This is a genomic window from Dyella sp. RRB7, from assembly GCF_022761115.1.
GTDB lineage: Bacteria > Pseudomonadota > Gammaproteobacteria > Xanthomonadales > Rhodanobacteraceae > Dyella.
In genome coordinates this window covers 224,566-279,124 of the sequence record NZ_JAKWJS010000001.1, presented here as the reverse complement: position 1 = coordinate 279,124, position 54,559 = coordinate 224,566, and the positions used below count along the sequence as shown (strand labels likewise).

59 protein-coding genes and 1 tRNA gene (2 of these 60 running past the window's edge) are annotated in these 54,559 nt (G+C 66.7%); 32 read left to right on the top strand and 28 right to left on the bottom strand.

All coding sequences use genetic code 11. The features are described 5' to 3' along the window. The 4 genes from MJ606_RS01385 to MJ606_RS01370 form a co-directional block, all read left to right on the top strand. Positions 1-521 carry the 3' portion of a flagellar motor protein gene (locus MJ606_RS01385; RefSeq protein WP_243047626.1) on the top strand. It extends 220 nt beyond the left edge of the window, so only the last 521 of its 741 coding nucleotides appear in the window; its start codon lies off the left edge, out of view; it ends in the stop codon at positions 519-521. Further along, positions 518-1,633 (top strand): flagellar motor protein MotD, encoded by a 1,116-nt coding sequence (gene motD, locus MJ606_RS01380; protein ID WP_243047625.1) that lies wholly within the window; start codon positions 518-520, stop codon positions 1,631-1,633. Before MJ606_RS01385 ends, motD begins: the two co-directional genes overlap by 4 nt. Positions 1,634-1,685: 52 nt before the next feature. Next, positions 1,686-2,156: a chemotaxis protein CheW gene (locus tag MJ606_RS01375; RefSeq protein WP_243047624.1), complete on the top strand. Its 471-nt coding sequence runs from the start codon at positions 1,686-1,688 to the stop codon at positions 2,154-2,156. A gap of 193 nt (positions 2,157-2,349) precedes the next feature. After that, the gene (locus MJ606_RS01370; RefSeq protein ID WP_243047623.1) at positions 2,350-3,627 is read left to right on the top strand and encodes a hypothetical protein; all 1,278 of its coding nucleotides are present in this window, start codon (positions 2,350-2,352) and stop codon (positions 3,625-3,627) included. Between the two features lie 220 nt (positions 3,628-3,847). Here MJ606_RS01370 and MJ606_RS01365 read toward each other — a convergent pair whose 3' ends face one another. From MJ606_RS01365 to MJ606_RS01350, 4 genes are all read right to left on the bottom strand, one after another. Next, positions 3,848-4,219 carry a hypothetical protein gene (locus MJ606_RS01365; RefSeq protein ID WP_243047622.1) on the bottom strand — a complete coding sequence of 124 codons (372 nt, stop codon included), beginning with the start codon at positions 4,217-4,219 and terminating at the stop codon, positions 3,848-3,850. 57 nt (positions 4,220-4,276) lie between these two features. Next, positions 4,277-6,466: a toll/interleukin-1 receptor domain-containing protein gene (locus tag MJ606_RS01360; RefSeq protein ID WP_243047621.1), complete on the bottom strand. Its 2,190-nt coding sequence runs from the start codon at positions 6,464-6,466 to the stop codon at positions 4,277-4,279. 245 nt (positions 6,467-6,711) lie between these two features. Next, positions 6,712-6,984, bottom strand: a complete 273-nt coding sequence (locus MJ606_RS01355; RefSeq protein WP_243047620.1) for a flagellar biosynthesis protein — start codon at positions 6,982-6,984, stop codon at positions 6,712-6,714. Further along, a complete protein-coding gene (locus tag MJ606_RS01350) occupies positions 6,981-8,120 on the bottom strand; it encodes a flagellar hook-length control protein FliK (RefSeq protein WP_243047619.1) in 1,140 nt (379 codons plus the stop codon). Before MJ606_RS01350 ends, MJ606_RS01355 begins: the two co-directional genes overlap by 4 nt. A 193-nt stretch (positions 8,121-8,313) precedes the next feature. Here MJ606_RS01350 and MJ606_RS01345 point away from each other — a divergent pair, with 193 nt between their 5' ends. The 11 genes from MJ606_RS01345 (at position 8,314) to MJ606_RS01295 (ending at position 19,612) form a co-directional block, all read left to right on the top strand. Continuing rightward, positions 8,314-8,628: an STAS domain-containing protein gene (locus MJ606_RS01345; protein ID WP_243047618.1), complete on the top strand. Its 315-nt coding sequence runs from the start codon at positions 8,314-8,316 to the stop codon at positions 8,626-8,628. Positions 8,629-8,642: 14 nt separating this feature from the next. Next, positions 8,643-9,005: a response regulator gene (locus MJ606_RS01340; protein WP_243047617.1), complete on the top strand. Its 363-nt coding sequence runs from the start codon at positions 8,643-8,645 to the stop codon at positions 9,003-9,005. 135 nt (positions 9,006-9,140) lie between these two features. Then, positions 9,141-11,129, top strand: coding sequence for a chemotaxis protein CheA (locus tag MJ606_RS01335; protein ID WP_243047616.1), 1,989 nt, complete (start codon positions 9,141-9,143; stop codon positions 11,127-11,129). 170 nt (positions 11,130-11,299) lie between these two features. After that, positions 11,300-12,979: a methyl-accepting chemotaxis protein gene (locus MJ606_RS01330; protein ID WP_243047615.1), complete on the top strand. Its 1,680-nt coding sequence runs from the start codon at positions 11,300-11,302 to the stop codon at positions 12,977-12,979. Positions 12,980-13,112: 133 nt separating this feature from the next. Then, the gene (locus tag MJ606_RS01325; RefSeq protein WP_243047614.1) at positions 13,113-13,619 is read left to right on the top strand and encodes a chemotaxis protein CheW; all 507 of its coding nucleotides are present in this window, start codon (positions 13,113-13,115) and stop codon (positions 13,617-13,619) included. A gap of 24 nt (positions 13,620-13,643) precedes the next feature. Further along, complete coding sequence (locus MJ606_RS01320; protein ID WP_243047612.1) at positions 13,644-15,356, top strand: methyl-accepting chemotaxis protein; 1,713 nt, start codon at positions 13,644-13,646, stop codon at positions 15,354-15,356. A 2-nt stretch (positions 15,357-15,358) separates the two neighbouring features. Next, the gene (locus tag MJ606_RS01315; RefSeq protein WP_243047610.1) at positions 15,359-16,237 is read left to right on the top strand and encodes a protein-glutamate O-methyltransferase; all 879 of its coding nucleotides are present in this window, start codon (positions 15,359-15,361) and stop codon (positions 16,235-16,237) included. Continuing rightward, complete coding sequence (gene cheD, locus MJ606_RS01310) at positions 16,234-16,890, top strand: chemoreceptor glutamine deamidase CheD (protein WP_243047608.1); 657 nt, start codon at positions 16,234-16,236, stop codon at positions 16,888-16,890. Before MJ606_RS01315 ends, cheD begins: the two co-directional genes overlap by 4 nt. Before the next feature lie 111 nt (positions 16,891-17,001). Next, entirely contained in the window at positions 17,002-18,099 is a 1,098-nt protein-coding gene (locus MJ606_RS01305; RefSeq protein WP_243047606.1) for a chemotaxis response regulator protein-glutamate methylesterase, read from the top strand. 15 nt (positions 18,100-18,114) lie between these two features. Continuing rightward, complete coding sequence (locus tag MJ606_RS01300) at positions 18,115-19,299, top strand: methyl-accepting chemotaxis protein (protein ID WP_243047604.1); 1,185 nt, start codon at positions 18,115-18,117, stop codon at positions 19,297-19,299. A gap of 10 nt (positions 19,300-19,309) precedes the next feature. Beyond that, a complete protein-coding gene (locus tag MJ606_RS01295) occupies positions 19,310-19,612 on the top strand; it encodes an STAS domain-containing protein (RefSeq protein ID WP_243047602.1) in 303 nt (100 codons plus the stop codon). Positions 19,613-19,717: 105 nt separating this feature from the next. Here the strand turns inward: MJ606_RS01295 and MJ606_RS01290 are convergent, their stop codons facing one another. The 8 genes from MJ606_RS01290 to cdd all read right to left on the bottom strand — a co-directional run bounded on the left by MJ606_RS01290 (position 19,718) and on the right by cdd (position 26,697). Then, positions 19,718-20,803 (bottom strand): M48 family metallopeptidase, encoded by a 1,086-nt coding sequence (locus tag MJ606_RS01290; protein ID WP_243048554.1) that lies wholly within the window; start codon positions 20,801-20,803, stop codon positions 19,718-19,720. Positions 20,804-20,808: 5 nt separating this feature from the next. Further along, a complete protein-coding gene (locus MJ606_RS01285; protein ID WP_243047600.1) occupies positions 20,809-21,990 on the bottom strand; it encodes a YjgN family protein in 1,182 nt (393 codons plus the stop codon). A 120-nt stretch (positions 21,991-22,110) separates the two neighbouring features. Continuing rightward, positions 22,111-23,307 (bottom strand): GGDEF domain-containing protein, encoded by a 1,197-nt coding sequence (locus MJ606_RS01280; RefSeq protein WP_243047599.1) that lies wholly within the window; start codon positions 23,305-23,307, stop codon positions 22,111-22,113. 203 nt (positions 23,308-23,510) lie between these two features. Continuing rightward, on the bottom strand, positions 23,511-23,873 hold the full coding sequence (locus MJ606_RS01275) for a hypothetical protein (protein ID WP_243047597.1): 363 nt from the start codon (positions 23,871-23,873) through the stop codon (positions 23,511-23,513). A gap of 96 nt (positions 23,874-23,969) precedes the next feature. Next, positions 23,970-24,545: an NUDIX hydrolase gene (locus MJ606_RS01270; RefSeq protein WP_243047595.1), complete on the bottom strand. Its 576-nt coding sequence runs from the start codon at positions 24,543-24,545 to the stop codon at positions 23,970-23,972. A gap of 152 nt (positions 24,546-24,697) precedes the next feature. Beyond that, positions 24,698-25,597 carry a 5'-3' exonuclease H3TH domain-containing protein gene (locus MJ606_RS01265; protein ID WP_243047593.1) on the bottom strand — a complete coding sequence of 300 codons (900 nt, stop codon included), beginning with the start codon at positions 25,595-25,597 and terminating at the stop codon, positions 24,698-24,700. Then, entirely contained in the window at positions 25,585-26,154 is a 570-nt protein-coding gene (locus MJ606_RS01260; RefSeq protein ID WP_243047591.1) for a nitroreductase, read from the bottom strand. Before MJ606_RS01260 ends, MJ606_RS01265 begins: the two co-directional genes overlap by 13 nt. Positions 26,155-26,271: 117 nt before the next feature. Beyond that, positions 26,272-26,697: a cytidine deaminase gene (cdd, locus tag MJ606_RS01255; protein ID WP_343214784.1), complete on the bottom strand. Its 426-nt coding sequence runs from the start codon at positions 26,695-26,697 to the stop codon at positions 26,272-26,274. 152 nt (positions 26,698-26,849) lie between these two features. On the opposite strand from cdd, the gene MJ606_RS01250 reads away from it, so the two are divergent. Then, complete coding sequence (locus tag MJ606_RS01250; protein ID WP_243047588.1) at positions 26,850-27,950, top strand: NAD(P) transhydrogenase subunit alpha; 1,101 nt, start codon at positions 26,850-26,852, stop codon at positions 27,948-27,950. Between the two features lie 42 nt (positions 27,951-27,992). Here the strand turns inward: MJ606_RS01250 and MJ606_RS01245 are convergent, their stop codons facing one another. The 3 genes from MJ606_RS01245 to MJ606_RS01235 are packed head-to-tail and all read right to left on the bottom strand — an operon-like array spanning position 27,993 to position 29,529. Further along, complete coding sequence (locus MJ606_RS01245; protein WP_243047586.1) at positions 27,993-28,556, bottom strand: DUF3106 domain-containing protein; 564 nt, start codon at positions 28,554-28,556, stop codon at positions 27,993-27,995. A 2-nt stretch (positions 28,557-28,558) separates the two neighbouring features. Then, a complete protein-coding gene (locus tag MJ606_RS01240; protein ID WP_243047584.1) occupies positions 28,559-28,948 on the bottom strand; it encodes a hypothetical protein in 390 nt (129 codons plus the stop codon). Continuing rightward, the gene (locus MJ606_RS01235; RefSeq protein WP_243047582.1) at positions 28,945-29,529 is read right to left on the bottom strand and encodes an RNA polymerase sigma factor; all 585 of its coding nucleotides are present in this window, start codon (positions 29,527-29,529) and stop codon (positions 28,945-28,947) included. Before MJ606_RS01235 ends, MJ606_RS01240 begins: the two co-directional genes overlap by 4 nt. A gap of 138 nt (positions 29,530-29,667) precedes the next feature. Between MJ606_RS01235 and MJ606_RS01230 the strand changes: the two genes are divergently transcribed. Both MJ606_RS01230 and MJ606_RS01225 read left to right on the top strand, forming a co-directional pair. Then, on the top strand, positions 29,668-29,973 hold the full coding sequence (locus tag MJ606_RS01230) for an NAD(P) transhydrogenase subunit alpha (protein ID WP_243047580.1): 306 nt from the start codon (positions 29,668-29,670) through the stop codon (positions 29,971-29,973). Next, the gene (locus MJ606_RS01225; protein ID WP_243047578.1) at positions 29,973-31,406 is read left to right on the top strand and encodes an NAD(P)(+) transhydrogenase (Re/Si-specific) subunit beta; all 1,434 of its coding nucleotides are present in this window, start codon (positions 29,973-29,975) and stop codon (positions 31,404-31,406) included. The genes MJ606_RS01230 and MJ606_RS01225 overlap by 1 nt, the downstream gene beginning before the upstream one ends. Positions 31,407-31,416: 10 nt before the next feature. Here MJ606_RS01225 and MJ606_RS01220 read toward each other — a convergent pair whose 3' ends face one another. Beyond that, complete coding sequence (locus MJ606_RS01220) at positions 31,417-31,857, bottom strand: hypothetical protein (protein ID WP_243047577.1); 441 nt, start codon at positions 31,855-31,857, stop codon at positions 31,417-31,419. Between the two features lie 206 nt (positions 31,858-32,063). Here MJ606_RS01220 and sufT point away from each other — a divergent pair, with 206 nt between their 5' ends. The 3 genes from sufT to ppk2 (MJ606_RS01205) all read left to right on the top strand — a co-directional run bounded on the left by sufT (position 32,064) and on the right by ppk2 (MJ606_RS01205) (position 34,144). Next, positions 32,064-32,621, top strand: a complete 558-nt coding sequence (sufT, locus tag MJ606_RS01215) for a putative Fe-S cluster assembly protein SufT (protein ID WP_243047575.1) — start codon at positions 32,064-32,066, stop codon at positions 32,619-32,621. A gap of 104 nt (positions 32,622-32,725) precedes the next feature. Beyond that, positions 32,726-32,944 (top strand): YdcH family protein, encoded by a 219-nt coding sequence (locus tag MJ606_RS01210; protein ID WP_243047573.1) that lies wholly within the window; start codon positions 32,726-32,728, stop codon positions 32,942-32,944. A gap of 75 nt (positions 32,945-33,019) precedes the next feature. Beyond that, complete coding sequence (gene ppk2, locus MJ606_RS01205; RefSeq protein ID WP_243047571.1) at positions 33,020-34,144, top strand: polyphosphate kinase 2; 1,125 nt, start codon at positions 33,020-33,022, stop codon at positions 34,142-34,144. Between the two features lie 78 nt (positions 34,145-34,222). On the opposite strand, the gene MJ606_RS01200 is transcribed toward ppk2 (MJ606_RS01205), so the two are convergent. The 7 genes from MJ606_RS01200 to wrbA all read right to left on the bottom strand — a co-directional run bounded on the left by MJ606_RS01200 (position 34,223) and on the right by wrbA (position 39,031). Continuing rightward, on the bottom strand, positions 34,223-34,714 hold the full coding sequence (locus MJ606_RS01200) for an asparaginase domain-containing protein (protein ID WP_243047569.1): 492 nt from the start codon (positions 34,712-34,714) through the stop codon (positions 34,223-34,225). Between the two features lie 57 nt (positions 34,715-34,771). Further along, positions 34,772-36,418: an acyl-CoA dehydrogenase family protein gene (locus MJ606_RS01195; protein WP_243047567.1), complete on the bottom strand. Its 1,647-nt coding sequence runs from the start codon at positions 36,416-36,418 to the stop codon at positions 34,772-34,774. A gap of 50 nt (positions 36,419-36,468) precedes the next feature. Next, a complete protein-coding gene (locus tag MJ606_RS01190) occupies positions 36,469-36,939 on the bottom strand; it encodes a cupin domain-containing protein (protein ID WP_243047565.1) in 471 nt (156 codons plus the stop codon). Positions 36,940-36,998: 59 nt separating this feature from the next. Next, positions 36,999-37,754, bottom strand: a complete 756-nt coding sequence (locus MJ606_RS01185; RefSeq protein WP_243047563.1) for a methyltransferase — start codon at positions 37,752-37,754, stop codon at positions 36,999-37,001. Positions 37,755-37,806: 52 nt separating this feature from the next. After that, entirely contained in the window at positions 37,807-37,971 is a 165-nt protein-coding gene (locus tag MJ606_RS01180) for a hypothetical protein (RefSeq protein WP_243047562.1), read from the bottom strand. A gap of 95 nt (positions 37,972-38,066) precedes the next feature. Further along, positions 38,067-38,432 carry a DUF2069 domain-containing protein gene (locus MJ606_RS01175; RefSeq protein ID WP_243047560.1) on the bottom strand — a complete coding sequence of 122 codons (366 nt, stop codon included), beginning with the start codon at positions 38,430-38,432 and terminating at the stop codon, positions 38,067-38,069. Continuing rightward, positions 38,429-39,031 carry an NAD(P)H:quinone oxidoreductase gene (gene wrbA, locus MJ606_RS01170; protein WP_243047558.1) on the bottom strand — a complete coding sequence of 201 codons (603 nt, stop codon included), beginning with the start codon at positions 39,029-39,031 and terminating at the stop codon, positions 38,429-38,431. Before wrbA ends, MJ606_RS01175 begins: the two co-directional genes overlap by 4 nt. 137 nt (positions 39,032-39,168) lie before the next feature. On the opposite strand from wrbA, the gene MJ606_RS01165 reads away from it, so the two are divergent. Genes MJ606_RS01165 through MJ606_RS01155 form a run of 3 tightly spaced genes read left to right on the top strand, consistent with a single transcriptional unit; the run spans position 39,169 to position 41,194 of the window. Continuing rightward, positions 39,169-40,449 (top strand): YihY family inner membrane protein, encoded by a 1,281-nt coding sequence (locus MJ606_RS01165; protein WP_243047556.1) that lies wholly within the window; start codon positions 39,169-39,171, stop codon positions 40,447-40,449. Further along, positions 40,446-40,925, top strand: a complete 480-nt coding sequence (locus MJ606_RS01160) for a TlpA disulfide reductase family protein (RefSeq protein ID WP_243047554.1) — start codon at positions 40,446-40,448, stop codon at positions 40,923-40,925. The genes MJ606_RS01165 and MJ606_RS01160 overlap by 4 nt, the downstream gene beginning before the upstream one ends. Before the next feature lie 2 nt (positions 40,926-40,927). After that, positions 40,928-41,194 carry an acylphosphatase gene (locus tag MJ606_RS01155; RefSeq protein ID WP_243047551.1) on the top strand — a complete coding sequence of 89 codons (267 nt, stop codon included), beginning with the start codon at positions 40,928-40,930 and terminating at the stop codon, positions 41,192-41,194. A 34-nt stretch (positions 41,195-41,228) separates the two neighbouring features. Here MJ606_RS01155 and ppk2 (MJ606_RS01150) read toward each other — a convergent pair whose 3' ends face one another. From ppk2 (MJ606_RS01150) to hemA, 4 genes are all read right to left on the bottom strand, one after another. Beyond that, positions 41,229-42,008: a polyphosphate kinase 2 gene (gene ppk2 / locus MJ606_RS01150; RefSeq protein ID WP_243047549.1), complete on the bottom strand. Its 780-nt coding sequence runs from the start codon at positions 42,006-42,008 to the stop codon at positions 41,229-41,231. Positions 42,009-42,023: 15 nt separating this feature from the next. Then, positions 42,024-44,126: a tetratricopeptide repeat protein gene (locus MJ606_RS01145; RefSeq protein ID WP_243047547.1), complete on the bottom strand. Its 2,103-nt coding sequence runs from the start codon at positions 44,124-44,126 to the stop codon at positions 42,024-42,026. A 72-nt stretch (positions 44,127-44,198) separates the two neighbouring features. Next, complete coding sequence (prfA, locus tag MJ606_RS01140) at positions 44,199-45,278, bottom strand: peptide chain release factor 1 (RefSeq protein WP_243047546.1); 1,080 nt, start codon at positions 45,276-45,278, stop codon at positions 44,199-44,201. Between the two features lie 110 nt (positions 45,279-45,388). Further along, positions 45,389-46,666 carry a glutamyl-tRNA reductase gene (gene hemA, locus MJ606_RS01135; RefSeq protein ID WP_243047543.1) on the bottom strand — a complete coding sequence of 426 codons (1,278 nt, stop codon included), beginning with the start codon at positions 46,664-46,666 and terminating at the stop codon, positions 45,389-45,391. Between the two features lie 161 nt (positions 46,667-46,827). Between hemA and MJ606_RS01130 the strand changes: the two genes are divergently transcribed. The 8 genes from MJ606_RS01130 (at position 46,828) to ychF (ending at position 54,393) form a co-directional block, all read left to right on the top strand. Beyond that, positions 46,828-48,513 carry a tetratricopeptide repeat protein gene (locus tag MJ606_RS01130; protein WP_243048553.1) on the top strand — a complete coding sequence of 562 codons (1,686 nt, stop codon included), beginning with the start codon at positions 46,828-46,830 and terminating at the stop codon, positions 48,511-48,513. Further along, positions 48,510-49,145, top strand: a complete 636-nt coding sequence (gene lolB / locus MJ606_RS01125) for a lipoprotein insertase outer membrane protein LolB (RefSeq protein ID WP_243047541.1) — start codon at positions 48,510-48,512, stop codon at positions 49,143-49,145. The genes MJ606_RS01130 and lolB overlap by 4 nt, the downstream gene beginning before the upstream one ends. A 164-nt stretch (positions 49,146-49,309) precedes the next feature. Then, positions 49,310-50,704 carry a 4-(cytidine 5'-diphospho)-2-C-methyl-D-erythritol kinase gene (gene ispE, locus MJ606_RS01120; protein WP_243047539.1) on the top strand — a complete coding sequence of 465 codons (1,395 nt, stop codon included), beginning with the start codon at positions 49,310-49,312 and terminating at the stop codon, positions 50,702-50,704. A 21-nt stretch (positions 50,705-50,725) separates the two neighbouring features. Then, positions 50,726-50,802, top strand: a tRNA-Gln gene (locus MJ606_RS01115). A 53-nt stretch (positions 50,803-50,855) separates the two neighbouring features. Continuing rightward, on the top strand, positions 50,856-51,794 hold the full coding sequence (locus MJ606_RS01110) for a ribose-phosphate diphosphokinase (protein WP_243048552.1): 939 nt from the start codon (positions 50,856-50,858) through the stop codon (positions 51,792-51,794). 107 nt (positions 51,795-51,901) lie between these two features. Beyond that, positions 51,902-52,546, top strand: a complete 645-nt coding sequence (locus tag MJ606_RS01105; RefSeq protein WP_243047537.1) for a 50S ribosomal protein L25/general stress protein Ctc — start codon at positions 51,902-51,904, stop codon at positions 52,544-52,546. Between the two features lie 54 nt (positions 52,547-52,600). Next, on the top strand, positions 52,601-53,182 hold the full coding sequence (gene pth, locus MJ606_RS01100) for an aminoacyl-tRNA hydrolase (RefSeq protein ID WP_243047536.1): 582 nt from the start codon (positions 52,601-52,603) through the stop codon (positions 53,180-53,182). Positions 53,183-53,301: 119 nt separating this feature from the next. Further along, the gene (gene ychF / locus MJ606_RS01095) at positions 53,302-54,393 is read left to right on the top strand and encodes a redox-regulated ATPase YchF (RefSeq protein ID WP_243047534.1); all 1,092 of its coding nucleotides are present in this window, start codon (positions 53,302-53,304) and stop codon (positions 54,391-54,393) included. Between the two features lie 58 nt (positions 54,394-54,451). On the opposite strand, the gene MJ606_RS01090 is transcribed toward ychF, so the two are convergent. Next, on the bottom strand, positions 54,452-54,559 hold the 3' portion of the coding sequence (locus MJ606_RS01090; protein WP_243047532.1) for an STAS domain-containing protein. It continues 285 nt past the right edge of the window; 108 of the gene's 393 nt are visible here — the last part of the coding sequence; the start codon falls outside the window, past its right edge — the gene reads right to left on this strand; the stop codon is at positions 54,452-54,454.

Genomic DNA, 54,559 nt, shown 5'->3' with positions numbered 1-54,559 from the left:
CCTCGGACCTGATCAGCCGCATCGTGGGCTGGAGCGAGATCTCGCGCCGCCAGGGCCTGCTGGGCCTGGAACCGCAGATCGAGTCCGAGAGCGATACCTTCACCCGCAAGGGCCTGCAGTTGCTGGTCGACGGCAGCGAGCCGGATGCGATTCGCGGCGTGCTCGAAGTGGAGCTGGGCGCGCGCGAGCACAGCGACCTGGCGGCGGCCAAGGTATTCGAAAACGCCGGCATCTACTCGCCCACCATGGGCATCATCGGCGCGGTGATGGGCCTGATGGCGGTGATGCAGAACCTCGCCGACCCCAGCAAGCTCGGCCACGGCATCGCCGCGGCCTTCGTGGCCACCATCTATGGCGTGGCGCTGGCCAACCTGCTGATGCTGCCGATGGCCTCGCGCCTGAAGGGGATGGTGCACAAGCAGACGCAGATGCGCGAGATCCTGGTCGAGGGCCTGGTTTCCATCGCCGAAGGCGCCAATCCGCGCCAGATCGAAGCGAAGTTGCAGGGTTATCTATCGTGAAAAGGCGCAAGCGCCACGAGGATCATCTCAATCACGAGGCGTGGGCCATTCCCTATGCCGACCTGATGACGTTGCTGCTCGCGTTCTTCGTGGTGATGTACGCCGTGTCGGTGGTGAACGAGGGCAAGTACCGCGTGATGTCCGAGTCGATCATCGAGGCATTCAACGGTTCCAGCCACGTGATCGCGGCCATGCCGCAGTCGCGCGCGCGGCCGCACAACGTCGACCCCGCGATAGCCGCGCCAGCCGGCCAGCCCGGCGCCGCCACCACGCCGGTGAACGTGCCGATTCCGCAGCGTCCGGCGCCGATGCGCGCGGTGGATCTGCGCGAACTGCGACAGGCCGAGCAGCCGACCCTGTCGGAGCGGAACCTGTTGCTGATCCGCGACGAAGTGCAACGAGCATTGCAGCCGCTGATCGACAAGAAGATGGTGGTCGTGCGCAAGACCACTACCTGGCTGGAAATCGAGCTGCGCACCGACATCCTGTTTCCCAGCGGCGTGGCCAAGCTTTCGCCGCCGGCCGATGGCGTGCTCAACCAGATCGCGGCCATCCTCAAGCCCTTCGGCAACCCCGTGCGGGTGGAGGGCTATACCGACGACCGGCCGATCAACACCGCGCTGTATCCCTCCAACTGGGAGCTGTCCGCGGCGCGCGCCGCCAGCGTGGCGCGGTTGTTCTCCGAGCAGGGCATCGACCCGTCGCGCCTGGGCATCGTCGGCTGGAGCGAATACCGTCCCAGCGCCGACAACGCCACCGAAGACGGCCGCAACCGCAACCGTCGCGTGCTGGTGGTGGTGCTGAGTGACGAAAACGCGCCCAAGCGCTTCTACAACGACGCCCAGCACATGGGGCAGGTCGCCGAGGGCGGCGATGCCCCGGCGTCGCCTGCCGCCGCCGCACCGGCCAGCGCGCCAGTGACCACCACGCCGCCCGTGGCGAACGGCAGCGATGTACCGGTCAACAAAGTGATCCTCGCCGGGCCGCCGGCCGAGGCGCGCGACACGGGCGATGCCTCCGCGTCCACCGCGGACGAGATGGTTTCCCATGCCGCCTCCGGCACCATCACCGTGACCGCGCCGCGCCCCATCACGCCGGAGCGCAGCCCCTGATGTTCGCCCTTGTTCCGCCCGCAGCACCGGCGCATGCCGGGGAGTCGATGTCTTGACCGATACCACCACCCCCGCCACCGAAGGTCGCTGGCTTTCGTTTCGTCTCGGCGGGCAGCTGTATGCCACGCCATTGGCCCAGGTGAGCGAAGTCATCCGTGATGGCGAGCTGACGCCGGTACCCGGTGCCGCATCCGACCTGCTTGGCATCCGTCATCTGCGTGGCCGCATCGTGCCGGTGCTCGATGGCCGCCGCCGGCTTGGCCTGTCCGACGCGTTCGAGGCTGACGACGCCGAAGTGCGCGTGGTGATGCTCGCTTATGGCAGCCAGCTGGTGGGCCTGCGGGTGGATGCGGTGGGCGATCTGATCTCGCCGGAAACGACGGAGGTGGCGCCGCCGCTGCCGGGTGGTGCGCCGCGCGATGATGATCCGGTGCATGGTGTGTTGCCGTGGCAGGGCGGGTTTGTGGCGTTGCTGGATGTGCGGCGGTTGTGCCGCCTGCCGCTGGAAAGCGAAACGGGCTGACTCACCGCGGCTCAACGCGGGCTACGGGGAGATGGTGAACAGGCTCTCAGGGCACGCACCTGATGAAGGACGGTGCGTACGCATTTTAGGGGGCTGTCTGATAGACGGGTATTCGCACCGCCACTAGCGTCCAGCCTATCTGTGCCCGTCGGGATCGACGGGCCGTGCTTGCGTTAGAAAGGATGCAGTAGCCATGACCCGCCCGCTGCGACAGGTGCGCCGCCTGCAATATCTCGCCCTCGTTGGATTTATCAGCTTTTTAGGAACCACCACCACGACCCATGCCAGCCCCGACCATCAAGCCGTTGACGCCGTGGCACTGAGCGGCGACTGGGGCGACTACAAGCACGGCGTCAGCGTCGCTGATGGACGTTTTCGGGTGATCTACCGGGGCGGCGTGCCCGACATCGAAAAAGCCACCCCATTGGGGCAAGGCACCGGTGCGGGGGTGCTGGAGGGGCCGCTAACGGCGCCCGATCCCCGTTGGGATCAGGCGCGCAAGGTGATTTGCGAGGGGACCGACTTTGGTGGCATGAACCCCGGTAATTCGATGGGCTGGGGCAGTGCCCGCTGCGCCTCCGGTGAAATCAAGAGTGCCAGTGCGGACCCCATTGTGGGCGGCCGCGATGCGAAGATGCTGACCTACCTGTTTGGTAACTTGCTGTTGTCCTATTACCGCGAAGGCATGAGTGCCCAAGGCAGCCGCCAGGTGTGGCTGGAAGCGGAGACTTATGTGGCGCCCGCAGGCGACAAGCTCAAGGTTACCTTGCGGTTGATCAATAGCGGCAAGGAGGACCTTGTGTTGGAAAGCCCTGAGCAATGGGAGGGCATTCGCAACCCGATGGGCGAGGGGGCTACTTATGTAGCGGTAGGAGCCGATGGCGATACGGGGCACGAGTTTGGTCTACCCAGGTTAGGCGGCACGTCACTGGCGCCGGGGCAAAGCTTCCCCGATGGGCGCTTGATCGTACCTGCCGGACAACACCGCGATGTGATGTTTCTGAGCTATGCCGAGAAACCGTTCCCAGCGGGCAATTACACCACACGTGGCTCGGTGAATTCCCTGCATGTGCTAGCCCCGGCCAGCCTCAAGGGCTCGGTGCAAATGTGGTTTCGCCCAACCAGCGGCAACCGCTTCGAGTGCAACTACCCCACCAACGACGCCGACCTGTCCAGGCTGGAAGCGGCGCGACGCCAACGTGAGGCCACCTTGCCCGCATTGACCGTGGGCAGCAAGGTCACCGAAGGCGGTTGGTATCGCGCCGTCGGCGATCAGTCGAGTCAGGGCGAGCCGCGCAGTGACGTACCGCGCCTGTTCTACACGGGCGACACGTTGCCGGCCGAGCCGCTGGTGCATGTGGCCGCGGACGGCAGCCATGACGCCGGCATCGCGACCGGCTGGCGTTGGGAGGCGTATCTCGAAGCGCCGCTCACGGGCCATGCCGCTGCCGGGTGGTGTGCCACGCGATGATGATCCGGTGCATGGTGTGTACCGCCGTGGCAGGGCGGGTTTGTGGCGTTGCTGGATGTGCGGCGGTTGTGTCGATTGCCGTTGGAGAGTGAGGCGGCTTGAGGCTTCGGGAGGCTCGAAAGCGAGATCGCTTGGCTTGTCATTCTTGCGAGGGCTGGATCAGCGCGAGGCGCTTTCTTAGTTCGTCATCCCTGCTTGCGCAGGAATGACGATATGTCCCTCAATCGGGATGGTTATGAATTTCAGGGTCTCCATTGCCAACATGCGTGACAGACGGCCAAGTGATCTTCACGCCACCCACCCAGAGATTGATGACATAGGGATAGGTTCCATCGGCACTCACCGTATCGGTGCAGGTGGCGGTGTTGTTGCTTGAGTCGTAGGTCGGCGTGGTCAGCGGCGTGTGGTTGCCGGTGAACGCGATGGGCGTGGTGGCATCGAAAGTAAAGGCGACGCCGCTACCGGCTTGCCATACGATGTCGAAGGTGCCGTCGCTATCCACATTCAATTTGTTGGGCGATACCGAAACCGAATAATTGCCGGGGCTGCCGCTGACGGTAACGGTGATGGACAGGGTGGTGTCGCCGACCATGGTGTTCTCCTCGCGGTGGTTGCAGGCGCGTCCGGGATGGGCGCGTTCGGGACAGCGTCAGTTCGATGGCGTGGACGTTGGGCTTGGGGCGGTGGCGGGCGATGCGTGGCATGGGGTGGCGGCGATGGTCCGCAGATATTGCGCATCGCGGTCACCGAGTCCGGCGAGAGTGGCCGCAACGGGCTCGCCTTCGGCAGTCCGGCCAAGCAGGCACAGTGCTTCCGCGTGGGGTTCCAGCAGGGCCGGCTGCGGATCCAGGGACGATCCCGTGCCGGATTGGAGCGCCTGCAGCGCGGCGCCCCAGCTTTGCGCCGCCGCCGACAGGTCGCCGCTGGCGGCCTGCAGTTGCCCAAGCAGGACACGGCTTTCCGCCAGCAGTGGCAGCGCGCGCGCATAGTCGGCGTGTTTCTTCAGCACGCTGACGAGCAGCGACTGCGCGGCGTCGGCGCCGCGCGTGGCTGCGGCGAGGTCGCCGGCTTGCCATGAAAGATGTGCGGACTCGATATCGGTGGCCGCCAGGTTGGTCTGCCAGGCCGGTTCATCGGGCTCCCTGGTCGCGAGCTGGGTGTAGTACGCGGTGGCCTCGCGCAGTAGTTGTTCCGCGTGCGAAGGATCGCCGTCGAGTCGGCGCTGGTGAGCCAGCGAGCGGCTGTAGCTGGCGATGTCGCTGATGCTTTCCGTGCTGGTCGGATTGACCGCGAGCAAATGCTTGCCGATGCCGAGGGCGGCATCGAACGCGGCGGTGGCTGCAGCGGCATCGCCGCGGGCCTGCAAGACCTTGCCCTGCATGGCGGTGGCGCGGGCCAGGTACATTTGCACCGACATGTCGGTCGGGTCCTGTTGCGCCAGCGACTGCCAAATCGCCAGTGCCCTTGATGCGTAGTCTTGTGCGTCGGTCAGCGCGCCCAGCGCATAGGTGATGCCGGCCAGGTTGCCATAGGCATGCCCAAGCTCCGAGCGATAGCGCCGGTCGGTGGGTTCGCGTCGCACCAGCGTCCGGTAGATGCCCAGTACGACCTTGTACTCCTGGCGCGCCGCCGGTAGTTGCGCGTCCGCTTCGAGCACGTGGCCAAGGTTGTTGTGCAGCCAGCCCAGATGCTTGAACCAGTCCAGATTCTCCGGATGCCGCTGCACGACGTCTTCGACCAGCGGCGCGGCCAGGCGGAACCGGCCGAGCGCCGATGGCATGTCGCCGCGATCCCAGGCGACCATGCCCAGCCACGAGTAGCTGTCGGCGAGCGCGATCTGCCATGCGGCGTTGTGTGGCTGGCGGGCCACCAAGGGTTTCATCAATTGACTTGCATCGTTGAAGGCGTGCGTGGCGTCGTCCAGTTTCCCTTGCTCTTCGCGCACGCGGCCGATCAGCTGCAGCGCCTTGGCGCGTTGCGCGAGCGAGTCGTCGGTGACCTCCGACTCGTCCAGCGCGCTGAAATAGTCCATCGCCTTGCCGGCGACGTCATCGAGAATATCCAGCCGGTTGGCGGCTTCCAGCTTGGTATGCAGATGGCCCAGCATGAAGCCGATCAGGTCTTCGGCCTGGCTGCGTTCGTATTCGGCGATGCGCTGGGCGCGCAAGGCCATCACGGCGAGCGTGGTGGTGATGGCCGTGACCAGCACGGCCAGGGCGGTAATCGCCGCCATCCGCCGCTGGCGTCGTTGTTGCTCGCGCTGCTTGAGCTTGTCGTAGGCAAGGTCCAGCATGCCGGCGATCAGTTTCAATTTCGCGTTGGTCTTGCCGTCCTTGCCTGGCCGGGCGTCGGCGGCGATGGGTTCGGTGGCTTGGTCGCTCAATGCGTGGTCGGCACCGGGTCGATAGCGTAATGCCGGGACGAAGCATTCCTCGGCTTCGCGGCCAGGCAACCCGCTGGCATTGGGTTCGCCATCGACGACCAGGCAGAACACGCGCTCGCTGCGTCCCAGCCGTTTGAATGCCCGGACTTCCTCGTTGACCCAGCGCGAGGCGGCCGAGTGCGGCGAGCAGATCACGATCAGGTTTGCCGATTGCTCCAGCGCTTCGTTGACCTTGCGTCCCAGGTCGGTGGCGCTGGCCAGTTCATCACGATCGCGGAAGATCGGCGCGAGACGCCGCGGCACCGTGCCGGCAGCCGTCCGCGTGCCCACCAGGCGCGAAGGGAGGCGATAGGTTTCCAGCGCCTTGTGCAGCCAGTCGGCCCAGGCTTTGTCCTGGTGGCTGTAGCTGATGAAGGCGCGGTACCGGAGCGCGGGCCCCGGGGAAACCTGTGCCATGGCGAACCGCACTCCCGCACGAGGTGATGCATTCCCTTGCAGGAAAGTCCTCATACCACTGGGCGGTTGTGTGTTGCGGTGGAGCCGCGTCCCCTGTCGACGCTTCAAGCGGGCAAGCATACTCCCTGCGAGCATTCATCTAGCGGGGAAGTTCTTTCGGACGGCCAAGCAAGGATCGTACCCAACGCGTCGCGGTCGCGGCCGTCTTTACCGCCATTTACGGGTGGCGGATGGGGTTGCGAGGCTTATGGCTGGTCTTCCGCCGCATCGTAGATGCTGGCCAGTACCGCCGCTGCCGCCGCATACAGTGTCGCGGGCACATCCTGGCGCAGGCGCAGCGAAGCGAGCAGGGCGGCCATCTGCGGGTCGTGATGCAGTGGAATGCCCAGGGCACGCGCACGTGCCAGCAGGGTTTCCAGCGATTCGGGCGGCAGGCTGGCCGGCGGCGCCGCGTCGGCGGGGCCACCGGACAGGCGCAGGGTGACGCGGCGGCGGGCGGGGGGCAGTGGCGTGCTCATGCCATCGTCTTCAGCAGGATGGCGCTATGCGGGCTGGCCGATTGCGGCAGGCCCTGCTGGCAGCTCAGCTGGTCGAGGATCAGGCCGCTGGCGGAAAGCTGGTTTCGCAAAGTGGAGAATTGTTGCTCCAGTCGCCGCACGGTGTCGGCACGCTCGGCCCACAGTCGAACCGCCAGGCGCAGGTCGCGCAGTTGCAGTTCGCCGTGGATCGGGCCCAGCGCCGGCAGATCCAGCGCGAAGCCCAGCGTCCACGCCGAGCCGCCTTCGGCCCCGCCGTTGTGCTGCAACTGAAGTTGCAGGATGTCGCGTCCGTTCTCGCCCTGCAGCGGGATCTCGATCATCCACGCCGGCACGGTGGTGGCTTCCAGCTGCGCCACCTCCACGCGGGCCAGCGCGGCGTGCACTTCGCCGTGCAGGCGGCCGAGCAAGCTGTCGATATCGTCGTTGAGCAGTTCCGGCGGCAACTGCACCCGGGGCTGTGCCTGCAGGCCGCGCTGCTGCAGCGGCGGCGGTGTTTCGCTATCGCCCGATGGCGCACGGCGCGCGGGCAGGTAGTCGTCGAGCAGGCTGGCCAGGCGCAGCAGCGCGCCTTTCCAGTCTTCCTGGCTCAGCACGGCCATGTCGACCTGGGCCTGCGCCAGTTGCGATTCGAGGAACAGGCCGCTGCGGTTGATCGCTTCCTCCAGCCCTTCGCCGCGGGTGATCTCGGCGGGCGTGCGCACGCCATGTTCCAGCAAGGCGAGCGCGGGACGCAGGTAGGCCGGCAGCTGGCGCAGGGCCGGGCGTTGGGCCAGCGCGTCGAGCGTGGCCAGCAGCGGGCCATAGCCGTTCTGCTGCGGCAGGCGCTCGCGCAGCGCCACCTGCATGGCGGGCTCGGGCATGCTCGCGCCGATCACTTCGAGCAACGGCTCGGCGCCCAGGCTGAGCACGCGCACCTGAAATTGCGACGGCAGCTGGCTGCGGGGCGCCTCGGCTTCCACCGTGAGCGCGCCGATCTGCAGCACCATCAGGCCGTCCTGGTTGATCCCCAACGGACGCGCGGCAAGCACGGTGCCGATGCGCCAGCTCTCCGCCGCACTGCCTGAGGCAGCGCCGGCCCAGGCCAGGGCAGCGAGGCTGGTGGGTTGAATGATCAAGCATGGCTCCTTGCGGCGAGGAGTCGTGCGCGCGCCTCTCCGTGCCTTGGACATCGGCGGCCGCGCACGGAACTTGAGGATCTTTTTGCCGGTTTCATCACAGCTTTGGCGGAGTGGGGAGCCCTAAAGCCAGCGTGGGGCTGGCCGATAACCATCCCGAAGACGCTCGCGGGGCGCAGTGAGGACGGACGCAATGGGCAGCAAGACGGCACAACGCAAGAGTGAGGCGCGCGTAGTGGCGCTGCCTGCCGATTTTCGTCTGGCCGAGCTGGCCGCCGTCAAGTCCGAGCTGATCGACGCCTTCGACGCGCCGGCCGTGCAGCTCGACGGCGGCGCCGTGGAGCGCGTGGATACCGCGGCGCTGCAGCTGCTGGTGGCGTTCCGTCGCGAAGCGGCGGCGCGCGGCCAGCTGCCGGCGTGGCTGGGTGTGAGCACGGCGATACGCGATGCGGCCGGGGTACTCGGCCTGGCACAGGCTTTGGAATTGCCGGCAACCATGCCGGCCTGAAACTGAGGTGGAAGATGGCAAAGATTCTTGCGGTGGACGATTCGGCTTCGATGCGCGGCATGGTGGCCTTCACCCTGCGTGGCGCCGGTCATGACGTGAGCGAAGCCGAGAACGGCCAGCTGGCGCTCGACGCGGCGCGCGGCGGTCGTTACGACCTGGTGCTGGCCGACGTCAACATGCCGGTGATGGACGGCATCAGCATGGTGCGCGAATTGCGCACGCTGCCCGAATACAAGGGCGTGCCGATCCTGATGCTGACCACCGAATCGCATACCGACAAAAAGATGGAAGGCAAGGCAGCCGGCGCCACCGGCTGGCTGGTGAAGCCGTTCGATCCCGAGCAGTTGCTGGCCACCGTCAAGCGCGTGCTCGGCTGATGTTCTTGCCCGTCATTCCCGCGGAAGCGGGAATCCAGTGCCTTTGTCGCCGCACGAAAGACGCTGGATCCCTGCTTTCGCAGGGATGACGGGTGGTGAGGCACCGCGAAGCTATCCCGAAGAGTAGAGATTCCCATGAGCAAGGCCGGTCTGGCGCAGTTCCAACAGGTATTCATCGAGGAGAGTCTGGAAGGACTCGATACGATGGAATCGTCGCTGCTTGCGCTGGATGACGGCGGTGACGCGGAGCTGGTGCATACCATTTTCCGCGCGGCGCACTCGATCAAGGGCGGCGCGGCCACCTTCGGGTTTCCGGAGATGTCCTCGTTCACCCACGAGGCGGAGTCGCTGCTGGACGAGGTGCGCAGCGGCAAGCGCGCCATCGACGGCGCCATCATCGAACTGCTGCTGCGCACGGTGGACTGCCTGCGCGGCATGTTTGCGCGGGCCCAGGCCGGCGAGCCGCTCAATGACGCGGTGGCGGAAGGGCTGCGCAACGAGCTGGCCCTGGCGATGGGCCGCGGCGTCGCCGCCAATGACCTGCAGGCGCGCCGGTCCGAGGACCATGCCGACGCCTGGACGGTTCGCTTCCGTCCCCATCCGGGCATGCTGGCCGGCGGCAACGAGCCGCTGCGCCTGATCCGTGAACTGGCCGGGCTGGGCGAGCTGAGCGTCACGCCCGAGTTCGACCGGCTGCCGGCCACGCTGGCGGCGCTGGAACCTTCCGAATGCCATCTCGGCTGGACCATCGAACTGAAGGGGCCGGCGAAGCGGGCGGATATCGCCGCCGTGTTCGACTGGGTCGAGGACGAGTGCGACCTGGTCATCGAGGCCAGGCACGTGGTGGCCGCGGCGGCACCCGCGCCCGCGCCGGCCGTGACGGCGCCGGTCGCCGCCGTCGCCGATGCCGGGGCGGCGCGCACGCAGCGCGATAGCAGTGCCGAATCCAGCTCGGTGCGCGTGTCGATCGACAAGATCGACGGACTGATCAACCTGGTGGGCGAGCTGGTGATTACCCAGTCCATGCTCGACACCTTCCGCGAAGGCGATATCGATGCCGCGCGGCTGGCCGTGCTCGAACAGGGCCTGGCGCAGCTGGCCCGCCATACGCGCGAGTTGCAGGAAAGCGTCATGGGCATCCGCATGCTGCCCATCGCCTCGGTGTTCAACCGCTTCCCGCGCATGGTGCGCGATATCAGCCAGAAGCTCGGCAAGCAGGTGAAGCTGGAACTGGTCGGCGAGCAGACCGAGCTGGACAAGACGGTGCTGGAGAAAATCGGCGACCCGATGGTGCATCTGGTGCGCAACGCCATCGACCATGGCCTGGAAACGCCGGACAAGCGCCGCGCCGCCGGCAAGGGCGACATCGGTACGCTGAAACTGGAGGCCTCGCACCGTGGCGGCAACATCGTGGTGGAAGTGTCCGACGATGGCGCCGGCCTCAATCGCGATGCCATCGTGGCCAAGGCGGTGCAGCGCGGCCTGATTGCCAACGGTGAGGGCATGAGCGACGACGCCGTGGCCGAGCTGATCTTCCAGCCGGGCTTTTCGACGGCGGCCGTCACCACCGATCTTTCCGGCCGCGGCGTGGGCATGGACGTGGTCCGCCGCAACGTGGCCGACCTGGGCGGCACGGTCACCATCCGCAGCACGCAGGGCAAGGGCAGCGTGTTCACCATCACCTTGCCGCTGACGCTGGCGATCATCGACGGCCTCACCGCCGCGGTGGGCGACGAGCGCTATATCGTGCCGCTGGTGTCCATCGTCGAATCGGTGCAGCTCAAGGCCGATGCCGTACGCAGCGTGGCCGGCGGCGGCGAGCTGTTCCGTTTCCGCAACGAATACCTGCCGGTGGTCCGCCTGCACGAAGCGTTCGGCTGTGCCCATGCGGTGCACGCCATCGAGCAGGGCCTGATGGTGGTGGTGGAAGGCGACGGCAGCCGCGTGGGCCTGTTCGTCGATGGCCTGATCGGCCAGCAGCAGGCGGTGGTGAAATCGCTGGAGGCCAACTACCGCCGCGTGCAGGGCGTGTCGGGCGCCACCATCCTGGCCGACGGTTCGGTGGCGCTGATCGTGGATATAGCGGGCCTCGTGCGCCTGCAGGGCCGGCGCAAGGCAGCCTGATCCAGGCCCCGGCAGCGGCGAGGCAACGGGGCGCCGCATGCCCAACAGCATCACCATCAGCCGCGACAGGAAGCCGCGGTCGCTGGCCTGCGGGCCGGTGTCGAGCAGTGCAGGGAATGAATCCGGGCCATCGCACCCCCGCCCTCTTTCATTCTGAAGGTCCTCCTCTCATGAAGTCCCCACTGACATGTATCGATCGCCTCGGTCTCTCGGCCAAGGTATGGCTGGTCATCGCCTTCGTGGTGGCCGGGTTGGTGGCGCTTACCGTCATTTCCGCGATGGACAGCCGCCGCCTGCAGATGGAGGCACGTACGCGCGCATTGGGTGACGAGGTGAGCACGGCCACGGCCTTGCTGGACAGTTACCACGCGCGCGCCGCGGCGGGCGAGTTCAGCGACGAGGAGGCGCTGAAGCGCGCCTTGAAGGAACTGTCCGCGCTGCGCTGGAACGACGGCAACGGTTATGTGTTCGTGTTCGACTCCAACTACGTCATGCGCATGCACCCGATCATGCCCAAGCGTGTCGGCACCAACATCGAGAACGACGCGGACGTCACCGGCAAGCACTTCTACCAGCAGATGATGGCGTCCGACCGCAAGGACGGCCATGGTGCCACCGAATACATCTGGCCGATGCCGGGCTCCAAGGACAACGAGCACAAGATCACCTACACCGCCTGGTACAAGCCCTGGGACCTGCACGTGGGCGCCGGCGCGTACTTCGTCGATATCGATGCGCAGTTCCGCACGATGCTGGAAGGCAGCCTGTTGCGCGCGCTGCTGGTGGGCGTGCTGGTGATCGGCGTGGTATGGCAGTCGATGCACAGCATCCGCCAGAGTATCGGCGGCGAGCCGGCCTATGCGCTGGCCATGGCGGCGCGCATCGCCGATGGCGATTTGGGTGGCAAGGATGCGTCCGCCACGTTCGCGCCCGGCAGCATGCTCGACGCATTGCAGCGCATGCGCAGCAAGCTGGTGGAGATCGTTCGCGAGGTACAGCAGGGTTCCCAGGCGGTGTCTTCGGCCGCGCAGCAGATCTCCCGCGGCAACGACGACCTGTCGCATCGCACCCAGGAGCAAGCCTCCAGCCTGGAGGAAACCGCCGCGTCGATGGAGGAAATGACCTCCATCGTTCGCCAGAGTGCCGATCACGCCGGTCACGCCGACCAACTCGCGCGCAGCACGCGGGTCCAGGCCGAACGCGGCGGCGAAGTGGCCATGCGCACCAGCGGCGCCATGCGCGAGATCGAGGCGGCCAGCCGCCAGATCACCGAGATCGTGCACCTGATCGATGAAATCGCTTTCCAGACCAACCTGCTGGCGCTCAACGCGGCGGTGGAAGCGGCGCGTGCCGGCGAACAAGGCCGCGGCTTCGCGGTGGTGGCGGGCGAAGTGCGCAGCCTGGCCCAGCGCAGCGCTGGCGCCGCCAAGCAGATCAAGGCGCTGATCGGCGACACCGTCGACAAGGTGCAGGCCGGCTCGGCACTGGTGGCGGAATCCAGCCAGGTGCTGGAGGGCATCGTCGGCAGCGTGAAGCGGGTGACCGATATCGTGGCCGAGATCGCCGCGGCCAGCCAGGAGCAGTCCTCCGGCATCGACCAGGTCAACCGGGCGGTGATGCAGATGGACGAAGTGACCCAGCAGAACGCCGCGCTGGTGGAAGAGGCCGCCGCCGCCGCCCGCGCCATGCAGGAGCAGGCCGACGAGCTGCAGCGGCAGGTCCGTTACTTCCGCCTGCAGGAACAAGCCTCTGCGCCCGTTCGCACGGCCCGCGCCGCGCCCGCCATGGCGAAGGCGCCGGCCCTGCGGCCGCCCGTCGCGGTCGCGGCGGGCGGCTGGAGCGAGTTCTAACGGCGGAGGGGGCGATCGAGGCGCTCCGGCGGTACGGCTCCATAGGCTTTTCGCGACTCAAGTTTCCCCTTTTCCAGCCGATCCAGATTCCGAAAGGGGACCCAGCACGTGGGTCCCACCGACGAGGCAAACCATGTCCGACAACATCCGGAGCGAGGCGCTCCAGTCGCAGTACCTCACCGTCAACCTCGCCCATGAGGAATACGGCATCGACATCCTGGCGGTACGCGAGATTCGTGGCTGGACCCCGGTCACGCGTATTCCGCAGGCGCCGCACTACGTGCTGGGCGTACTCAACCTGCGTGGCGCCATCGTGCCGGTGATCGACATGCGCCTGCGCTTCGGCCTGGCGCGCGAGGAATACAACGCCACCACGGTCACGGTGATCGTGACGGTGGCGGGGCGCAACTTCGGCGTAGTGGTGGACGCCGTGTCGGACGTGCTCGACGTCACCACCGACGCGATCCGCCCCGTGCCTGACATGGGCACCGCGGTGGATACCGAATACCTCAAGGGACTGACTTCCGCCGGCGAGCGCATGGTGCTGCTGCTGGACGTGGACAAGCTCCTGCAGCCGCAGGATGCGCAAATGCTGGAGGCTGCGCTGCCCGCGGTCTCCGATGTGAAAGCCGTGGCCTGAACGATTTAGCAGGAAGTGGAATCAATGAAGAAGTTCACACTGAAAGTCCCCGAACTCTCCGTCCGCAACCGCCTGCGCGTGGTATTTGGCCTGCTGGGCCTGATGCTGATCGGCGGCGCGATCATCGGCCTGGGCTCCATGCAGCAACAGAACGACGGCATGGGCAAGATCTATGACGAAGAGATCGTGCCTACCCAGCTCGTCTCCCAGATCACCGCACACCAGCTGATGTCGTTCATTCTGCTGGGTGAGTCCGCCTCGCTGGTGAGCAAGCCGGATCAGGTCAAGGCCAAGCTGGCCGAGTACGACAAGCTGCAGGCGGAGTTGGGTGCGCTCAACAAGCAGCTCGCCGCCATCCCGATGAGCGATGGCGTCAAGAAGCACTTCAGCGACTGGCATTCCACCGATGCCGACTACGCCGACGCCAACAGTTCATTGGTCGACGCGCTCAAGCAGGGCGACACCGGTTCCAATGATCTGCTCGAAATGCAGGTGCGCCCGCTGCTGATGCAGCGCCAGGACTCGCTCGCGAAACTGGTGGACGCGCAGCGCGCCGACGCCAAGGAAATCTTCGACGCCCAGGTCGCGCGCTATCACCTGGTGCGCACGATCAGCCTGGTGGCGCTGTTCGCTGGCCTGCTGATTGCCGGCATCATGGCCGTGCTGCTGATGCGCTCCATCCTCAACACCCTGAGCCGTGCCGTCTCGGTGGCGCATGCCATCGCCTCGGGCCGGCTGGGCCATCGCATCACCACGCACCGCAAGGACGAGCTGGGCGAATTGCTCGATGCCCTGCGCACCATGGACGAGCGCCTGAGCAGCATCGTGGGCGAAGTGCGCCATGGTTCCGGCTCGGTCAGCTCCGCCGCGCAGCAGATCGCCCGCGGCAACGACGACCTGAGCCAGCGCACGCAGGAACAGGCCTCGAGCCTGGAAGAAACCGCCTCGTCGATGGAGGAAATGACCTCCACCGTCAAGCAGAACGCCGAGAACGCCAGCCATGCCAACCAGCTTGCCAGCGCCACGCGCCGTCAGGCGGAACACGGCGGCGAAGTGGCTGCGCAGGCCAGCACGGCGATGCGCGAGATCAACGAGTCCAGCCGCAAGATCTCCGACATCGTCAGCCTGATCGACGAGATCGCCTTCCAGACCAACCTGCTGGCGCTCAACGCCGCGGTGGAAGCCGCCCGTGCCGGCGAGCAGGGTCGCGGCTTTGCGGTGGTGGCCACCGAAGTGCGCAACCTGGCGCAGCGCAGTGCCGGCGCGGCCAAGGAGATCAAGGGCCTCATCAACGACAGCGCGGAGAAGGTACGCGTGGGTTCGTCGCTGGTGGACCAGTCGGGCAAGGCACTGGCCGAGATCGTGGACAGCGTGAAGAAGGTCACCGACATCGTGGCCGAGATCGCCGCGGCCAGCCAGGAGCAGTCGGCCGGTATCGACCAGGTCAACCACGCCGTGCTGCAGATGGACGAGATGACCCAGCAGAACGCCGCGCTGGTGGAAGAGGCCGCCGCCGCCGCCCGCGCCATGCACGAACAGGCCGGCGAACTGGCCCGCCAGGTCAGCTTCTTCCAGCTGGGCGAGCTGTCGGGTGAGCCGGCGACGGAGAAGGTCCGTACGAAAACCGTGATGGCCGAGGCCGAGGCCGTGTTCGCCGCGGTGCGCAATTCGCCTGCCGCGGCCCATCAGCCGCGCTCGGCCGAAGCGGCCGATGCCGGTAGCTGGAAGGAGTTCTGAGCATGACCATGCCCGCCACCCTCGATGGCAACACCGCTGTGGCGGGCATGAATGGTCCGACGCTGGGTGACAGCGAGTTCAGTTTCCTGCGCGCCTTTGTCTACGAGCACTGTGGCATTTCACTGGGCGAGCACAAGCGCCAGCTGGTGCAGGGCCGGTTGCTGCGTCGCCTGCGTGCGCTGAAGCTGCGCGATTTCCAGGGTTATTGCGAGCTGTTGCGGCGCGATCCGCACGCTGAACTCGGCGAGCTGGCCAGCGCCATCAGCACCAACGTCACGGCGTTCTTCCGTGAGTCGCATCACTTCGACCTGCTGACCAACGAATTGCTGCCGCGCTGGTTGGCCGAGAAGAAGCACGGCGGCCGCCTGCGCATCTGGTCGGCCGGCTGCGCCACCGGCGAAGAGCCGTACACGCTGGCCATCGTGCTGGCCGAGGCGCTGGAGAAGCACGGCGGCAACGTCGACGCCAAGATCCTGGCCACCGATCTTTCGCCGCAGGCATTGGAAACGGCGCGCAAGGGCGTGTATCCCATCGAGCGTCTCGAAGGCGTGAGTACCGAGCGTCGCCGCCGCTGGTTCCTGCGTGGCGAAGGCGAGTACGACCAGTACGCCTGCGTGCATCCGCGCCTGCGCGAGCTGGTCAGCATCCTGCCGCTGAACCTGCTGCACGACTGGCCGATGCAGGGTCCGTTCGACGCGATTTTCTGCCGTAACGTGGTCATCTATTTCGACAAGCCCACCAAGCAGCGCCTGTTCCAGCGCTATGCCGGCCTGCTGCCGGAGGGCGGTTACCTGTTTCTTGGCCATTCCGAGTCCATGTATGGACTCAATGACAGCTTTGACCTGATGGGACGCACGGTCTACCGGAAGCGCAGTGCATGAGCGTCCCCGCCGTCAATCTTCCCAGCGGTGCAAGCTACGATCCGGCGCGCGTGCTGCCCGGCTTCGAGCACCTGCGCCGCTTCTGGGACCCCGCGCATGCCTGCGTCACGGTGAAGGTGTTGCCCGGCGAGTTCTATGTGAGCCGGCAGGAGGAGATGATCTCCACCGTGCTCGGCTCCTGCGTGTCGGCCTGCATCTATGACACGCAGCGCGGCATCGGCGGCATGAACCATTTCATGTTGCCCGAGCCCATCGGCGAGCGTGGCGCCTGGGCCGATACCGTCGGTCGCGCGGCACGCTACGGCAACGACGCGATGGAACAGCTCATCAACGCCATCCTCAAGGCCGGTGGCCAGCGCGCGAACCTGCAAGTGAAGGTGTTCGGCGGCGGTCGCGTGCTGGCCACGATGACCGACATCGGCCAGCGCAACATCGCCTTCGTCAAGCGCTACCTGGAAGCGGAGCGGCTGGAAGTGCGCGCCGCCGATCTTGGCGACGTGCATCCGCGCCATGTGCAGTTTTTCCCCAGCACCGGCAAGGCGCGCGTGCGCCAGCTGCGTGGCCGCACCGATGGCGTGCTGGTCGACGGCGAGCGGCTGTATCTCAAGCGATTGGCAAACGATCCGATAAAGGGAGAGGTGGAGCTGTTCTAGCGCACTCGCGCAGCAACAGCCTCACATGGGCAGTATCCGGCGCCGACACGGGCCAGCGGGCGTGGGTTGCGACCCGTCCACACCGCACGACGAAGGCGAGACTTAAAGGCGATGGAAAGAGTACGTGTCCTGGTGGTCGATGATTCCGCACTCGTGCGGAAGCTGCTGTCGACCATGCTTTCGTGCGATCCGGGCATCGAAGTGGTGGGTACGGCGGCGGACCCGCTGATTGCCCGCGACAAGATCAAGCAGCTCAATCCGGATGTGCTCACGCTCGATGTGGAAATGCCGCGCATGGACGGCATTACCTTCCTCGAGAACCTCATGCGCCTGCGCCCGATGCCGGTGGTGATGGTGTCTTCGCTGACCCAGGAAGGCGCGGAGGTGACCTTGCGCGCGCTGGAACTGGGCGCGGTGGATTTCTTCACCAAGCCGAGCAACGACCTAGCCAGCACGTTTGCCGAGGGTGCACAGGAAATCTGCGCCAAGGTGAAGCTGGCGGCGCTGGCTCGGCCCCGCCAGCGCACCGCCGTGCGCAAGCTCGACGTGCCGCCGCGCCTGACCGCCGATGCGGTGCTGCCGCGCGCGCAGAGCGCCGGCACGCGCGGCGGCAGCCCGATCATCGCCATCGGCGCTTCCACCGGCGGCACCGAAGCCATTCGCGTGGTGCTGGAGGCGATGCCGCCCGATGCGCCGCCGATCGTCATCACCCAGCATATTCCGGCAGCCTTCAGTGGCCCGTTCGCCGCACGCATGGACGCCTGTTCGGCCATGCGCGTGTGCGAGGCGCGCGACGGCCAGCCGATCCAGCAGGGCCATGCCTATATCGCGCCGGGCAGCCAGCACCTGCTGGTGATGTGGGACGGCGCCAAATACGTGTGCCGCCTGCACAACGGCCCGCCGGTGAATCGTCACAAGCCGAGCGTGGACGTGCTGTTCCGCTCCATGGCGGCCAGCGTGGGCAAGGCGGCGGTAGCTGCGCTGCTTACCGGCATGGGCGACGACGGCGCGCGCGGCCTGCTGGAGTTGCAGCAGGGCGGCGCGCGCACGCTGGTGCAGGACGAGGAGTCTTCCGTGGTCTGGGGCATGCCCGGGGCCGCCTGGAAGCTCGGCGCCGCCAGCGAGAAATTGCCGCTCGACCACATTGCCGCGCGCCTGCTCGCGCTGGCCCATCAACCCATTCCACGCGCCGCCGTCGCGGCGCCCTGATCTGCGGATAAGCCCATGGATGCCATTCTCTCTTTCCTGCGCGTGCGCCCGGTCATCGGGTTGGGTGCCAGCGCCATCGCCCTGCTGCTGACCCTGCTATGGCCCTCGGCTTGGCTGGCGCCCGTGCTGATCGTGCTGCTGGCGGGCGCGTGGATCGTCGAGCTGCGCCGCGCCGCACCGATCGAGGAGCCGGTGATCGCCGCCTCGCTGGAGCATCACGCCCCCGTGCGCGAGGCGCTGGAAGAAGTGCGCAGCTCGCTGGTCGACGAGCTTGGCCACGCCACGCGCGAGCTGCACCAGGCGCTGGACCTGCTGCGCGACGCGGTGTCCGAGCTGGGCGGCGGCTTCGACGGCCTCTCGCGCAAGACCGGCATGCAGCAGTCGCTGCTGCGCCAGATCATCGATGCGCAGAACGAAGGCGTCTCCGTGCAGGATTTCGCTGCGCGCACCGGCGATCTGCTGGAACACTTCGTCGGCATGGTGGTGCAGATGTCGCGCGAGAGCCTGCGCATCGTCTACCGCATCGACGGCATGGCCAAGGAAATGGACGCGGTGTTCGGCCTGCTCAAGAACGTCAACACCATCGCCGAGGAAACCAACCTGCTGGCGCTCAATGCCGCCATTGAAGCGGCACGTGCGGGCGAATCGGGTCGTGGCTTCGCGGTAGTGGCGGGCGAGATCCGCAACCTGGCCAGCCATTCCAACCAGTTCAACGAGCAGATCGGCAGCCACGTCGAGCGCGCCCGCACCGCGATGGAACAGCTGCGCGGACTGGTCGGCACCATGGCCTCGCAGGATCTCAACGTGGCGCTGTCCGCCAAGGGCGGCATCGACGCCATGATGGCGCACGTCACCGAAAGCGATGCACGCACCAGCGCGGTGGCCGACCAGGTGGTCGAGATCAACCGCGGCCTGGGCACCGACGTTTCCACCACCATCCGTTCGCTGCAGTTCGAGGACATCCTGAGCCAGCTGATCAACCAGACGCGCGTGCGCCTGGTGGAGCTGCAGGAAATCACCACCGAGTGCACCCGCGACATCGAGGAGCTCGCCTGCAACCCGATCGACGCCGACCTGCTGGCCCAGCGGGCCGAACGCGTGCGCAGCCGCCTGGCCATCCAGCGCGAGAAGGCACGCCTGCGCTCCCGTGGCCCGGCATTGCAGAACTCGATGGATGCCGGCGAGATCGAACTGTTCTGAGGAATCGACCATGAGCCTGACCGTCCACCACGACCCCGAACAAGACTGCGTCACCCTGCAACTGGGCGAGCGCTTCGACTTCAGCGTCCACCGCGATTTCCACGATGCCTGCCTGGGTGGTCGCGCCGCGCGCAGCTATGTGATCGACCTGGGCGAGGTGTCCAGCATGGACAGCTCCGCGCTGGGCATGCTGATGCTGTTGCGCGAGCATGCAGGGGCGGACCGCGCCGAGATCCGCATCGTGAATGCGGGCAGCAGCCTGCGGGGCACGTTGCGAGTGGCGGGGTTCGACAAGTTGTTCGTGTTGCACTGATTCGTGCTGCTTGTCTGAGTGCATTGGGTGCTTGGTTGTGGCGTGATCGCCAGGCTGCCGCCCGCCGCGTAGGCGGCACCCTGGCCACAACGCCGACCCTACTCATCATTCCTGCGTTGCCCCTGCATCCCCCGCACCAGCAACCCCTGATCCCCCTTGCGCCGCCCGAAATGCCCGTGACGCCGCATTGGCCCTGGCGATGCGTTCCTCGTCCAAGGGATGGCTGGATATATAACGCAGCCCCTTGGCTCCCTGTAGCTCTGGGTGCGCCTTCTCCAGCGCCTGCATCGCATGCACGAAGGCCACTGGATCGATGCCCTGGCTTGCCAGCGCGCGAAAGGCGAAGTCGTCGGCGTCTTGCTCGAAGCGGCGCGTGTAGTGGCTGTCGACCAGAAACACCGGAATACTCGCCGACATGCCACCCAGCGAGGTGACATCACCCATCAGCATGCCGGCAACGATAAACACGCCGGAACTGCGCAGTACCTGCCGCATCATGTGGTGGCCCGCCTGATGGCCAAGCTCGTGCGCGATGACGGCGATGAAGGCCTGGTCATCCGGTACCGCGCGGGCCAGCGCGTCGGTGAATACGATGGTGCCGTCGGGCAGGGCAAAGGCGTTGGCGCCAATGGCGGGGGCGAGATAAAAACGTAGCCGCACCGCAGGCAAGCCCGGCACGCCGTTGACGAAGTGCCAAAACACCGACTGCAGATGCGACTGACGGTCTGGGCCGAGCCTTGTAGGTAGCAATATCCGGCCTTCCAGTGCCGCCAGCGATTGCTTGCCCATCGAGGTCTCCAGCGCCTGCGGCATATGGGCGGCAATGCGGTCGGCCGCCCACGGCAGTCCATACTCGAATAGCCCAAGCAACGACGCCACCACCACGACTACGCCTACCAGCGCGGCGATCCAGCGGCGCTCCAGCCAGTCCACCAGCTGTTCCAGGCGATGGTGGCGCGGAAACCAGTCCGCAGGCAGCAGATCATGATCGACCTGCAGGTGGCCACCGTCCGCCAGGCGCAGTACGAACGGCACGCCGGCGACCCGTGCACTGGGCTCGACCGAATCCAATGGTGCACTCCATTCGTGGCTGCGCTCCGGCGTGCGCCAGCGCAGCGTGCCCTCCTCGCGCCACAGGGAAACCGGCGTGGCGCGACTGGAACATCCGTCGAAATAGACCGCCGGAATCATTGCCGTCACAGGCCGATGTCGATACCCAGCAAGCTGTCCATCTCGGTTCCCGTGGCACCGACCTCGCCATGGGCGAAGGCGTCGCGGACAAAATCGCTGAGATCGCCGTCACCGACGATGGCCAGATGAGCGGCGCGATAGCGCGCCAGGCGGATGCGTGCCCACGGTATGGCCAGACCGATGGAGCACACGATGGCCAGTGCGTTGGTGAGGTACAGGCCAAGCATCGGCCAGTACGCGAGGGTTGAGCTGAAGCTGTACAAACCTAGCCGCGCCTGGTTGTAGAGCATATTGGTCATGCGCACCTGCGCGTAGGTCCAAACCCCCAGGTACGTGGGAGCCATGCAGGCATAGACGATGGCGACGAAGGTCAGTGGCGGCGTCTTGGGGTTGAACGGTTGCGCATGCCCTTTCGCAATGCCGGCGATGATCAGCCCAAGCAGCAGCGCGGTTGGCACGAACCACGCCAGCGATACCGCAACGGCCTTGAGGTACACGCCGTAGTAGTTGCCGATGTTGCCCTTGAAGCGAAACGATTTCCCGCCGAAATGGTGATGCTCGATCATCCACTGCTGTTGGTTGCCCTTGATCCAGGGGTAGATGCCGGTGAAGGCGGCGAAGGCGATCAGCAGGCCCATCGTCGGATGCCCGCCTGCCGCGAGCACGACCACCAGGATCATCGGAATGCCCAGCAGCAGGTAGACCAGCAGATACCACTGGTAGGCCCCGCCGTAGTCGTTGGTGAAGTAGAAGCGCAGGCCGCGCCACGACGAATAGCGGGCGCGAAACATCAGGCTCTTGACGATCATCCAGGGCATGAATGCGCCTACCAACAACGCGGCGCCCAATTGCAGCGGTTTGGAGATATGCCCGGCCAGCGCGTAGAGCGCGAAAATGAAAGCCGTCAGCAGGCGCCCCTTCAGAATCGGCAACGGCCGCGCCAGGTATTCAAACGGTGTGTCCGCGAGCGTGGTGCTCGAATACATGTAGCGTCGCGTACGTACGGTGGCCCAGGCCGAATAGATACCCAGCGTGACCAGGCTCAGCGCGACGTTGACGATCCAGATGCGGAAATAGTCTTTGGCGTTGCCGGCAAATTCCAGGTGGCGTGCCCTGCTGGCGTAGCGGGCAGGTGCAGCATCCATTTCGGGCAGGTACACGCCCGAGGCCATGGTCTCGTCATGCATATCCTTGGATCCCCTGTGCTTTGAATGCTTCCCCCCGGAAGCGAGGGCAGCATATCCGAGAATTCGCCGCTCAATGGGGTCAAGAACTTACGTTTGTGTAGGGCAATTCTGAAACTGGCGTCAGCAACGCAAGTCGCCTGCTTGGGCGAAGGGCAGATCGTCGATGTCCGCCGAGCTGACCCCATTACGCCCGTCAAACTTGGTCCGATACATCGCCTCATCCGCCTGGCGCACCAGCTGCTCGAAGCGCACACCGGGCCGCGCCGCGGCCACGCCGATGCTGGCGGTGACGGGAATGGACTGGTTGTCGATGCGGGCGTGGGAGTGGGCCAGGGTATGGCGCAGCTTTTCGGCGAGGTCCATGGCCTGGACAAGTGTGGTTTCCGGCAACGCCAGCACGAACTCCTCGCCGCCGTAGCGGCTGGCCAGGCAGCCGGATGCGCGCGTCAGCTCGCGCACGATGGCGGTGACATGCCGAAGCACGGCGTCGCCGGCATCGTGTCCCCAGGTGTCATTGATCTGCTTGAAATGATCGAGATCGAAGATCAGCAGGGCGAATGGCTGGCCTCGCTGCATGCAGCGGGCGAGCGAGGCACGTCCTTCGGCGACGATGGCGCTGCGATTGAGCAGGCCAGTTAGGCCATCGGTACGCGCGGCGCGGCCCAGGTCCACCATCAATCGCTCGGTGACCAGTTGCAACAGCGCAAAGTAGGTTGCCAGGCCGGTCAGGATGCCCAGCACGTAGGTGGCGGCGATGGGAGAGCCGGCTTTCATCAGGTCCTGGCCGGCGCCCGGCGCCAGCGGCATGAACAGGCGACCGAAGAAAAAGACGGCGTTGACCAGCATGATCGCACCGGCGATGCGGCAGCTGGTGCGAATTTCGGACTCGGCGTAACGAAGCAGCAGGTAGGCATTGGCCAGGTAGAAGATCACTGCCTGCAGGCTGCCCAGCACGATGCGCATGTGCAGGTCGGGCGTGACGAAGGTGAGCCAGGCGCTGAAGCCCGTGTAGATGAGCACGAAGCCGATCGGCCATCGCCAGCGCAGCGGTTGGCCAAGGTGCCTGGCGATGCCTTTCATCACGATGACATTGGATAGCACCACCAGGCCGTTGCCGATCACGACCGAACCGAGGTCTGGAATCCGGTGGCGCAAACCGATCAGCAGCATGCCCGCCGTGCCTATCCACAGGGCGGCCACCCATGTGCGCAACACCATCTGGTTGTGCAGCACGGTCATCAGCGAGGTAAAACCGATCGAGGCCCCGATGCCCATCAGAAGGCTGATGAAGGCCAGGGTCGGTATGTCCAGGTACATGGCGCTCTCTTGTGCCGCCGTTCCATGGCCCTGCCCGAAGGCAGGGGGCCACCATGGAGCGAGGTCGGCGTTATTGGTCGACAGTGTATCGGCCAGGTGCGCGAAACTTGAGCTGCGTCACAAAAATGAGCGCAAGGGAAGGCCAGGGGATAAAAAAAGAGGCCCCTTGCGGGGCCTCAAGCAAAGCCAAGTTCAAAAGGGCATTACCAGGTACGCACGTCGGCCACGCCGACGGTGTAGGACTGCATCTCGGGGTCGAAGCGGAACAGACGGCCAAGGTCGAAGTCCACCGACTGGCCAGGACCGATATTGGTGGTGCCTGCCGGCCAGCCCTTCTTGGACTGCAGCACCTTGCCGGACCCGTCCTTGGCGTCGATCGAGATCTGCGCGGCGGCGGGCTCGGCGCAATGGTTCACCAGCTGGCCGCTGAGGCTCAGGCGGGCCCCCATGCCGCTGCCGACGACCTTCATCTTGAAGTCCTGCACGGCGAAGTCGGTAGGGGCGCAGGCGGCGTGCGCGGCCAGCGGGGCAAACAGGAGCAGGGCAGAGGCGATCAGGGTCTTCATAGCGGTATCCGTCGATGGGGTCAGGTCGGAAAGGGAAACGACATGACAAACATCGGCGGGTCCGGCAGATTCTTTAGTGACGCCTCCGCTTTGCGTTCAGCCAGGCAGGTCGATCCCGGTGTGCTCGATGAACCACAGGCCCGCAAACAGTTTCGGGTCGATCGAATAGCCCTCGGCCGCGCGTGCGAACAACCAGTGGCCCGCCTCCTTGCGTGGCACTTCGTGCACCACGATGTTCTCGGTTTCGTCGCCGCCGCCCGGGCCGACCTTCTCCAGGCCCCAGGCACGTACGAAGGTGATCATCTCGGTGCTCATGCCGGATGAGGATGGCCCCTCATGCACGAATTCCAGCCGCTGGCAGCGGTAGCCGGTTTCCTCCTCCAGCTCGCGGCCGGCGGCCAGCAGCGGATCCTCGTCGGCATGGGCGTGCAGGTCGCCCACCAGCCCTGCCGGCATCTCGATGGTGTTCTTCAGGATCGACACCCGGTATTGCTCGACGAACAGCACCTTGTCCTCCGGGGTCACTGCCAGGATGATCACCGCCCCGCCGGGATTGTTGCGCTCGGCAAACTCCCAACGGCCGCGCTTGCGCAGGCTGAGCCACTTGCCGACATAAAGGGTTTCCACCGGGGCGCTGGCGTCGGCGGGGATACGGCTGTCTGGATGATTCATCGGCATCGCATGCGGGCGGTAAGGTGCCCGCATGTTGCCGCGCCCATGTGGCAGCTACAACCTCTTGCCGCCATCCCCGTAGATATTCATCGCCGCAGGTGGACCTGCTCCGGGCTGCGGGTGCCATCCGTGGGCAATGCGGGCGCGATGCCTCAGCCGATCAGGGCTTTCAATCGATTGCGCGTCAGCGGCCCGAAGCGCAGGCGTTCGCATAACGCCTCGATGGCTTCCATCTCGCCTGGCGTGCGTCGCAGCGCATCGGCTTCCGCGGCCACCGGGGCATCCAGCGCAATGCGTGTCAGCCGTCTATACATCCGTGCAGCTTGCGCATGTTCGCGCAGTTTCACCGCGCAACTGGCGGCGCCGCGCAGGCGCAGGAACGGCACCTCGTCCACCCGGTCGAGCAACGCATCGAGGCTGCCGAAGTGCGCCAGCAGTACTGCAGCGGTCTTGGCGCCGATGCCGGGCACGCCGGGGATGTTGTCCACCGCGTCGCCGCACAGGGCGAGGTAATCGGCCACCTGGTGCGGATGCACGCCCAGCCGCTCATGCACGCCGGCCGGTCCCCAACGCATGCCGCGCGCGTAGTCCCACTGTTCGTCGTGTTCGCCGAGCAACTGGCCGAAGTCCTTGTCGGCCGACACGATCACGCTGCGGAAACCATGTCCGCGCAGGCTCCACAGCGCGCTGCCGATCAGGTCGTCGGCCTCGTAGGTGTGGTCGATCAGCACCGGCACGCCGAGCGCTTGCGTCACCTCGCGGCACAGCACGAACTGGCGCTCCAGGTCCGGCGGCGGCAGTTCGCGGTTGGCTTTGTAGGCGGGATAGATGGCGTTGCGGAACGAGGTGGTCAGCGAGGCATCGAAAGCCACCGCCAGATGCCCGGGGTTCACCCGCTCCAGCAATTCGCACAGGAAGCGGGTGAAGCCATGCACGGCGTTGACCGGATGGCCGTCCGCATCGTGGAACTCGTCGGGCATCGAATGCCAGGCACGGAACACGTACAGGCTGCCGTCGATCAGGTGGGCGGCGGGGCGGTTCACGGCGTCCATGTGCTGAGCACGTCGGCAAGGGCGGGGCGGTCACGATCCGGGACGTCGATCTGGGATGTGCCGATGTGGACGAAGCCGATCACCTGCTCGTTGTCGGCCAGTCCCAGGATGGCGGCTGCTTCGCGGTTGTAGGCCGCCCAGCCGGTAAGCCATTGCGCGCCGTAACCCAGCGCCTCGGCGCCGAGCAGCAGGTTGTAGGCGACGCAGCCGGCACTGAGCTGCTGCTCGATCACCGGCACCTGGCTGTCCGCATCGATGCGGGCAACCACGGCCACCACCAGCGGTGCGAAGGCGTAGCGCGTGCGCTCCTTCTCGCGCTTGGATTCGGGCAGGTCCGGATGCAGGCGCAGCGACAGCGCCGCCAGTCGCTCGCCGAAGGTCAGCTTGGCGGCGCCTTGCAGCAGGATCAGGCGGAACGGTTGCAGTTTGCCGTGATCCGGCACGCGGATCGCCGCTTCAAGCAGCGCATGCAGCGTGGCGCCTGCCGGTGCCGGTTCGCCAAGCTGGCGGGACGGGGCCGAGTGGCGTTGCAGCAGCAGGGAAAGGGGATTGGACATGGCAGGATCTGGCAAGGCAAACGTGCATGCTAATCCGCCGCGGGTTCATAGGCGAATGCGGGCGACGTCCGGCAGCCCGTACTCCGGGCTGCGCGAGGCACGGGGCCTGTGCTGGCGTCAGGCGTTCACGGCGAGCCGGAAGGACCCCGGCAACAGCGCGCCCACCGTGGTTTCCTGCACGACGCCGTTGAGATTGCCCAGCCATACGGGCATGTCCTCGCGGCATAGCTCGGCCATCACCTGGCGGCAGGCACCGCAGGGACTGATCGGGCCCTGCGTATCGCCGATCACCGCCAGGGCCTCGAAATCGCCTGGCTTGCAACCCGCCGCCACGGCGGTGAACAGCGCGGTGCGTTCGGCGCAGTTGCACAGCCCATAGGAGGCGTTTTCCACGTTACAGCCACTGAAGTGGCGACCATCGCGGGTCACCAGGGCGGCCCCCACCAGGAAGCGGGAGTAGGGCGCATACGCCTGTTCGCGCGCCTGGCGCGCCATCGTCAACAACACATCGGGAGCAACCTGCACGGACATCGGGATCTCCATTGCGTGACCCCGTGACCTCGACGGCCAAGCGTGCCTTCGAAGTTGGCGGTGGATCAGTCTAACCCTGTCGGGTAGGTCAGCGGCAAGGGGCGGTGGCTGGCCTGGCGGGGCATCGGCTACGATGCGGAGACCTTTTCGCTGGGGAATGCACGATGCCGATCACCGTGGCTGCATTGCGCGAAACCGCCGCTGGCGAACGCCGCGTGGCGATTACACCCGAAGTGGCGAAGAAACTGCGCGGCAAGAGTCTGCGCGTATTGCTGGAACATGGCGCCGGAGAGGCGGCCGGCTTTCCCGACGACAGCTATGCGGAGGTCGATTTTGCCGACGCGGCGGGCGTGCTCGCGCAGGCCGACCTGCTGGCCTGCGTATTGCCTCCCGACGACAGCGTGTGGCCGCAACTGCGCGAAGGCGCCATCGTGGTGGGGCAGCTTCGCCCCTACGGCGCGGCAGCCCGCATCGTCGCCATGGGCAAGCGCCGGCTCACCGCGTTTGCGCTGGAACTGCTGCCGCGCACCACGCGCGCCCAGGCCATGGACGTGCTCAGCTCGCAGGCCGCAGTGGCGGGTTATCGCGCCATGCTGATCGCCGCCGAAGCGGCGCCCAAGTTCTTTCCCATGCTGACCACGGCGGCCGGCACCATCCGACCCTCCCGCGTGCTGGTCATCGGCGCCGGCGTGGCCGGCCTGCAGGCCATCGCCACCGCGCGCCGGCTGGGCGCGCAGACCGAGGGCTACGACGTGCGGCCCGAAACCCGCGAGCAGGTGGAGTCGCTGGGCGCGAAGTTCCTGGAGCTGGGTGTCAGCGCGGCCGGCAGCGGCGGTTATGCGCGCGAGTTGTCGGCGGAAGAACGCGCCGCGCAGCAGCAGGCCCTGGCCGAACACCTCAAGGCGGTGGACGTGATCGTGACCACCGCGGCAGTGCCGGGCCGGCCATCGCCCAAAATCCTGACCGCCGCCATGGTCGATGGCATGAAACCCGGCGCACTGATCGTCGACCTCGCCGCCGAGGGCGGTGGCAACTGCGAGCTGACCCGGCCGGGCGAGCGGGTGGAGCACCACGGCGTGGTGATCCTGGGCCCGCTCAACCTGCCGGCCGGCGCCCCGCTGCACGCCTCGGAGATGATCGCGCGCAACATCTACAACTTTGTCGAATTGCTGGTGCAGGGCGAGGCGCTGGCGCCGGACTTCAACGATGAGCTGGTCGCCAAGAGCTGCGTGACGCGCAACGGCGAGCCCCACTTCCAGGGCTAGCCGGCACGGATACGAAAAACCCCGCATCGGCGGGGTTTTTCTTCAGTGTCGCGGCGAGCCGCCGGGCGGCCCATGCGGGGCCGGCCCATCATGCCCGTCGTGGAAAGGCGCCGGTCCATCGTGCATTTCCTGACGCCACTGGCGCAGCAACAGCTCGCGCTGATCCGGCGGCAGTTGCTGGAAGTGCTGGAACGCCGCATGCAGTCGTTCGCGCTCTGCCGGCGGCAACTCCTGGAAGCGACGGCTGTTCTCGCTGGCCTGCTCGCGCTGCTCGGGGGTCATTTTCTGCCATTGGTCGATCCGCTTGCGGATCTCCTCACGCTGCTCCGGCGGCAGTGATTTCCATTGCTGGGCGCGCTGCAGCATGCGGGCCTGGCGATCGGGCGGAAACGAATTCCACTTGTCCGCCAGCGGCGCGAGGATGTCGCGCTCGGCCGGACTCAGGCTTTGCCACGGACGCGGCGCTGGCGGCGGACCCGGCGGTGCGCCCGGCGGCGGACCGGGAGGAAAGCCCCCGGGCGGCCCGTTCTGTGCGATAGCGGTAGAAGCGATGCCGCTCAGCCCAACGGCCAACAGCAGCGGCATGAAGATACGGCTTCGACGCATGATCACCTGCTCGCCTGGCTGTTGCCGTTCTTGGCCAGCCAGCCATAGAAATCCATGTTCTGGTACAGCGCGGGGTCGGCCGCTGCGGCGTCGGGCGGCAGGTCGCCATCCGTATCGGCGACCGTTGCCGACAGCGTCCCCACGGGGGCGCCGCTGGTGGGGTTCTCGGCCGGGGAGGACAGCATCAGCGCGGCAAAGGCAATGGCCGCGAACGCACCTGCCGGCAACAGCAACTGCAACAGGCGATGGGCAAACGATGATCCATCGGCACCAGCCAGCGCCGAGCGCCGCGCGGCGCGCAGGCGGGCAGCCGTTGCCGGGTCGATTTGGCGCGCAGCCTCGCGATAAAGCTCACGGGCGCGGCGTTCGAGGTGGTCAGCAGGCGCATTCATCGCCATTCCTCCAGTTGGTCGCGCAGACGTTGCAGCGCGCGCGACAGGTGTGTTTTCACGCTCCCTTCCGAACAACCCATGGCCTGGGCCGTCTCCGCAACATCCAGGCCTTCCAGCACGCGCAGCATGAAAGCTTCGCGTTGCCGCTGTGGCAGCAGCTTCACCGCCGCCGCCATATCAGCATACGACTGCGCATCATGCAGCCGCTCCAAAGGACCCGGCGAGTTGTCGGCGGGCTCCCACATCGGCAGCTCGTCGCCATCCTCGTCGCGCCCACCCAGCCAGCCCACCATGATCGAGCGCACCTTGCGGCGACGCTGCAGATCCACGATGCGCCGGCGCAGGATGCCCCAGAACAGCGGCGTCCATTCCTGGGCGGGCTTGTCGCTGTAGTGCTTGACCAGCCGGAGCATGGCGTCCTGCACGGCGTCCAGCGCGTCCTCCCGATGACCCAGGTTCAGTTCGGCCATGCGGAATGCGCGCCGTTCCACCTGCGCCAGGAAAGCATCCATCGAGGCGGGCACCGCGCGGATGTCTTCGGTCAACAGCTCGGCTTCCAGTGTGGAAACGGCGCTATTCATGGCGTCATCGTCCGCTTCGCCGGATCGGGCATCCTGGGATTCCATCGGTACGTCCTTGTGCATCAACGCTCAAGGCTCGCACGGGTTGACCCACGCCCGTATGATGCGGGGACAACGGTGTCCTGGCGGGGAGAGGTCATGATCGACGGGTTCCTGGCACTTTATATCTTCATGCTGGCCGCATTCACGGGTTACGAGATCATCGCCCGCGTGCCGGTGATTCTCCACACACCGTTGATGTCTGGTTCGAACTTCATTCACGGCATTGTGCTGGTGGGCGCCATGATAGCGCTAGGCCATGCGCAGACAGCTTTCGAGATCGCCATCGGCTTTCTGGGGGTGTTGCTGGGGGCGGGCAATGCCGCCGGCGGTTATGTGGTGACCGAACGCATGCTGGAGATGTTCAAGTCCAGCAAGCCCGCTGCCGGCAAGGAGGCCAAGTGATGGCCTGGCTGCCGGTGGTGATCAAGGCCTGTTATTTCCTCGCCGCCCTGCTGTTCATCCTCGGCCTCAAGCGCATGAGCTCCCCGCGTACGGCGCGGGGCGGCATCCTGTGGGCCGGGGTGGGCATGCTGGTGGCGGTGATCGCCACCTTCGCGCTGCCGGACATGCACAACCGGGGGCTGATCCTAGCGGCGGTGCTGATCGGCGTGGCCGCAGCCTGGTGGTCCGGGCGGCGCGTGGCGATGACCGCCATGCCGCAGATGGTGGCGCTCTATAACGGCATGGGCGGCGGCGCGGCGGCGGCCATCGGCGCCTCGGAACTGTTCGGCTACGCCGGCAGCGCGGTGACCCTGCTCGATGGCGGCCAGTTCACCGCCAGCGGGGCGGACACGCCGGGCACGGCGCAGCTGGTGCTGGCCGTGCTGGGGGCGCTGATCGGCTCGGTGAGCTTCTCGGGCTCGCTGATCGCCTTCGCCAAGCTGCAGGGCTGGCTGGACAAGCGTTTCGTGTTTCCCGGCCAGCGGGTGGTGAATCTGCTGGTGCTGGCCGGCGCGGTAGTGCTGGGCGGCATGATCGCCAGCGGCCAGCTGACGATGCCGCTAATCATCGCGTTCTTCGTGCTGGCGCTGCTGTTCGGCCTGCTGATGACGCTGCCCATCGGCGGCGCCGACATGCCGGTGGTGATCTCGCTGTACAACGCGTTCACCGGGCTGGCGGTGGCCTTCGAGGGCTTCGTGCTGCAGAACGAGGCCATGATCATCGCCGGCATGGTGGTCGGCGCCGCCGGTACCTTGCTGACCCAGCTGATGGCCAAGGCGATGAACCGCTCCATCGGCAACGTGCTGTTCGGCAGTTTTGGTGCCGCCGCCGGTGCCGAGGCGCAGGCCATCGGCGGCAGCCAGAAGCCGATCGAGGCCAGCGACGCGGCGGTGATGATGGCCTACGCCGAGCGCGTGGTGATCGTGCCCGGCTACGGCATGGCCGTGGCGCAGGCGCAACACAAGGTGTGGGAGTTCGCCAAGCTGCTGATCGAGCGCGGCGTGAAGGTGAAATTCGCCATCCATCCAGTGGCGGGGCGCATGCCCGGCCATATGAACGTGCTGCTGGCGGAGGCGGGCGTGCCCTACGACCTCATCGCCGACATGGACGACATCAACCCCGAATTCCCCAACACCGACGTGGCCCTGGTCATCGGCGCCAACGACGTGGTCAACCCGTTGGCCAAGACCGACCCGAGCTCGCCCATCTACGGCATGCCGATTCTCGATGTAGCCGCCGCCAAGCAGGTGATCGTGGTCAAGCGCGGCAAAGGCACCGGCTTTGCCGGCATCGAGAACGCGCTGTTCTATGCCGACAACGCCCGCATGCTCTATGGCGACGGCCAGGCCGCCGCGGGGCAGCTGGTGGCGGAGCTCAAATCGCTGGAGACGTAAGGGCGGCGGCTCAGGCGCCGGGCGGGTCCTGGCGCCCGCTGCGCAGGGCCGCCAGGGCGGCCACGCCCATGCCCAGGGCGTACCAGACATCGTCCCAGGGCGACTGGCCGATCTCGGCCAGTTGGAGCAGCAGGTGGAAACCTGCCGTACGCATCGTATCGATCAGGCCCATGCCCATCAGGCCGGCGATGCGGGCGGCTGCCGTCAGCAGGTTCACGTAGAGCGCCGCGACGAAGGTGGCCAGCGCGGCCAATACGGCCGCATGGCGACCCGCCGGCCGTACCCAGCCGCGCACGGTCTTGCCCAGCAGCCAGCCGATCGGCAGCACGGCCCAGGGCAGCGGCTGTTGCAGATAGAGGGTGGGAACCATCCACACCGCACCGGCGGCCAGGCCCAGCATGAGCGCGCTGATCAGGGCAAACAGCGAAGAGAAGGCGACCCGTACGTTCATGAACAAGCGGGCAAAAGCTGGGCTGCAGGCACGGGTTCCACTCGGGCGTAAAACCACCATGATAGCGCGGCAAGTCAGGCCGCCACCCCTTGAGATCGTCCCGTCCGGGCCTGATGTGTGCAAGCGTGTCCGGCCGGCAACCGGCATAATAGGCAGCTTGGCGCGACTTCTTGCCGCGCCCAACGATGAGATTTGGCAGGATCGGCATGAGCGGTTTCAGTCTAAGCAGCGAACCTTTCACCCTGGAGCGCGACTGCCAGGCAGTCATGGTGCCGCAGGGCGAAACCGTGAGCCTGCCGGCCGGCCAGATCGGCTATATCACCCAGGCGCTGGGTGGCAGCTTCACCGTCTACGTGGAAGGCAATCTGTTCCGCATCGCCGGCAATGACGCCGATGCCCTGGGCAAGGAGCCGCCGCCGCCGATCGAGCTGGGCGTGGATGCCACCGATGCGGATGTCGAGAACCTGGTGTGGCAGCAGCTGCGCACGGTGTTCGATCCGGAAATTCCGATCAACGTGGTGGAGCTGGGCCTGGTCTATGACGTGAGCCTGGAGCACCTGGGGCCGGAGCAGCGCAAGGTCTACGTGAAGATGACGCTGACCGCGCCGGGTTGCGGCATGGGCGACATCCTGGTGGATGACGTGCGCACCAAGCTCGAACTCATTCCCACCGTGGCCGAGGCCGATGTGGACCTGGTGTTCGATCCGCCGTGGAACCACTCGATGATGTCGGATGCCGCCAAGCTCGAAACCGGCATGCTCTGACCTGCTTCACCGCCTCGGTGGGAGCGCATGATCCATATCAACACGCCTGTGGCCGGGTGACGCCAGACTGCGTGGCGCAGTCTGACTCACGATCTGGAGCACGCATGTTTCCCGAGTTTCGCGACCTGATCACTGAGCTGAAAGGCCAGGATCCGCATTTTTCCCGCCTGTTCCACCGCCACAACGAGCTGGACCAGGAAATCAAGAACATGGAGATGGGCCTGGTGCCCGCCGGCGACCAGGCCATCGAGCAGCTGAAGAAAGAAAAGCTGCATCTCAAGGACCAGCTCTACGGCATCCTGCGCAAGGCATCGATGGCCTGAGCGCCCGGCGCTCCCTCATGTGCCGGGCCCTGGCGGCGCGGCTTTCCCATAGAAACCTATCAGGGGGGCGACATCGTGTCGTCGACCACTACGCGTCGTATTTCAGCAGCTGCACGCAGCCGCAAGACCTCCACCTCGACCGCGCCCGTCAATGGCGTCGATTCGCCTGTCGCCACGGCGCGCGCCAAGGAGCGCGAAGCGGTGGGAGGCGCCATCGAGTCCGCCCAGGCGCTGCTGGCCGATGGCATGCAGGACATCCTCGACCAAGCCACCGGACAGGATGTGGATACCTTGCAGAGCACCGTGAAGACCATCCTCGATGGCCTTTCGCCCGACGATGCCGCGCGTTTCCGCAGCCTGGTGCTGGAAGGCGACCCGAATCTCCGCAACGGCGCGGCGGTTCGGCATCCGGACGAAGAGCTTTCACCGGGCTGGCGCAAGGGCGAGTACCCCTATCGCAACAAGATGTCGCGCCGCAATTACGAGCGACAGAAGTACCGCTTGCAGGTGGAGCTGCTCAAGCTGCAGGCGTGGGTGCGCGAGAGCGGGCAGCGCGTGATCATCCTGTTCGAGGGGCGTGACGCGGCCGGCAAGGGCGGTGCGATCAAGCGCTTCATGGAGCACCTCAACCCGCGTGGCGCGCGCGTGGTGGCGCTGGAAAAGCCATCTGAGTCGGAGCGGGGACAGTGGTACTTCCAGCGCTATATCCAGCACCTGCCGACCAAGGGCGAAATCGTGCTGTTCGACCGCAGCTGGTACAACCGCGCCGGCGTGGAGCACGTGATGGGTTTCTGCACGCCGCAGGAGTACGACGAGTTCATGCGGCAGGTGCCCGAGTTCGAGCGGCACCTGGTGGCCAGCGGCATCCATCTGTTCAAGTTCTGGTTCTCGGTGAGCCAGGCCGAGCAGCGGCGGCGTTTCGGGGAACGCAAGCTGCATCCGCTCAAGCAGTGGAAGCTGAGCCCGGTGGACCTCGCCTCGCTCGACAAATGGGACGCTTATACGCGCGCCAAGGAAGCCATGTTCGCGCATACGGATACGGCCGACTCGCCGTGGATCGTGATCCGCTCCGATTGCAAGAAGCGGGCGCGACTCAACGCCATGCGTCACGTGTTGAACCGGCTTCCCTATGCCAATCGCGATACCCAGGTGGTGGGCCTGGCCGATCCGTTGATCGTGGGGCGCGCATTGTTCGGCTGATCGCAAACAGCATGCTGAAACGACACAGGCCCCGGCAGCGATGCCGGGGCCTGTGCTTGGGTGAATGGCAAGCTGGCGTCAGCCGTTCGCTTCCTCGAAGCGGTTGGCATCGCGGTTCTTGCGCACCTTGGCCGGGTCCCACACGCGGCCGTTCATGGTGATGTACACGCCATCGGGCAGCGTCTGCACGGCGGCGACGGCGCAGCCGATGTTGAACACCGCGTCCGAGCCCTGGAAACGCGCCGGGTTGAGCGCGCCGGTGAGCACGATCACCTTGCCCTTGATCTGGGCCAGCTCGCGGGCGGTTTCGACCATGGTGTCGGTGCCGTGCGTGACCAGTACGTGGCGGTGCGGCTGGGCCTCGATGGTGGAGCGCACCAGCGCGCGATCCTCGTCGGTCATGTGCAGGCTGTCCTTGCGCAGGATCGGGATCACATCGAACTGGAACGCCACGCCGAGCTGGCTGAGGATGTCGCCGATCTGCGGCGAGCCGATCTTGTAGTCCGACTTGTCATCGAAATAGATCTTGTCGATGGTGCCGCCGGTGGTGACGATGGTCAGATGCTGCATGGTCGGGGATCGCAAGGAGGGAAGGCGCGCATTTTAGCTGCTGGCGCCGGCCCGTGCTCAGTGCGGCCCCAGCAGCAGGGCGGTATCCGTGGCATCGGTGGTAGACAGGCGCAGCAGCCCATGCCCGACGAAGCGACGTAAGGCCGCGCCCGTTCGCGCGCTGCCGAGCGGTGCCGACCAGCTGTCGTGGCGTGCCAGCAGCGCCGCTGCCGCGCAGCGTGCCAGGGTGATGGCCAGGCCGCGCGCGTCCGCTTCCAGCGCGTCGCGCTGCCCGGCATGGCTGCGCCATTGGGCCGTGGCGGCATCCATCGCCGCATGGATCTGCTGGCGCGCATGGGCATCGATGCTCCCGGCCAGCCAGCTATCGATGGCGGTGCGCAGCGCGCCGATATTGTCGCCGGCCAATGCGCGCAGGCTGTCCAGCGACAGCACGTTGGTGGTGCCCTCCCAGATGGCGTACACCTGCGCATCGCGCAGCAGCTGGGGCAGGCCGGTGTCCTCGATGTAGCCGGCACCGCCGAAGCATTCCAGCGTTTCCGAGCACAATTTCACCGCCATCTTGCCGGTCCACAGCTTGGCCAGCGGGGTAAGCAGCCGCAGCAGGGCGGCCTCGTGCGGTTGCGCGGCGCCGTGCTCCACGCGGCCGAGCAGGTGCGCCACTTCGAAGGTCAGCGCAAAGGCGCCCTCGAACTCGGCCTGCATGTCGGCGAGCGTCTGCGCGTGTAGCGGTTGTTCGATCAGCGGCTTGCCGAAGGCCTGGCGTCGCGTGGCGTAGTCGCGTGCCAGCGCGATGGCGCGGGCCATGCTGGCGGTGGCGCCCACCGCATTCCAGGTGCGCGTGATGTTGAGCATCGGCGCCACCTGGCGCACGCCGTTGGCAAGCTCGCCCAGCGGCCACGCGGGCAGGCCATCGAGATGGATCTCCGCGGTGGGTAGTTCGTGCGTGCCGAGCTTGTCCTTGAGGCGGTCGATGATCAGCTCCGGCTTGCGTCGCTCGCCGTCCATGGTTTCCACGTAGAACAACGCCAGCGCACCGGTGCCGGGGCCGGCGCCTTCGGGGCGCGCCAGTGCCAGCGCCACCTCGCCCACCACCGCCGAGCTGAACCATTTGCGGCCGTACAGCCGCCATTGGCCGGAGGCATCCTTGCGCGCCACGGTTTCGGTGTTGCCCACGTCGGAGCCGCCGGTGTTCTCGGTCATCCACTGGCCGCTCAGCCAGAAGCTGGCGGCGTCGCGACTGAGCAGGTGCGGCAGGGCGCGTTCCATCAAGGCCTTGTTGCCGGAAGCCTTCAGCGCGGTGGCGGCACCGTCGGTCATCGCCAGCGGGCAGGTATAGAACTCGCTGGCCACGTGATACAGGTACACGCGGGCGAATTCTTCCAGCCGCGCATGCTCGCTGGCTTCATGGCCGGCGGCGAGCACGCCGTGGGTGGTGGTGATGTGCGGGCCTTCCTGCCAGGCTTCGGTCAGCTCGATGCGGTCGACGCGGTTGCCCCAGGCGTCCCACTGGGTCAGCACCGGCTTGCGCCGCGTGGTGCGGCAGGCGCGTTGCCATGCCATCTGGGCATAGTCGCCGAGCGCCTGCAGGTCGGCGTCCAGGGCGCCGCGACGGGCGGGCGGCAGCGCGCGATCGAGCATGGCGCGCAGCAGGCGGTCTTCACCATACGGATGAGCGAGCTGCGGCGGATCTTGCAGGAATCCCATGGTCGGCTCTCGGTGGATCGGTCGCCCGAGTATAGGCGCGCCCCGCGTTTTCAGCCGGACTGGATTGCGCCGAAATCGACGAAATCTTCCTGCTCGCCGTTGATGTACAGGCGCAGCCCGCGATGCGGGTAATCGCACACGTCGTGCTCCAGGCGTTGCCCGGCGACCAGCAACACCAGCGGCTCGTTGCCGGTATTGGTCACCACGTGAGCGGGGCCGTTGCGCGCGAAGCCGAGGAAATCGCCTGCGTCGATGGGATAGGCGCAATCGTCGATCAGTGCACTGCCCGCACCGGACAGCACATAGACGCATTCTTCCTCGTAGAGGTGCCGGTGATATTCGCTGGAGTCATGGCCGGGCATCAGCTCGATGCGATGAAAGCCGAACTGCGTGAGTCCCGTGGCATCGCCCAGTGACTTGCGATGACGCACCGCATTGGGGTTGAGCGCATGGACCTTGACGGTGGCCTCCGTCGCTTCGATATCAGCCGCTTTCAACAACTCACGTGGTGGCTTGGTCATGGGCTAACCCGGGCAAGGCAATGGCGAAAAGGAAGCCTTGCCATCGTAGCGCGACGGCATCAGGGCTTGAGGAACTTGAAGATGAAGCGGTCGGTGTCGCCGCGGATGGATGGATCGCGGATGCCCAGGGTGTGGTTGTCGGCGGGGTTGCGCAGTGCGTCGCTCTCGCCGTCGAAGCGGAAGCCTGCCGCGGTGACTTCCGCCTTCACCGTCGCAGGATCGATCCGGTGCAGGTCATCGGTGTGCGTCACGCCACTGCCCGCTGCCGCCGCGTGGTCGAGCACCACCAGCACGCCGCCGGGCTTCAAGGCATCGAACAGGGTGCGGTCGAGGTGCGTCATATCCGGCGAGCCCATGAAGGGATCGTGGAGGTCGTGGTAGTTCTGCGAGGTAAAGATCATGTCGACGGGTTCTGGAATCGCGATGGTGGAGACGGGTTGCACCAGCACCACCACGTTGGCATACGGCGGCGTGCCGGCAAAGCTGCGCAGGCTCTGCAGGCCCTTGGGCGCGGCCTTGTCCATTTCCACCGGTTGCAGCGCGTAGACCTTGCCACGCGGTCCCACGATCTTGCTGAGGATGCGCGTGTAGTAGCCCGAGCCGGGCATCAGGTCCACCACGGTGTCGCCGGGCTTGACGCCGGTGAAGGCCATCACCTCGACGGGCTTGCGATGGATGTCCTGGCTGCGGTCGTCGGCGGGCCGGTGCTTGTCGGCCACGGCGAGGGCCACGAAGCTGGGCAGGGCGGTCGCCGTTCTGAACGGCGCGGCGACCGTGAGCAAAATCGTCAGCATGAGCAGCAAGCGCAATGTCATGGCGTGACCTCGTCGGTGTGCGTTCGCGTTGCCAAATGTCCGGAGAGTTGTATCAGTGCACGCAGTTGAGCGCTATCGCCGGCGTGATGGAGGAGGGTACGCGATGCGTGGCCGGAATCACTTGCACGCCCAGCAGCAGGCCGATATGGGGTGTCCAGCTGTATTCGATGGCGGGTGCGAAGCCCAGCGTGCGGGTCCTTCCGACCTCATCGCCCACGCCAAGGCAAGCAAGCCGCGGCAGCCCCGGCAACCTGACCGGGCGCCGTCGCCGCGCCACCTGTCGCGACGTGCGGCGCAGATGCGTGCGCCGGCTCAGCCGCTGCTTCTGGCCGGGCGGGCCTTGCGCCTTACCCCGGCGCCCAGCGTGCCGATCAGCGTCAGCGTGAGCACGATCTCGATCCAGGCCAGCACGCGTTCGGATGGCGAACTCCACGCCTCGGCGATGCCATGGCAGAAGTAGAACAGGCTGAGGATGCCGACCCAGAGCAGGGCGCGACGCGCGTCGCGAATAGCCAGCAGGGGCAGCAGCAGCGGAATCACCGTGATGGCGAGCACCACCGCCACCGGCATGCCGCGGGCGGGAAACAGCCAGCCGTGCCAGAGCAACTGCAGCAGCGCCAGCGCCGCCCAGGTCGCCAGGCCGACGCGGTAGGTGGTGGCGATGGGCGTTGCACTCATGCGTGGCCGCCCAGGCGACGCGCCACCTCGGCGAGGCGACGGCCCAGGGCCCGCGCCAGTTCGCGCTCGTGCTCGCTGATCGCGTTGTCGCCCTTCGCGCCGGCCACGTGGCTGGCGCCATACGGCGTGCCGCCGCTCTGCGTGGCGGTGAGTGCCGGCTCGGTATAGGGCAGGCCGACGATCAGCATGCCGTGGTGGAGCAGCGGCAGCGCCATGGTCAGCAGGGTGGATTCCTGCCCGCCATGCATGCTGCTGGTGGCGGTGAACAGCGCGGCCGGCTTGCCGGCCAGGGCGCCGCTGGCCCATTCGGCGCCGGTGGAGTCGAGGAAATACTTCAGCGGCGCGGCCATGTTGCCGAAGCGGGTGGGGCTGCCCAGCGCCAGGCCGGCGCACTCGACCAGGTCGTCGCGGGTGACGTAGGGCGCGCCTTCCTCCGGTTCCGGTGGTTGCGCCACCTCGGTCACCGGCGCCACCGGCGGTACCTGGCGCAGCCGTGCACGCATGCCCGGTACCTCTTCCACGCCGCGCGCGAGCAGGCGGGCGAGCTGGGCGGTATGGCCCGTACGGCTGTAGTAGAGGACCAGGATGTCTTGGTTCATGGCTTGGGTCATGGCGTGGCGATCGGTTAGTGTACCGGGCGATCCCGCCCATGTTGCCCGCCTGTTCACGCCCTGCCCAACAGGCCGGGCGCCACCATGGACGGACTCCGACAGCTGGCGCCGAGGAAGGAACAGTCATGGCCCTGCGTTTCGATCGCGACCGTCTCAGCAGCTTCAGCCATTTCGTGTGGCAGCGGTTTATCGACGACAAGTGTTTCGAGACAGCCGGTGCGCTGTCCTACACCACGCTGGTGTCGCTGGTGCCGCTGATCGTGGCCTCGCTGGCGATTTTCGCCGCGTTTCCCGCCTTTGCCGACGCGCGCACCACGCTGATCGAATTCGTCTTCAGCAATTTCGTGCCGGCGGCGGGCGAAAAAGTGCAGGAGTACCTGAATGGCTTTGCGGACAACGCCAGCAGGCTCACTGGCATCAGCATCCTGGTGATGTTCTTCAGCGCGGTGTCGATGATGATCAGCATCGAGGACCGGCTCAACCGTATCTGGCGGGTGCAGCGCCAGCGCAGCTGGATGTCGCGCGTGCTGCTGTACTGGGCGGCGCTCACGCTTGGGCCGGTGCTGGTGGTGGGCGGGCTGGCGGTGTCGTCGTATGTCACCGCGGTGCCCTTGCTGCACGATGCGGCCGACCAGCTGGGGTTGCGCCAGCGCCTGCTTTCCACGCTGCCGTTCATCGTCACCTTCGTCACGCTGGGCCTGTTGTACATGCTGGTGCCCAATCGCCGGGTGCGCTGGCAGGAGGCGGCCATGGGGGCGCTGCTGGGCGCCGTGCTGTTCGAGCTGGCGCGCTGGGGCTTTGCGCGATTCGTCCATCATGCGCACACCTACCAGCAGGTCTATGGCGCGGCGCTGGCGGCGATACCGATCTTCCTGCTGTGGATCTATCTTTCGTGGGTGATCGTGATTTTGTGCGCATCGGTGGCCGCGTCGGTGTCGGCATTCGACTATCAGCCGCCGGTGATGTGCCTGTCCGAGGACGCCGCGTTCCTGGGCCTGCTGGTGGTGTTGCGCCATTTCATCGATGCGCAGCGGCAGGGACGCCAGGTCGATCCGGAAAGCGTGCGCGCCAGCGAGCCGCGCCTGCACAGCGCATCGATTGCGCGTTATTTCGCCGACCTGCAGCGCGCCGAGGTGATTCGGCGCGAGGAGAGCGGTGGCTGGCTGCTCAGCCGCAGCCTCGACAGCACCGACCTCATGCGCGTGTATGCGCACAGCCACTACCGCTTGCCGCTGCGGCCGTCGCAGGCAGCCCGTGCCAACGATATCGAGCTTCCGCCCGAGCTGATCGCCTTGCTCGATATCGCCGCGCAGTCGCTCGATGCCAGCTTGGCCACCCGGCTCGACCGGGCTTACCCGCCGCCGGCCACGCCGGCCACCCAGACCTCCGAGGATATTCGTCTATGACATGGTTGAAGTCGCTTGCCGCGTTGGGCCTGGCCCTTGGCTTGGCCGGCACGGTGCAGGCTGCGATGCCGCAACAGCCTTCCATCAAGGTCACCACGCTCGACGGCAAGCCTTTCGATCTGGCGGCGCAACGCGGCAAGTGGGTGATCGTCAACTATTGGGCGACGTGGTGCGTGCCGTGCATCAAGGAAATGCCCGACATCTCCCGGTTCGTCAGCGCGCACCGGGACAAGGTCGCCGCCATCGGCCTGGCCTACGATGATAGCGACAAGGCCGATATCCAGGCTTTCCTGGCCAAGCACCCGGTGAGCTATCCGGTGGCGCAGGTCACCTTGGACAAGCCGCTGAAGGATTTCGACGAACCTCGCGGCCTGCCCACTACGTGGTTGATCGGCCCCGACGGCAAGGTGGCCAAGCGCTTCGTGGGCACCGTGAACGAAACGTCCCTCGGCCAGGCCATCGGCTTGGGCAAGTAGCGATGGCGGCGGCGCGTTTCCTGGTCAGCGGCAGGGTACAGGGCGTGTTCTATCGTGGCAGCGCCCGGGAACGCGCGCTGGCGCTGGGGCTTTCCGGTTATGCGAGGAATTTGCCGGACGGCCGCGTGGAAGTGGTCGCCAGCGGTTCCACTGAGGCGCTTGAGGCGCTGGAACGCTGGTTGTGGCAGGGGCCGGCCGCTGCCCGCGTGGATGCCGTGGCGCGCGAGGCTTGCGCAGCGCCGGATGTGAAAGGATTCCTGACCGGCTGAATCGGCCGGCCAGACAGGCTGCGGGCGAAGCGCATCAGTTGCCGCAGGTGTCGGGCACCCACAATGCCTTGCTGGTGACATGCTCGGTCCGCGGCTTGCTCTTGAGCTTGGGCAGCTTGGGCTCGGGAATGGTTTCATCGTGTCGCGGTACTTGCTGCAGCAGGTGCCGGATCAGGTTGACCCGCCCACGCTTCTGGTCGTTGAAGTCGACCACGAACCACGGCGCATGGGGGCGATGGGTGCGCTCGATCATCACGTCGCGCAACTTGCCCATCTCCGCGTACTTCTCGCGCGAGGCGAGGTCGTTGGGCGAAAGCTTCCAGCGCTTCAACGGATCCTTGGCGCGTTCGGCGAAGCGTTCCTCCTGCTGCTCCTGGTCCACCGCCAGCCAGTACTTGAGCAGGATGATGCCGTCGTCGGTCAGCAGTTTTTCGAAGGCCGGCACCGCGGCCATGAACGCCTTGTACTGCGCCTTGGTGCAGAAGCCCATCGCCGGCTCGACCACCGCGCGGTTGTACCAGCTGCGGTCGAACAACACGATCTCACCCGCGCTGGGCAGATGCGATACGTAGCGCTGGAAATACCACTGCGAGGCTTCCTGCTCGTTGGGTTTGGGCAGCGCGGCGATACGGTAGCCTTGCGTATCCATCGACGCGGTGATGGCCTTGATGGTGCCGCCCTTGCCGGCGGCATCGCGGCCCTCGAAGATCACCACCAGTCGATGGTGGCTGCGCTGCAGCCATTGGTTCAACTCGGCCAGTTCCAGCTGCAGCCCTTCCATCTCGCGGCGGTAAAGCTTGCTTTTCTTGGCCATGGGGGGTCCTTTGGACTAGATATCCAGGTCTTTGGGCTTGCGGCCGATGCGGTAGCGCGCGCTCATCGCCTGCACCGCGCGCTGGAAGTCGGCGGCATAGCCTTGCATGTCGAACAGCGTGCTCTGCGCACCTTGCTGGGCAAGGTGATTGCGCAACGTGTGGAGCGCATCGCGGTCGTTGCCCAGCTGCGTGGCCATGGCGATGAAGGCTTCCTCGTCCTCGCAGGCCAGTTCCGGCAGGCCCAACTGCTGCAGCAGGCTGGTGGCGACGCGTCCGGCAAACGTGCGACCGGTGCAGGTGAGCACCGGGCAACCGGCCCACAGGGCGTCGGAGGCGGTGGTGTGCGCGTTGTAGGGCAGCGTGTCCAGGAACAGGTCGGCGTGCTTGTAGCGCGCCAGGTAGTCCGCATGCGGCAGGCGCGGCAGGAACACCAGTCGCTCCGGCGCCATGCCCGCCGCGCTGGCGGCATGGCGCAGGCGATCATCGGCGCCTTCCGGTCCGCTCAGCAACCACAGCACGCTGTCGGGCACCTGCTGCAGGATCAACATCAAGCGCGCGAACGCGGCGGGGTTGATCTTGTAGCTGTTGTTGAAGCAGGCGAACACGGTGCCTTCGGCGGGCAGGCCGCAATCGGCGCGCGACGGCGGCTCGGACACCACGCGGGTCGGGTCGTTGGGCTGATAGCAGCGCGGCAGGCGCAGCAGCTTTTCGCTGACTTCGCCGCGCAGGCTGTCGGGCAGCACCACGGCATCGGCCAGCAGGTAGTCCATCCACGGCGCGCCGGTCGAGCCCGGGTAGGCCAGCCAGTTCACCTGTACCGGGGCCGGGCGCAGCGCGAACAGCTCGCCGTTGTCCCTGCCCGAGTAGCCATTGAGGTCGAACAGGATCTCGATGCCGGCTTCGTGGATGCGCTGCGCGATCTGTGCGTGGTTGAGCGCGGAGACATCGTGCAGCGTGGTGGCCGCGGCCAGGCGGCGACGGATCGGGCCGCCATCGTCCGGCGTGGTGGCAAACAGGTGCAGCTCCAGGCCCTTGCCGGCGAGTGCCTCGAACATCGCCACCACCAACAGGCCGGTGGCGTGTTCGTTGAAGCCGTCGGCCACGAAACCGGCGCGGATCGGCGCGTCCGCGGCGGGCTTGCCATGGGTGAATGCCAGCTGCTTGCGCAATGGCGCCACCTGCGACTCGATCGACGTCGCGTAGGTGGTGGCGCAGCGCAGCTGCATGGCCGCGTCGACATCCTCGGCCAGTGTCACGAACGGGCTGACCACGCTATGGCCGTCGGCGATGGCCTGCTGCAGCTGCGCGCTGAGCGCGTCCAGCTCGCGCCAGTCGCACAGGCGGCGGCGCACGAACAAAAGCTGGGAGAGGGCCTGGCCATAGGCCGGATCGAGGCGGAGCGCGCGCGCATAGGCGTCGGCGGCAGCGGTGATCTTGCCGGCGTCTTCCAGCGCCTGTCCCGCCGCAAAGGGGTAGCGAGGGTTTTGCGGCACCAGTCGTTCGGCCAGCAGCCATGCCTCGCTGGCCTCGCCGGGCTTGCCCAGGGACTGCAGGATGCGTCCGCGCAAGGCGTAGGCGGCATCGAAGCGCGGATGCAGCTGCAGCGCTTCGTCGGTATGCAGTTGGGCGCGGTCGACGTTGCCCAATTCCATCTCGGCCGCGGCCAGGTTGAGGCGCAGGCCCGGATGCTCGGGGGCGCCATGCGTGGCCATGGCATACGACTCGCGGGCGTGCTGGTAGCGCGCGGCCGCCATCAGCGCATTGCCCAGGGCCAGCAGCACGGCGGGGTGCCCGGGCGCCATGCGCAGGGCGGCGCGCAGGCGTTCGATGGCACCGTCGGCGTCGCCACGATTGAGCTGCGCGCTGCCCAGGTTGCATTGCACCTCGATGCTCTGCGGCGCCAGCTGTTCGGCCTGCTCGAGCACGCGATACGCGTCGTCATGTCGTTGCAGCTGGATCAGCGCGATGCCTTGCAGGCGTGCCAGCTCGGCGTCTTCGGGATATTCAAGGCGTGCCTGGGCGGCGGCCTGTTCGGCGTCGCTGTACGCACCGCGCTCGAACTGGTCCACGATCTGTTGCGCCAGTACCTGCGCGGAGGGGGAAAAGAGGTCGGTCATCCGCGCAAACTAACGCAGGGAGCCGTTGCTGCCAATCCGTAGGGCGGATGGGCACGAACTTGCGCCCAGGAACTAGCTGGACGTGAGCGCCTTCAGTTCGTCGGCCTGGTGCTCGCGCGTGAGCGTATCGACCAGCTCGTCCAGGTCGCCCTGCAGCACTTCCGGCAGCCGGTACAGCGTGAGGTTGACGCGATGGTCGGTGATGCGTCCCTGCGGGAAGTTGTAGGTGCGGATGCGCTGGCTGCGGTCGCCCGAGCCCACCTGCAGGCGCCGCGACTCGGCCTGTGCCGCGGCCTGCCTGCTGCGTTCGTCGTCCAGCAGGCGCGCCTTGAGCAGGCTCAGCGCGCGGGCGCGGTTCTTGTGCTGGCTGCGCTCGTCCTGGCACTCGACCACGATGCCGGTGGGCAGGTGGGTGATGCGGATGGCCGAGTCGGTCTTGTTGACGTGCTGGCCGCCCGCGCCCGAGGCGCGGAACGTGTCGGTCTTGAGGTCGGCGGGGTTGATCTCGATGTCGTCGATCTCGTCCATCTCGGGCAGGATCGCCACGGTCGCCGCCGAAGTGTGGATGCGCCCCTGCGATTCGGTTTCCGGCACGCGCTGCACGCGATGCGTGCCCGACTCGAACTTCAGGCGCGAATACGCGCCCTTGCCTTCGATGCGCGCCACGATTTCCTTGTAGCCGCCATGTTCGCCGGGGTTTTCGCTGAGCACCTCGACGTGCCAGCGGCGGCGCTCGGCGTAGCGTGCGTACATGCGGAACAGGTCGCCGGCGAAGATGGCGGCTTCGTCGCCGCCGGTGCCGGCGCGCACTTCCAGGTACAGGTTGGCTTCGTCGCGCGGGTCCTTGGGCAGCAGCAGGATCTGCAGCTCGTCGTCGAGCGCGGTGAGCCGTGCTTCGAGCCGGCCGATATCGTCGCGCGCCATCTCGCGCAGCTCGGGGTCGTCCAGCATGGCGCGGGTTTCGGCCAGCTCGCGTTCGGCCTGGTCGTGCTCGTGCAGCGAGGCGGCCACGGGTTCCAGCTGCGCATATTCGCGCGACAGCTCGCGAAAGCGGTGGTTGTCGGCGAGCACGTCGGGCTGCGCCAGCAGCAGGCCGATTTCCTCATGACGTTCGGCGAGGGATTCGAGCTTGCGGCGGATCGAGGGAGTCATGGGATGGCGAGAGTCGGGGTGGGGGCGAAAGCCCGTGCGCTCACGCTCTAGCGTGCGGCGCAAACGGCAGAGGGTACCGCAGCTGCGGGAATACGGGCAGTGACGCCCGGCTAATCGTCCCGCGTTTCCGGCGCCGTCTCGCCCAGGCCATAGAGCCGGCCCGCCGCGTGCAGCAGGTCCATGTCGCCGCTCAAGGCCGCCTCGCGCAGCCGGGCGCTGGGGTGGTGCAACAGCTTGTTGGTGAGCGTATTGGCCAGGTAGGCCAGTGCCTCGTCCGGCGACTTGCCGCGCGCGATCATGGCGCGGGCCTTCTCCAGCACCTCGTCGCGATAGATCTCGGCGTGCTGGCGCATGTCCAGCGCCGGGTTGCGCAGGGTGAGCGCGCGACGCCAGGCCATGTAGCGTTCGACCTGAAGGTCGATGATGGCATCGGCCTCGCGAGCAGCGGCTTCGCGCGAGCGGCGGTTGTCGTCGATGACCTGGCGCAGGTCGTCGATGCCGTAGAGGAACACGTCGCCCAGCGCGCCCACCGACGGCTCGATGTCGCGCGGCACCGCGATGTCCACCATGAACATCGGCTTGCGCCGCCGCGCGGCGATGGCCCTCTCGACCATCGCATGGGTCACCACCGGCTGGCGCGCCGCGGTGGAGCTGATGACGATATCGGCATCGGCCAGGTGCTGGGGAAGGTCGGCCAGCGAGATGGCGTAGCCGCCGTGGCGGCTGGCCAGTTCCTGCGCGTTTTCCAGCGTGCGGTTGGCCACGATGAGCCGGCGTACCTGCTTGTCGACCAGGTGGCGCGCGGCCAGCTCGATGGTGTCGCCCGCGCCGATCAGCAGCACGCAGGCCTGGCGCAGGTCGGCAAACACCTGTTCGGCCAGCCGCACCGCGGTGAAGGCCACCGAGACGGTGTGGGCGCCGATGCGGGTATCGGTGCGCACGCGCTTGGCCACGGCAAAGGTGTGCTGCAGCAGGCGCTCCATGGGCGCGCGCAGCGCCTGCGCGTCGCGCGCCTGCTGGTAGGCGTCCTTGACCTGGCCGAGGATCTGCGGCTCGCCCAGCACCATCGAGTCCAGCCCGGTGGCGACGCGGAACATGTGGCGAACGGCCGCGTCTTCATCGTGCCGATACAGGAACTCGTCGAGCTTGCCCGCCGTCAGTCGATGGTGGCGGCTGAGCCACGCCTGTGGCACGCCCTCGGCCCCTGCCGTGACGCTCACATAAAGTTCGGTACGGTTGCAGGTGGAGAGGATCATTGCCTCCTCCACACCCGGTTCGCGGGCAAGCGCCTGCAGGGCGGCGGCGGTCGACTCCGCATCGAATGCCACTTGCTCGCGCAGGTTGACCGGCGCGGTGAGGTGATTGAGCCCTAGGGCGATCAGCGTCATGGTGTGGGGTGTCGGGGCGGGAGGCATCCGGCGGCGTAAACTAGGCTATAGCACCGGCCGTTCTAAAAGTGGCGGCGGCCGACACAGACGGATGAGCGGAGAATAGTGTGCTGAGCAGGTGGTCCAAGTTCAAGCAACTGCGGCATTTTGCGGCGAGCGGCATGGCGGTGCTGGTCCTGGCGGGCTGCGCCATGGCACCCGGCCGGCCGGGCCGCGAGTCGTCCGCGTCCACCCAGCCGTTGGCGCATATGGTGGTGGCCACGCCGGACGAGGATCACGACCTGATCGCCCAGCTGCTGGCTGGCGAGATGGCGCTCACCCGTACCGATCTCAATGGCGCCTCGGCGGCCTTCGGCCGGGCCATGGTGCTGTCCAATGATCCCGATGTGGCCGAACAGGCTGCCGCCCTGGCCATTGCCGTGCGCGATACGCCAGGCGCGCAAGCGGCCATTGCGCGCTGGGCGGCGCTGGGCGCCAAGCCCGGGCCGCTGGCCCAGGCGCGGGCCCAGCTGGCACTGAGCCAGGGCAATACCGACGAAGCGCGCCGGCAGCTTGAGCTGCTGGTGGCCACGGGTGACCCGGATGCCTGGCGCCAGTTTGGCCGCGTCCTCGTGGGCAGCCGCGACGCCGCCCAGGCAGCCCAGCTGCTGGAGGCCGTGGCCACCCCGCAACGGCTGCCCGCCGACCCGCAGGCCTGGCTGGCGATGAGTGAGCTGGGCGACAAGCTGGGTCGCCACGCCTATGCCCTGCAGATCGCCGATGCCGCCGCGAAGCGCTTCGGCAGTGGGGAAACCTATGCCTGGCTGGCGCAGATGAAGTACCGCGACGGCGACAAGGCAGGCGCCAAGGCGTTGTTCGACAAGGCGCTGGCCAAGGATCCCAAGAACACCCACCTGCGCCTGGCCTATGCCACCTTGCTGGGCCAGAACGGCGATTACGCAGGCGCCGCGCGCCTGCTGGACAGCGGTCCGCAGGACACCGACACCTATGCGATGCGCGCCGCCCTGGCCGCCCGCAGCAACGACACCAAGACCATCAATCGCCTGTACACCCAGTTGCAGCGCTCGCCCGAGGACGTTCGCCAGAACAGTGCCTACCTGCTGGGCCAACTGGCCGAGATGCTCGATCGCAAGGAAGAAGCGCTGAAGTGGTACGACCAGGTTCCCGATGACGACGACCATGCGTTCGACGCCGACCTGCGCAGCGCGGTGCTGATGCAGGATCTTGGCCGCAGCGCCGAGGCGCACGAACAGCTGGCGCAGATGCAGACCGACTATCTCGACCAGCCGACCATGCTGCGCCGTGCCTACGAGGTGGACGCCGAGCTCTACATGAACGACCAGCAGTACGCGCAGGCCGAGCGCGCCTTCAGCCGCGCCCTGCAGATAACGCCCGACGATCCGGGCCTGCTGTACGGTCGCGGCCTGGCCTATGCCGAAGAAGGCAAGACCGATCAGGCGGTGAATGACTTCCGCCGCCTGCTGGCGCTCAAGCCGGATGACACCGACGCCAGCAATGCGCTCGGCTACACGCTGGCCGACGCCAACCGCGACCTGCCCGAGGCGCAGCGGCTGATCGAGGCCGCCCGCGCGGCGCGGCCGGACGATCCGGCCATCCAGGATTCCTGGGGCTGGCTGCAATACCGCCTGGGCCACCTCGACCAGGCCGAGCAGACCTTGCGCGGTGCCTGGATGGCGCACAAGGACGCCGATGTCGGCGTGCACCTGGGCGAAGTGCTGTGGAAACAGGGCCGGCAGCAGGACGCGCGGCGCGTGTTTGACGAAGTGCGTAAGATCGACCCGCAGAGCACCAGCCTCCACAACACCCTCAAGCGCCTTAATCCATGAAGCTTCCCATTCGATTGATCGCGGTAGCCTTGCCGCTGCTGCTAGCCGCCTGTGTGCACAAGGAAACGGTGCGTCCGCCGGCCCCCAAGGCTGATTTCGCCGCCTTGCTCGACCAGCAGCGCGCCCGCGAACACCTGCTTGCCAAGACCGACCATTGGGTGCTGCAGGGCAAGATCGGCGTGTCCGGTCCCGTCAACGGCAAGTCGGAGGGCGGCAGCGGCACGTTGATCTGGACCCAGAACGGCAACAGCTACGATTTCGTGGTGCGCGGCCCGGTGGGCAGCAAGAGCTTCCGCCTCAGCGTCACCCCGGATGGCGCTCTGCTGGAAGGGCTCGATGGCGGTCCGCAGCGCGGCCAGGACCCGGAGACGCTGGTGGAGAACGCACTGGGCTGGCATTTGCCGTTCCGCGACCTGCGTGCCTGGGTGCTGGGCTTGCGCTCCGAGGCTGGCCCGGCCGACTTCAAGTTCGGTGACGATGGCCTGCCGTTGCAGATGGTGCAGGGCGGCTGGACCGTTTCGTACCCGGCCTGGGACACCACGCGCGAGCCGGCCGTGCCGTCCAAGGTGTTCGCCGAAAATCCGCCGTACAAGGTGCGCCTGTCGGTGGAGTCCTGGAACATCCAGCAGTAACGCCGTGACATTCCCTTTCCCCTTGGGGAGAGGGTAGGGTGCGGGGCCAATCTTGCGATGGCGCTTTATTGGAGCGTGCTCCGTAGCCGCCCTGCCGCGAGCACCCGCCCCTCACCTCTAATCCTCTCCCCAGCGGGGAGAGGAAGTAAAAGACCGGGAGCTCCATGACCTACCACATCGAACGCGCCCGCCCCGATCAGGTCGACGCCCTGTGCGCCATCGAGCGCGCCGCGGTGGAGCTGTTCCGTGGCCATCGCGCCTGGTCCTCCTACCGGCGCGTGTCGGTGCCTCCGGAGGTGCTGCGCGAAGCGATCGCCCGCGGGCTGGTCTGGGTTGCGGTTATCGGTTCGGGCGAGCCGGTTGGCTTTGTGTGGCTGGATACGGAAGAGGGCGGCGCGGCCATCGGCGTGGCCGAGATGGATGTGCTGCCCTCGCATGGGCAGCGCGGCATCGGAGCGGCCCTGCTGGAACACGCCTGCGCCTGGGCCCGCATGGCCGGTTACCACCGGGTGGACCTGGGCACGCTGGCGGATGTGCCCTGGAACGCGCCGTTCTACGCCAAACACGGATTTGTCATCGTCGACAAGAACAGCCCCGAGCTGGCCTTTGCCCGCGAGCGGGATCGCGAGAACGGCTTTCCCGAGGATCTGCGCGTGTTCATGAGCCGTCCGCTGGCGTCACCCGACGCGACCGACTGGACCGCCTGGCCGGCACCGGCCAAGCTGAACCTGTTTCTGCGTATCACCGGCCGGCGAGCCGATGGCTACCACGAGCTGCAGACGGTGTTCCGGCTGCTCGACTGGGGCGATGAGATCCGTCTGCGCGTGCGCCGCGATGGCGAGATCCATCGCCTCACCGACGTTCCCGGCGTGCCGGCCGACACCGACCTGGTGGTGCGCGCCGCCCGCCTGCTGCAACCCCACGCTCCCGGCGGCCTGGGGGCCGATATCGAGGTGGACAAGCGCATCCCCATGGGCGGCGGCCTGGGCGGCGGCAGTTCGGACGCCGCCACGGTGCTGGTGGCGCTGAACCGGTTGTGGGGCGCGGGGCTGGACGAGGACGCGCTGGCCGAGCTGGGTCGCCAGCTGGGTGCCGATGTGCCGGTGTTCGTGCGTGGCCGCTCGGCCTGGGCCGAGGGCGTGGGCGAAAAACTCACCCCATTGAGCCTTCCCCGGCGCTGGTATGTGGTGCTCGACCCCCACGAACACGTGCCCACCGCGGCACTTTTTCAAGCGTCTGAATTGACACGAAATGCCCCGCCCGCCACAATTTCATCCTTTGCTTCGGGCGAAACGGTCGAGAACGCGTTCGTGGCGGTGGTTCGCGCGCGACATCCGCGCGTTGCCGCGGCGCTGGACTGGCTCGGCGGCTTCGGCCGGGCGAAGCTTTCTGGCAGCGGTGCGTGTGTGTTCCTGGAGACGGAGTCGCCAGAACGCGCCGAGGCCATAGCGGAACGGTGTCCTGCCCGGTTCACGGCTCATGTGGCCATGGGTGTGGATACTTCTCCGCTGCAGCTTGCCCTGGCGCGCCATCGCGGTGCCGCTGGGGCAGGCCGGTAGCAACATCAATTCCAGTGATACTGGGGCGTCGCCAAGCTGGTTAAGGCACGGGATTTTGATTCCCGCATGCGCAGGTTCGAATCCTGCCGCCCCAGCCATTCCACACAATGGCTCAGGTTCAATAAAGATGACTGTCGACACCTCCGGTCCGATGCTCTTCACCGGCAACGCGCACCGCGCGCTCGCCGAGGATGTCGCCCAGCGCCTGGGCGTGCCGCTGGGCAAGGCCCTGGTCGGCCGTTTCAGCGACGGCGAAACCCAGATCGAGATCGAGGAAAACGTCCGTCGCCAGGAAGTGTTCGTGTTGCAGCCCACCGGTGCGCCGAGCGCGGAAAACCTGTTCGAGCTGCTGACCCTGGTCGATGCGCTCAAGCGCGCCTCGGCCGCCAGCGTCACCGCGGTGATGCCGTACTTCGGCTACGCCCGCCAGGACCGCCGCCCGCGTTCGGCGCGCGTGCCGATCACGGCCAAGCTGGCGGCCAAGCTGATCGGCACCGCCGGTGTCGACCGCGTGCTCACGGTCGACCTGCACGCCGACCAGATCCAGGGCTTCTTCGATATCCCGGTGGACAACGTGTATGCCTCGCCGGTGCTGCTGGCGGACATCTGGCGCAACCACAGCATGGACGACCTGATCGTGGTCAGCCCGGACGTCGGTGGCGTGGTGCGCGCCCGTGCCATGGCCAAGCGCCTCGATGACGCCGATCTGGCCATCATCGACAAGCGCCGCCCGAAGGCCAACGTCGCCACGGTGATGAACATCATCGGCGACGTGGACGGCAAGACCTGCGTGCTGGTGGACGACATCGTCGACACCGCCGGCACGCTTTGCGCGGCGGCGGCGGCCCTGAAGGAGCGCGGCGCCCGCAAGGTAGTGGCCTACTGCGTGCACCCGGTGCTGTCGGGCGCGGCCATCCGCAATATCGAAGGCTCCCAGCTCGACCAGCTGGTGGTCACCAACACCTTGCCGCTGCGCCCGGAAGTGGCTGCCTGCGCCAAGATCCGCCAGCTCTCGGTCGCCGAGCTGCTGGCGGAAACGATCCGCCGCATCGCCTTTGGCGAGTCGGTGAGCTCGTTGTACATCGACTGATTTCATCGCGGCGGGCATGGTGTCCGTCGCTGTTGTATGACTCCTCTGGTCGCGGGGGAGTCACCTGACTGCCGCGAGGCAGCTCACTACTCAAAGGCAATACCAACATGGCTACGACTCACGAAATCAAGGCTCAGAGCCGCAAGGACGAGGGGAAAGGTGCGAGCCGCCGCCTGCGTCATGCCGGCTTCGTGCCTGCTGTTGTCTACGGCGCCGGCCAGGCTCCGGAGAGCATCCAGATCGAGCACAACACCATCCTGCTCGCCGCCAAGCACGAGTGGTTCTTCTCGTCCGTGCTCGACCTGAACGTCGACGGCAAGGTGCAGAAGGTGCTGGTGCGTGACTGGCAGAAGCATCCGTTCAAGCTGCAGATGCTGCACATGGACTTCCTGCGCATCGACGAGAACGCGGCTGTCCGCGTCAACGTCCCGCTGCACTTCCTCAACCAGGAGAAGTCGCCGGCCGCCAAGACCGCTGGCGTGGTGATCTCGCACAACCTGACCGAAGTGGAAATCTCCTGCCTGCCGAAGGACCTGCCGGAGTTCATCGCACTGGATCTGGTCGACCTGAAGCCGGGCGACATCATCCACCTGTCGCAGCTCAAGCTGCCGGCCGGCGTGGAGATCGTTGCGCTGCACCTGGGTGCGGACCACGACACCGCCATCGTCACCGCCAACACGGTGAAGGAAGAAGTCGACGCCGCTCCGGCCGAGGGCGAGGCAGCCCCGGCACCCGAGGCGCCCAAGAAGTAAGTCGCTGCGGACCGCACCCACCCGGGGGCGGTCCGTCAGTGTGCTTGCGCGCTTATGGCGGGACTGCGCCTTATCGTCGGCCTGGGCAACCCCGGTGCCGAATACCTCCGAACCCGGCACAACGCCGGGTTCTGGTTTGTTGATGCCCTGGCGTCAGGGCAGGGCGAGCGCTTCGGTTTCGACGGCAAGCTGCATGGCGAAACCTGCAAGGTTCGCATCGGCGGCCAGTCGGTGTGGCTGCTCAAGCCCTCCACCTTCATGAACAAGAGCGGCATCGCCGTGGTTTCGGCGCTGCGCTACTACAAGATCGAGCCGGAAGAGTGCCTGGTGGCGCATGACGAGCTGGATCTGGATGCCGGCACCGTGCGCCTGAAGTTCGACGGCGGCCATGGCGGACAGAACGGCCTGCGCGACATCGTGGCGCATCTGGGACACGCGAAATTCCATCGCCTGCGCGTCGGCATCGGTCATCCCGGCCACAAGGACAAGGTGACGCCATGGGTGCTCGGCCGCCCGTCCGCGAAGGACGAGGAGGCGATCCTCGATGGCATCGCCCGCGCACTCGATGTGCTGCCGTTGGCGGTTGACGGCCAGTTCGACAAGGCCATGCAGAAGCTCCACACGCCGAGCGCGTGAGCCAGGCCGCGCGCTGCAAGGTCGCGTTGCGTCCATGGGGATCGGCGCCCACGCGCTGCGCTTTCCCTTTACCATTCACTCTTTGCAGGCGCTGAAAGCGCCGACTTCACGGATTAAACATGGGCATCAAATGCGGCATCGTCGGCCTGCCTAACGTCGGCAAGTCCACCCTGTTCAACGCGCTGACCAAGGCGGGCATCGCCGCGGCCAACTTCCCGTTCTGCACCATCGAGCCGAACGTGGGCGTGGTGCCGGTGCCGGACCCGCGCATGCAGGCGCTGTCGGAGATCGTCAAGCCGCAAAAGACGGTGCCGACGGCGGTGGAATTCGTCGACATCGCCGGCCTGGTGGCCGGTGCGTCGAAGGGCGAGGGCCTGGGCAACAAGTTCCTTGCGCACATCCGTGAGGTGGACGCGATCGCCCACGTGGTGCGCTGCTTCGAGCATGGCGACATCGTTCACGTGGCCGGCAAGGTCGACCCGATCGCCGATATCGAGACCATCGATACCGAGCTGGCGCTGGCCGACCTGGATTCCGTCGAGAAGGCATTGAACCGCGCCGAGCGCGCGGCCAAGGCCAACGACAAGGACGCGCTGGCCCGGAAGCCGGTGCTGCAGAAGCTTGCCGCCGGCCTCAACGAGGGCAAGTCCGCCCGCAGCCTGGGCCTGGACGACGAGGAAAAGGCGCTGGTGCGCGACCTGTTCCTGCTCACGCTCAAGCCGCTGATGTACATCGCCAATGTGCGCGAGGACGGCTTCGAGAACAACCCGCACCTGGATGCCGTGCGTGCCCGCGCGGTGACCGAGGGCGCCGAGGTGGTGCCGGTGTGCGCCGCCATCGAAGAGGAGCTTTCGCAGCTCGAGGATGCCGACCGCGACGAGTTCCTCAAGGATCTCGGTCTCGAAGAGCCGGGCCTCAATCGCGTGATCCGCGCGGCCTACAAGCTGCTCGACCTGCAGACCTACTTCACCGCCGGCGTGAAGGAAGTGCGCGCCTGGACCATCAAGCGCGGCTTCACCGCGCCGCAGGCGGCGGGCGTGATCCACACCGACTTCGAGCGCGGCTTCATCCGCGCCGAAACCGTCTCCTACGACGACTTCATCCAGTACAAGGGCGAGTCCGGCGCCGCCGCGGCCGGTCGCCTGCGCAAGGAAGGCAAGGACTACGTCGTCAAGGATGGCGACGTGCTGCACTTCCTGTTCAACGTCTGATCGATCTCCGGATCGTGGCAAGCGGACGCCCTGCGCGGCTCCGCTTGCCGATCCGGATTCAGTCCTCGCCTTCGGCGCCGTCCACGATGCGACGCTGGATGCGGTCGAGATAGTCGTCCAGCTCGCGGGTGCTGGCGAAGACTTCATTCACCGGCACCGCCTTGAC

Bases quoted from the DNA above. Each gene is read 5' to 3' on its own strand.
- MJ606_RS01260 (WP_243047591.1), bottom strand. From the start codon at position 26,154: ATGTCCAATCCCCTTTCCCTGCTGCTGCAACGCCACTCGGCCCCGTCC.
- MJ606_RS01185 (WP_243047563.1), bottom strand. From the start codon at position 37,754: ATGACATTGCGCTTGCTGCTCATGCTGACGATTTTGCTCACGGTCGCC.
- ychF (WP_243047534.1), top strand. From the start codon at position 53,302: ATGGGCATCAAATGCGGCATCGTCGGCCTGCCTAACGTCGGCAAGTCC.
- MJ606_RS01195 (WP_243047567.1), bottom strand. From the start codon at position 36,418: ATGGGATTCCTGCAAGATCCGCCGCAGCTCGCTCATCCGTATGGTGAA.
- MJ606_RS01200 (WP_243047569.1), bottom strand. From the start codon at position 34,714: ATGCAGCATCTGACCATCGTCACCACCGGCGGCACCATCGACAAGATC.
- MJ606_RS01360 (WP_243047621.1), bottom strand. From the start codon at position 6,466: ATGGCACAGGTTTCCCCGGGGCCCGCGCTCCGGTACCGCGCCTTCATC.
- MJ606_RS01110 (WP_243048552.1), top strand. From the start codon at position 50,856: ATGCTCTTCACCGGCAACGCGCACCGCGCGCTCGCCGAGGATGTCGCC.
- MJ606_RS01365 (WP_243047622.1), bottom strand. From the start codon at position 4,219: ATGGTCGGCGACACCACCCTGTCCATCACCGTTACCGTCAGCGGCAGC.
- MJ606_RS01290 (WP_243048554.1), bottom strand. From the start codon at position 20,803: ATGATTCCGGCGGTCTATTTCGACGGATGTTCCAGTCGCGCCACGCCG.
- pth (WP_243047536.1), top strand. From the start codon at position 52,601: ATGGCGGGACTGCGCCTTATCGTCGGCCTGGGCAACCCCGGTGCCGAA.
- MJ606_RS01210 (WP_243047573.1), top strand. From the start codon at position 32,726: ATGTTTCCCGAGTTTCGCGACCTGATCACTGAGCTGAAAGGCCAGGAT.
- MJ606_RS01295 (WP_243047602.1), top strand. From the start codon at position 19,310: ATGAGCCTGACCGTCCACCACGACCCCGAACAAGACTGCGTCACCCTG.
- wrbA (WP_243047558.1), bottom strand. From the start codon at position 39,031: ATGAACCAAGACATCCTGGTCCTCTACTACAGCCGTACGGGCCATACC.
- MJ606_RS01240 (WP_243047584.1), bottom strand. From the start codon at position 28,948: ATGAATGCGCCTGCTGACCACCTCGAACGCCGCGCCCGTGAGCTTTAT.
- MJ606_RS01305 (WP_243047606.1), top strand. From the start codon at position 17,002: ATGGAAAGAGTACGTGTCCTGGTGGTCGATGATTCCGCACTCGTGCGG.
- MJ606_RS01330 (WP_243047615.1), top strand. From the start codon at position 11,300: ATGAAGTCCCCACTGACATGTATCGATCGCCTCGGTCTCTCGGCCAAG.
- MJ606_RS01220 (WP_243047577.1), bottom strand. From the start codon at position 31,857: ATGAACGTACGGGTCGCCTTCTCTTCGCTGTTTGCCCTGATCAGCGCG.
- MJ606_RS01355 (WP_243047620.1), bottom strand. From the start codon at position 6,984: ATGAGCACGCCACTGCCCCCCGCCCGCCGCCGCGTCACCCTGCGCCTG.
- MJ606_RS01105 (WP_243047537.1), top strand. From the start codon at position 51,902: ATGGCTACGACTCACGAAATCAAGGCTCAGAGCCGCAAGGACGAGGGG.
- MJ606_RS01245 (WP_243047586.1), bottom strand. From the start codon at position 28,556: ATGCGTCGAAGCCGTATCTTCATGCCGCTGCTGTTGGCCGTTGGGCTG.
- MJ606_RS01265 (WP_243047593.1), bottom strand. From the start codon at position 25,597: ATGGACGCCGTGAACCGCCCCGCCGCCCACCTGATCGACGGCAGCCTG.
- MJ606_RS01235 (WP_243047582.1), bottom strand. From the start codon at position 29,529: ATGAATAGCGCCGTTTCCACACTGGAAGCCGAGCTGTTGACCGAAGAC.
- MJ606_RS01335 (WP_243047616.1), top strand. From the start codon at position 9,141: ATGAGCAAGGCCGGTCTGGCGCAGTTCCAACAGGTATTCATCGAGGAG.
- MJ606_RS01340 (WP_243047617.1), top strand. From the start codon at position 8,643: ATGGCAAAGATTCTTGCGGTGGACGATTCGGCTTCGATGCGCGGCATG.
- MJ606_RS01190 (WP_243047565.1), bottom strand. From the start codon at position 36,939: ATGACCAAGCCACCACGTGAGTTGTTGAAAGCGGCTGATATCGAAGCG.
- MJ606_RS01250 (WP_243047588.1), top strand. From the start codon at position 26,850: ATGCCGATCACCGTGGCTGCATTGCGCGAAACCGCCGCTGGCGAACGC.
- MJ606_RS01370 (WP_243047623.1), top strand. From the start codon at position 2,350: ATGACCCGCCCGCTGCGACAGGTGCGCCGCCTGCAATATCTCGCCCTC.
- ispE (WP_243047539.1), top strand. From the start codon at position 49,310: ATGACCTACCACATCGAACGCGCCCGCCCCGATCAGGTCGACGCCCTG.
- MJ606_RS01165 (WP_243047556.1), top strand. From the start codon at position 39,169: ATGGCCCTGCGTTTCGATCGCGACCGTCTCAGCAGCTTCAGCCATTTC.
- MJ606_RS01300 (WP_243047604.1), top strand. From the start codon at position 18,115: ATGGATGCCATTCTCTCTTTCCTGCGCGTGCGCCCGGTCATCGGGTTG.
- MJ606_RS01280 (WP_243047599.1), bottom strand. From the start codon at position 23,307: ATGTACCTGGACATACCGACCCTGGCCTTCATCAGCCTTCTGATGGGC.
- MJ606_RS01155 (WP_243047551.1), top strand. From the start codon at position 40,928: ATGGCGGCGGCGCGTTTCCTGGTCAGCGGCAGGGTACAGGGCGTGTTC.
- MJ606_RS01320 (WP_243047612.1), top strand. From the start codon at position 13,644: ATGAAGAAGTTCACACTGAAAGTCCCCGAACTCTCCGTCCGCAACCGC.
- MJ606_RS01230 (WP_243047580.1), top strand. From the start codon at position 29,668: ATGATCGACGGGTTCCTGGCACTTTATATCTTCATGCTGGCCGCATTC.
- MJ606_RS01175 (WP_243047560.1), bottom strand. From the start codon at position 38,432: ATGAGTGCAACGCCCATCGCCACCACCTACCGCGTCGGCCTGGCGACC.
- ppk2 (WP_243047549.1), bottom strand. From the start codon at position 42,008: ATGGCCAAGAAAAGCAAGCTTTACCGCCGCGAGATGGAAGGGCTGCAG.
- MJ606_RS01345 (WP_243047618.1), top strand. From the start codon at position 8,314: ATGGGCAGCAAGACGGCACAACGCAAGAGTGAGGCGCGCGTAGTGGCG.
- hemA (WP_243047543.1), bottom strand. From the start codon at position 46,666: ATGACGCTGATCGCCCTAGGGCTCAATCACCTCACCGCGCCGGTCAAC.
- prfA (WP_243047546.1), bottom strand. From the start codon at position 45,278: ATGACTCCCTCGATCCGCCGCAAGCTCGAATCCCTCGCCGAACGTCAT.
- lolB (WP_243047541.1), top strand. From the start codon at position 48,510: ATGAAGCTTCCCATTCGATTGATCGCGGTAGCCTTGCCGCTGCTGCTA.
- MJ606_RS01275 (WP_243047597.1), bottom strand. From the start codon at position 23,873: ATGAAGACCCTGATCGCCTCTGCCCTGCTCCTGTTTGCCCCGCTGGCC.
- MJ606_RS01225 (WP_243047578.1), top strand. From the start codon at position 29,973: ATGGCCTGGCTGCCGGTGGTGATCAAGGCCTGTTATTTCCTCGCCGCC.
- cdd (WP_343214784.1), bottom strand. From the start codon at position 26,697: ATGGAGATCCCGATGTCCGTGCAGGTTGCTCCCGATGTGTTGTTGACG.
- MJ606_RS01315 (WP_243047610.1), top strand. From the start codon at position 15,359: ATGACCATGCCCGCCACCCTCGATGGCAACACCGCTGTGGCGGGCATG.
- MJ606_RS01130 (WP_243048553.1), top strand. From the start codon at position 46,828: ATGGCGGTGCTGGTCCTGGCGGGCTGCGCCATGGCACCCGGCCGGCCG.
- sufT (WP_243047575.1), top strand. From the start codon at position 32,064: ATGAGCGGTTTCAGTCTAAGCAGCGAACCTTTCACCCTGGAGCGCGAC.
- MJ606_RS01285 (WP_243047600.1), bottom strand. From the start codon at position 21,990: ATGCATGACGAGACCATGGCCTCGGGCGTGTACCTGCCCGAAATGGAT.
- MJ606_RS01325 (WP_243047614.1), top strand. From the start codon at position 13,113: ATGTCCGACAACATCCGGAGCGAGGCGCTCCAGTCGCAGTACCTCACC.
- MJ606_RS01145 (WP_243047547.1), bottom strand. From the start codon at position 44,126: ATGACCGACCTCTTTTCCCCCTCCGCGCAGGTACTGGCGCAACAGATC.
- cheD (WP_243047608.1), top strand. From the start codon at position 16,234: ATGAGCGTCCCCGCCGTCAATCTTCCCAGCGGTGCAAGCTACGATCCG.
- MJ606_RS01160 (WP_243047554.1), top strand. From the start codon at position 40,446: ATGACATGGTTGAAGTCGCTTGCCGCGTTGGGCCTGGCCCTTGGCTTG.
- MJ606_RS01270 (WP_243047595.1), bottom strand. From the start codon at position 24,545: ATGAATCATCCAGACAGCCGTATCCCCGCCGACGCCAGCGCCCCGGTG.